Source organism: Streptomyces sp. NPDC088553 (assembly GCF_044752965.1).
Classification (GTDB): Bacteria; Actinomycetota; Actinomycetes; order Streptomycetales; family Streptomycetaceae; genus Streptomyces.
This window is the reverse complement of the sequence record NZ_JBIVMG010000001.1, coordinates 111,134-165,892: the sequence shown is the minus strand read 5'-3', so window position 1 is coordinate 165,892 and position 54,759 is coordinate 111,134. Positions and strand designations below refer to the sequence as shown.

Here is a 54,759-nt window from a genome sequence, read left to right as displayed (position 1 = left end):
ATCTCGGGGCTGCGCAGCGCGATCAGCGGCCAGACGAACTGGTTCCAGCCACCGAGGAAGACGAACAGCGCGAGCGCCGCGATGATCGGCCGGTTGACCGGGATGACGATCCGCCACAGCACGCGCAGTTCGCCCGCGCCGTCGACGCGGGCCGCGTCCAGGAGCTCGTCGGGCATGGAGCGCAGCGCCTGCCGCATCAGGAAGATGCCGAACGGGGTCACCAGGCCGGGCAGGACCACGGACTCGTACGAGTCGATCAGGCCCAGGTCCATCATCATCTGGAAGATCGGAATCAGCATCACCGCGTCGGGGATGACCAGGGTGCTCAGCAGCAGGACGAAGAACAGATTGCGTCCGCGGAAGTCGAACTTGGCGAAGGCGTAGCCGGCGAGGACCGAGACGACGACCGCGCCGACGGTCTGGAGGCCCGCCACCACGAGGGTGTTGACGAGGACGCGCGTGAGGCCGATGGACTCCTGGAGGCCCTGGAGGTTCTCCATGAGGTGGCCGCCGGGCAGCAGCTTCGGCGGCCAGGAGAACACGTCCTTGTCGTCCTGGGTGGCGGCCATGGCCAGCCACCAGAAGGGCCCGACGCAGAGCCCGAAGGCACCCGCGAGCAGCACGGTGAGCAGAGGTCCGCGGAGCTTCACCGGCGCTCTCCCATCAGGCGGACCTGCAGGACGCCGAGGACGGACACGATCAGCGCGAGCGCGTAGGCGAGCGCCGAGGCGTAGCCGAAGTCGAAGTACTTGAAGCCGTTGTTGTAGAGGTACATGGTGACCGTGAGGGTGGCGTTGTCGGGGCCGCCGCCGGTGAGGACGTACGGCTCGTCGAAGAGCTGCAGGGTGCCGATGGTGGAGAGCACCACCGTGAGCAGGAGGATCGGCCGCAGCTGGGGCAGGGTGATGGCGAAGAAGCGGCGGACCGGCCCCGCGCCGTCGACCATCGCGGCCTCGTACAGCTCCTTGGGGATGCCCTGGAGGCCGGCGAGGTACATCACGGCGTTGTAGCCGGTGTAGTGCCAGGTGATGACGAGGACGACACCGACGCGGGCCCAGAAGGGGCTGCCGAGCCAGTTCACCCGGTCGATGCCGAACAGGGAGAGGACCCAGTTCAGGAGGCCCGCGTCGTGGTTCAGGATCACGGAGAACATCACGCCGGCGGCGACCAGGCCGGTCAGCGAGGGCACGAAGACGCCGAGCCGCCACAGCGGACGCAGCCAGACCCTGGTGGAGTTGAGCCCGAGGGCGACGAGCAGGGCGAGGCCGAGCATCAGCGGCACCTGGACGACCAGGATCAGCGCGGTGTTCCGCAACGCGGTCCAGAACAGCGGATCGTCCAGGAGACGACGGTAGTTGGCGAGCCCGGCGAACTCCCGGGCGTCGCCGTTGCCGGTCGTGAGGCTGATCCAGAACGAGGCCGCGATGGGGTACGCCTTGAAGACCGCGAAGCCCAGGACGGCGGGCATGATCAGCAGATACGGGACGGAGACACGGGTCAGCAGCCGGCGCCGGCCGGTGCGGGCGCGGCCGGGGCGGGCCGCCCTGCCGGGGCGCCGGTGGCCACGGCGACCGGTGGGCAGGCCGGCCGAGGCGGCGGGCGCTCCGGCGGGGGCGCTTTCGGACGGGGCGAGGGACATGGTCAGGCCGCCTGCTGCCGACCGGTCTGCTGGGCGAGCTGCTTGGCCGCGGCCTTCAGCGCCTCGGCCGGGTCGGCGCCCTTGATCAGCACCTGGCTCTGGGCGTCGGCGGCGAGCTTCAGGGCGCGGCTGTAGTCACCCGTGAAGTTGGTCGCGGCCGCACCGGAGTCGAGCGAGGTGACGAAGGACCGCAGCACCTGCTGGCCCCCGTAGAACGGGTGGGGCGCGCTGAACTTCGGGTCGGCGTATGCCGCCTTGAGGGCGGGGAACACGCCGCCGGAGGCGAACATCCGGTTGATCTCGGCCGGCTTGGTCAGCGCGTACTCGATGAAGCGCCAGGCGGCCTTGCGGCGCTTGCCGGTGGCGGAGACGGTCAGGTAGGTGGAGTTGACGATGGCGCTGCGCCCACCCCCAGGGACGGCGGCGGGCGGCTGCATGACGCGCCACTTGCCGCTCTGGGCGGGGAACTTGGTGGCCAGGTACTCGATGGCCCAGGCGGGGTACGGGGCGGTGGCGAGCTTCCCCTGGCCGACGAGGCGCTTCCACGTGCCCTGGCCGGCGGTGTCGGCGAGCAGACCGGCGTCGTTGAGCCGCTTGATGACGGTGAGGGCCTGCACCGCCTGCGGGGAGGCGAGCGTGACCTTGCCCTCGGCGTCGAAGTAGAAGGCCCCCTGGAGCTGCATCAGGTTCTGGAAGAAGTCCATGTCCTGGGTGGTGCCGGGCTTGTCGAGCCCGAGCAGCTGGGCGCCGGTGGCGGCCCGGATCTTCGGCCCCGCGGCTATCAGATCGTCCCAGCTGGTGAGGGAGGCGGGGTCGACACCGGCCTTCTCGAAGTAGTCGTGCCGGTAGAACAGCCCGAGGGGGTTGACTTCCCAGGGGAGGGCGTGGACGGCTCTGTCCTTGCCCACGACGGTCGGCCACAGGCCCTCGACGAAGGCGTCCTTGTGCCGGTCGGCGCCGAGTCTCGACAGGTCGGCGAGGCCATCGGGGAACTTCTCCAGGTAACCCGGCAGGTAGTCGACCCCGATGTGCAGGACGTCGGCGATCCCCTTGCCGCCCGAGGCGAGACCGACGGTGATCTTGTCCCAGATGGCGGGGTTGCCCACGTCCTGGACGTCGACCTCGATGCCGGGGTTGTCCCGTTCGAAGGAGGGGACGACCCCGCGCAGGGCCTCGGCCGCGGTGGTCCAGCTCCAGACGGTGATCTTCCCGCTGTCGCCGTCGGCACCGCCTCCGTCACCGCCCGATCCGCCACCGCCGCAGGCGGCGAGACCGAGCCCGGCGGCGGAGGCGGTGGCGAGGTGAAGGATCTGTCGGCGGGTCAGCTGCTGGGACATGTCGGCTCCTGGACGTCGGTACGGGGGTGGGCGTGGGGGCTGCTTTCGGTGGTGCTGGTGGTGCCGGTAGTGCCTGGGGTGCCTGTGGTGCTGCTAGGGCCAGTGGTGGAGTGGGTGAGGGTGCGCAGTGCCTCCGCGAGCAGGTCCGCCGCGACGGATGGGGTGGAGGCATGAGGAGAGAGCCGGATCCACTCGTCCCGGCGCGTGGCGATCACCCCGGCCGCTTCGAGGGTGCGATGGACGGTTGCGGGGTCATGACCGGGGAGGCGGAAGGTGCCGATTCCGCCCCGCTCCCGGGGACCGAGCCCGTCCGACAGGACCTCGGCGCCCGCTTTCCGCGCCCGGTCGAGCAGCTCCGCGAGGGTGGCCCGGATGCGGGCACCGACGACGGCCGGGCCGCCCTCGTCGAGCAGGCCGTCCACGGCCGCGCCGATGGCCGCGGCGGCCGGGAAGTCCGGATTGGTGGCCAGGTGGGCGGCGGCTCCGGGCAGGGCGGGCGCCGGATGCCGAACCGCGAAGGGCTCCGTGACACCGGCCCAGCCACCGAGCCCGGGAGCGAGACGCTGGCCGCACCGGTCGCGGATCAGCAGGAGGGCGGCGCCCCAGCCGGCCCGTAGCCACTTCTGGCCGCCGCTGACGAGGATGTCGGCGGCGTCGGCTTCGAGCGGGACGGCACCGAGCCCCTGGATGGCGTCGACGATCAGGAGCCGGTCGGGTCCGAGGACCTCCTTGAGCGCGGCGAGCGGGGCCACATGGCCGGTGAGCGAATCGACGGCGCTGACGGTGAGGGCGGTGACGTCGGGAGTGAGGTGACGGCGCAGGAGATCGGCGGTGATGTGTCTCTGCCCGTCCGGGTCGAGGAGGCGGACGTCCGGGCCGCCGCGGCCGGCGAAGCGAAGCCAGGGATAGACGTTGGCCGGGAACTCGCCACGGGGCACGAGCACGGTGCCGGGTCCCTGGAGCGCGGCGGCCACGGTGAACAGACCGTTGCTGGTGGACGGGGCGAGGGCGATCTCGTGGGGCCGGGCGTCGAGGAGCCGCGCGGCGGAGGTCCGGGCGGCGTCACCGAGGGCGAACAGCTCCTCCAGGTCGGCGGGGTCCGCGCGGCCGGCCAGCGCGGTCGCGGCGGTGAGTGCGGCGGCGGCCCGACGGGAGAGCGGGCCGACCCTGGCGTGGTCGAGGTAGCCCGGCGTCGGACCGCGATCGGCGGCGGCCGGGCCGGGAGCCGCAAGGGGGGTGGCATCGGATGGGCAGGTGATTTGAGCGTTCAAATTCAGTCCCTCAAAGTGACCACTACATGACGATCGCGGGATTTGAAGGTTCACATTAGAGAGCCGGAGGCACCCGGGCAAGAGTTCTGTCGAGGTGAACTGCCGCGGCCGTGCCTCCGGTTGGCCTACCGGTGGCCGGTGGCCCTCCGATCGCCGCCGGTGCCTGGGCGGGGCAGCGCGGTCGTCGCGAGGAAGTCGTCGAGCATCGCGATCTGTACCTCCTCCGGGAATCGGGCCGGGTCGAACAGGGCCTGGACGACGAGGCCGTGCGTGAAGGCGACGGCGGTGGCGGCGAGTTGCTCCAGATCGGTGCCGGTCGGCAGCTCGCCGAGCTCGCGTGCGGCCTCCAGATGGGGGAGGAGGGCCGAGCGCAGCCGGGTGTAGCGGTCGGCCTGCTCCGCGGCGAGGCCGTCGTCCGCGAGGGAGAGGTCCCAGGAGCTGACCCAGATCCGGTTGCGGGCGGTGTCGCCCGGAGTCAGCGGCAGGATGTCCAGCAGCATGACGCGCACGGTGGCGAGGCCCGCGCCGGGACGGGCTCGGCGGGGACGTTCCGCGGTGCGCTTCTCCAGCAGGTCCAGGGCGTGCGTGATCAGGGCCCGTTTGGTCGGGAAGTAGTGCATGAGCATCCCGGTCGAGACGCCCATCGCGGTGGCCACGGCGCGCAGGGTCAGCCCGCCGAATCCCTTGTCGGCGAGCACCTGCCACACCGTCTCGGATACGTCCTCGCGGCGGGCGTCACGGTCTCCAGGTGCGGGCGGCATGCTGCTAGCTTACGTACCGAACGCTTGTTACGTACCGAGGGAGCGATGCTCACATGTTCACTCTTCCCATCGGCGACCATGCCCGGCTCCGTCCCCTTGAGCCCTGGCGGGCGGCGGAGTTCCTCGCCCACATCGACCGTGCGCGGGACACCGTCGACCCGTGGATCCCCTGGGCGACGTTCAGCGTCGACCTGCCCTCCGCCACGGCCACCCTCCAGCGCTACGCCGACCGGCTGGCCGCGGACAACGGCGGGATCTTCGGCATCTGGCTGGACGGCACTCTGGTCGGCGGCGTCATGTTCACCCGCTTCGACAGCACCTCCGGCGTGTGCGAGATCGGCTGCTGGCTCGAGCCGGCGGGGGAGGGGCGGGGCCTGGTGAACCGGGCCTGCCGGACCCTGATCGACTGGGCCTTCACCGTCCGGGGGATGAGCCGGGTCGAGTGGTGGGTCGCGGCGCACAACGCCCGCAGCATCGGGGCCGCGCGCCGGCTCGGCATGCGGCGCGACGGTGTGCTGCGGCGGCATTCCCCGTACCGAGGGGTGCGCCACGACATCGAGGTCTGGTCGGTCCTCGCCGAGGAGTGGCCGACTGCCGGGGAAGCGTCCGCGTCCGGCGTCCAGGCCGAACTCGACCGACTGATGGCCGTGTTCATCGGTGCGTTCACCAACACCGGGGGCAGGCGACCTGAACTCGACGTCATCCGCGACGTGTTCATCCCACAGGGCAGGATCACCGCCAACGTCGGCGGAGAGCCGGTGATCTACGACCTCGACGCGTTCATCGAACCGCGGCAGAGGATGCTCACCGACGGGACCCTGACGGAGTTCTCCGAGGAGGAGGTCTCCGCGCGCACCGAGATCTTCGGATCGATCGCCCACCGGTTCAGTGAGTACCGCAAGTCCGGCTACCACGAAGGCGAATGGTTCGAGGGTGCCGGCCACAAGACCACCCAGTACCTCCTGACCCCGGAGGGTTGGAGGATGTCGTCCCTGGCCTGGGACGACGTACCCGCCGCCGGCACCGGATGACCGTGCGGACGCCGCCGGCGGCGGGACAGGCACCGAGGGTGTGGCCGAGGACCGTGCCGGGCGCGGCCCTCGGTGCGGTGGCCTACGAGGGCCGGCCGCCGTACGGCACGGTGATCAGCTCCATGAGGTGACCCGCGGGGTCGACGAAGTACACGCCGTGGCCGCCGTCATGGTGGTTGATCGCGCCGGGCTGCTTGCGGTGCGGATCGGCGTAGTGCTGGGGGGTGATCCTGTCCGCGGGGATCGTGGCGAAGTCCAGAGTGACGTGGTTGCTCAGATCGACCGCGACGAACGGCCCCCACTTGGCGGTGATCTCAAGACCCAGCAGGTCCGCGAAGAACTCCGCGGATTCCCGGTTGTCCCTGGCGTGGACGATGGTGTGGTTCAACTCGACTGACAAGGAATGCCTCCGAAGGGCATCTCCCGGCACCTCCATGCCGCACCGGGTCGGTGACCGGCACGCGATGCCGCCGTAGATTCTGGTCGCTGCTGTCCAGGTCGCTGCTGTCCAGGCACTGTTGCCCGCACCGCCGCTGCCTGCGCCGCTCATGTCGGTGCCGCTGTTTCCAGGGGGGCGACCAGACCGTTTCCAGTTTATGGCGCGGGCCGGGGGGACGTCGACGCGGTCGCGGGGGTCGTGACGACGTACGTCCACCCCTCCGCATCCGCCCCACGCGCGAGTACGGGGGCGGATGCGGAGGGGTGGACGTGGCGTCGGGTGGTGTGGTTCAGGCGCTGAGAGCGATGAGGGCGGCGATCGCGGGGCCGAAGGCGCCGCCGAGCTGGTAGCCGAGGTTGAACAGGCCGATCGCGGTGGGGCGTTGGGCGGTGGGTGCGGACTGGGTGGCGTAGACCGCCAGGGTGGCCTGGCCGGCGCTCGTGGTGAGTACGGCGAGCGTCGCGGCCGGCAGGAGCAGCGGCGGCCAGGGGGTCAGGAGCGCGGTGAGCGGGGCCAGCGCTCCGGTGGTGAGGAGGATGGTCAGGACGCGCGGGCGGCCCCACCGGGCCGCCGCGGCGGCCAGCGCCATGGAGAGCATCGAGCCGGTCAGGAGGGCGATCAGCTGGCCGGTGCCGATGGTGGAGGTGGACCAGTCGGTCCGGTCGGAGAGCAGCTGCGGGACGGTGAAGAGGAGGGTGAAGTACGAGGTCGCGAAGGTGCAGGCGAGCAGGGTGGACAGGACGAAGGTCCTGGTGCGCAGGAGTGATGCCGGAACGAAGCCGGTGGGGCGGACCCGGACGTGGAGGGCCAGCAGCGCGGCGGCCGCGAGGGAGCCGGCGATCGCGGGAAGCGGGAAGCGGGGGATGAGGACCAGGGCGGTGGCGAGGAGGACGAGGAGGGCGGCGCCGCGGCCGTCGAAGGGGGTGGTGTCGCGAGGGGCGGAGAGGTCGGCGCGGCGTGCGACGGCCGGCAGGGCGAGGAGCGCGACCGCTCCGACGGCGAGGGAGAGGCGCCAGGAGACCGCGCCGGCGATCGTGGAGCCGAGCAGAGGGCCGACGGCGCCGAGAATTCCGAAGCCCGCGGTGATCACACCCATGCGGCGGACCGAGCCCGCCAGGCTCATGGCGGCGGTGATGAGGCCGGCGCCCCCCACCGCCTGGGCGGCGCGGCCTGCCATGGCGAGGGGGAGCCAGGGTGCCAGGGCGACGACGGCGGTGCCGGCCGTGATGAGGACGGCGGCGAGCCGGAGGGTGACGCCCAGTCCGCGGCGGCGCAGGAGTCCCGCCATGAGGGGGGTGCCGACGGCCACGGCCCAGGCGAAGACGGTGACGAGCCAGGTCGCCGTGGCGGTGGGGACGCCGAAGGATTCGGCCATGTCGGGGAGGACGAGGACGGGGCTGTTGGCGCTCGCGGCGAGGGGCGTGGCGAGCAGTGCGAGCCACAGGGCGTGGATGTGACGTGGCGCCTCGGTGGTCTGGAGCGGGCGGGTGCGGTCGAGCAGGGACACGGCGGACTCCGGCGGAAGGGGGCGGGGCGATCGGGGGCGCGCGGCGGTGCTCGCGAGGGGGTGCGGTCGTGTGAGGCGGTGCTTGCGAGGCGGTGCGGCCTTGCGAGGCGGTGTGTGTGAGGCGGTGCGGTCGTGCGTGGCGGGGCGTGTGGCGCGCTACGGGGATGGCGCGCGGGCTGAGCCGGTTCAGACGGTGGTGACGACGTCGTCGTAGGTGAGTCGCGGGGCACGGGGGAACCAGGCGTCGGTGCCCGGGCGGCCGATGTTCACGACCATCAGCGGTGTGTGGTCGTCGTCCAGGAACTCCTTGCGGACGCCGGGGAAGTCGAAGCCGGTCATCGGTCCTGCGGCGAGCCCGGCCGCGCGGATGCCGAGGATGAAGTAGGCGGCCTGGAGCGTCGCGTTGAGCAGGGCGGACTCCTCGCGGACGGGGCGGTCGGCGAAGAGGAGGTCCTTGGCCTGGGGGAAGTGCGGGAGCAGGGTGGGGAGTTCCTGGTGGAACTCGTTGTCGGCGGCGAGGATCGCGACCAGCGGCGCGGCGGCGGTCTTGGGCCGGTTGCCCTCGGCCATGTGTTCCAGGAGCCGCTCGCGGGCCTCGTCGCCGCGGACGAGGACGATCCTCAGCGGGGACTGGTTGTAGGCGGTGGGGGCGTACTTGACCAGGTCGTACACGGCCCGGATCTGGTCCTCGGTCACCGGCTCGGCGGTGAAGGTGTTCGCGGTACGGGCCCGGCGGAAGAGGAGCTCCTGCGCGGCGGGGTGGAGGACGAGCTCGGACATGGGATGCTCCTGTTGTTCAGCCTTGATAATCTCAACGTTGAGATAAAAGCAGCTCGACTCTCTCAACGTCAAGCGTCTTAACGTTGAGAGGATTTCTACGGAGAGGAGTGCGGCGATGAGTGATGCCGTGGACGCGATCATCGGTCAGTGGGTCAAGGAGCGCCCCGATGTCGCGGAGGACCTGTGGCCGGTGGAGCTCTTCGGGCGGATCCAGCGGCTGGCCCGGGTGATCGACAAGTCCGCCAAGGCCTCGGCCGCCGCCCACGGTGTGGAGCACGGGGAGTTCGACGTGCTGACCACGCTGCAGCGCTCGGGTCCGCCCTACGCCCTGACCGCAGGGGCCTTCCTGAAGGCGTCCATGGTCACCTCGGGTGCGATCACCAACCGGATCGACAGGATGGAGGCGAAGGGCCTGGTCGAGCGGGTCCGTGACGGCGAGGACCGCCGCACCATCAAGATCCGCCTCACCGAGCGCGGCCACGAGGTCACCCGGGCCGCCTTCGCCGACCATCTGGCGAACTACGCGCGACTGCTCGCCGACGTGGACCGCGACCTGGTCGCGAACACGGGTGCGGGCCTGCGGCAGGTGCTGGAGGCTCTCGGCGACACGGGCATCGAATAGCGACCGGCGACCCGCCGCCGCCCTCCGTCCCTCTTGCTGAACCTATCGAGATTCGATAGGTTCCCATCGTAAGTCGATGTAAGGGTGGGTCATGGGAAAGCTGGCAGTGGGTGCGTTGCGCGCCGTTCTCGCGGTGGTGCTCGTCGGCACGGTGTTCGTGCAGGCGCTGATGGTGTGGGTGTTGGTCAGCGGGAACGACCCGGAGGACGGGTCGCTCGCCCTGACCCCGTTGCGGGTGATCGTGATCCTGGGGATGGTGTCGGCGCAGGTCGCGCTGGTCTCCGTGTGGCGGCTGGTGGCGATGGTGCGACGCGGAACCGTGTTCTCCCTCGCCGCCTTCCGGTACGTGGACGGTGTGATCGGTGCGATCGTGGCGGCTGCCCTCCTGTGGTTCGCGGTCACGGCCATCAACGCGCCGGGCCAACGCGAAGACCCGGGCGTCACCGTGATCATGGCCGGAATCGGCGTGGCCATCCTGGGGGTCGCGCTCATCGTGCTCGTGCTGCGGATGCTGCTCGCCCAGGCCGTCGATCGCGACGTCGAAGCGGCGCGGATGCAGGCCGAGCTGGACGAGGTCATCTGATGCCGATCGTCGTCGACGTCGACGTGATGCTGGCCAGGCGGAAGATGTCCGTGGGCGAGCTCGCCGGCCGGGTGGGGATCACGCCCGCCAACCTGGCGGTACTCAAGAACGGCCGGGCCAAGGCGGTGCGGTTCGCGACGCTCGCCGCGCTCTGTGAGGTGCTCGAGTGCCAGCCGGGAGACCTGCTGCGATGGGAGGCCGAAGCCGCTACGGACGGCTGACGCCCGCCGCGCGGCGGGGCGACTGGTCGAAACGGCCGCGAGAACACGTCGGCCAGCACCCGCAGGCGTCCTTCATCGCCCCTCGGCCCAGTGTCTGCGGCCCCTCCTGGTGGAGCACCTGGTCGGCTGAAGGCCGCGGCCCGCTCCACCCGCCACCCGACACGGCCCGGGGCGCTATGTACCTCTTATGTGGATATTCTGTCCGGTGTGATCGAGTCTGGAGAGCTACGGCTACGGCTGCGGCTAGGGCTTCGCCGACGCTACGGCCCTGGCGTGCTTGTGCGGCTGTCGCCGGTCATCCTGACCGTCGTGATCGCCGCGCTGGCCTACAACACTCCGCCCGAGATGGCATTCAGCCGCCTCCTGCCCGCCGCACCGGCCCTGGCCGCCGCCATGTGGCCGGTCCTGCCCACCGTCCTGCTCGGCACGGTCTGCCTGGCGCTGATGATCGGCCTCAGCCTCGTCTTCCCCGACCTCGGAACATGGTGGACGGCCGCGGGGATCATCGCCGTCACCGTCGCCGCGGCGTACGGAAGCCATGTGCGGCTCCAGCGGGAACGCACCCTCCTGCAGGTGCGGCTCGTCGCCGACGCGGCGCAGCAGGTGGTGCTCGGCCCGATGCCACGCCGCTTCAGGAACGTCGAGATCGAGTCGCTGTACCTCGCGGCCGCCGCCGAGGCACGCATCGGCGGGGACTTCTACGAGGCCCTCGACACGCCGCACGGCGTCAGGCTGCTCATCGGGGACGTGCGGGGCAAGGGGCTGCCGGCAGTGGGAGCGGCCGCGGCCATCGTCAACGCCTTCCGTGAGGCGGCCCACAGCGAGACCGACATGGTCGAGATCGCGCGCAGGCTCGACGCCAGCTGCACCCGGTACAACGGGGCCTTTCCCCCCGACGGGACGATGGAGCGCTTCGCCACCGCGCTTCTCGTCGAGATTCCGAACGACGGCGGGCGGATCGACGTACTCAACTGCGGACACCCACCCCCGCTGCTCCTGAACCGCGCGACCCTGCGCGTCCTCGAGTCGAAGACCCCCTCGCCCCTGCTCAGCCTCGCCGACCTGCTGGGTGACCACTACAACGTCGACAGCTGCGCCTTCGCCCCGGGTGACCTGCTGCTCCTCTACACCGACGGGATCGCCGAGGCCCGCGACCGGCACGGCGAGTTCTTCCCGCTGGCGGCCTGGACCCGCCGACAGCCCCTGACACCACCCCGCGAGCTGCTCACGGCGCTTCACCGCGATCTTCTTCGCTACACCCAGGGGCGTCTTGACGACGACATCGCCGCCCTCGCCGTACGCCTGTGTGAGCGGCGAGCCGCACCTTCGCCGTGAGCGACTTGCCGCGCCTGGCAAGCGCAGTGAGGCGAGGAGCTGGAGGCGCTCCGCGACGGCGGTGCCGGGTTCGGCGGTGAAGACCAGGAGGACCGGCCCAGGGCTGCCGGGCAGCGGGTAGGTGATCCCGGTCGGGGTGATTCCGTCGCTCTCGGGGTGCTGGAACAGCGTGGCCCCGTGGACGTTCTCACGATGGTCGCACGGGGGAGCGGAGACGGCGTGAGCGTACTGCCCCGCGGTGTGAGGGACAGGGGCATGGCAGGGGTGACAGGAGTCGAACCTGCGGCATCCGGTTTTGGAGACCGGCGCTCTGGCCATCTGAGCTACACCCCTTCGGTGTGCGGCCAGCTTGGCACCGCCGTAGATCCCGGCGCCACTCGATTTCCGAAAGCGGCGCCGAACGCCGGGCGCCGACCGCATCAGCCCCAGGGTGTAAACCCGTGGGTCAATGCCCTCGCGACGCAGTCAATCCGTGGGCCGATGCCGCGCGGGAGGGGCACGTGACAGCGTTCCAACGTGCCCACGGACCGCCCGTGGCAGCGCAGTTGACGATCAGTCGCCACGGGAGGGCTCATGGCCACCACGCCGTTCATCCGTCGGAACGGCGTGACGCGTCGCAGCATGCTGGGAGCCGCGCTCCCCGCCGGGGCCGCCGCCGCGCCGCGGCTCCTGCTGCCCGTACCCACCGGACCGCACCCGGTGGGCACGATCCAGCTGCGTCTCGTCGACCGGTCCCGTCCGGACGGCATCGCGGGTCCCGGGCGCTTCCGCGAGCTGATGGCCGCCGTCTGGTACCCCGCCCGGGACGTCCGGCGGTACCCGGTGGCGCCCTGGATGCCGACCGGCGCGTTTCAGGCGTTCCTCGCCGACGCCGGGTTCAGCGAACTGGCCCCCTCGGGGCCGCTCACCGCCGGCCACGTGGGTGCTCCGGTGCGGCGGACGGGCCGGCGGCTGCCCGTCGTCGTGTTCTCGCACGGCGCGCACAGCCACCAGGGCGACCACACCGTCACGGTCCAAGAGCTCGCCAGCCACGGATACGCGGTGGTGACGGTGGCTCACCAGTACGACACGTACACCGAGTTCCCCGACGGCCGCATCGCCGTACCGCTCCGCGACAGGCAGGCGCCGACGCTGCCCGGGGACTTCGCCGCCGACGTGCGCTTCGTCCTGGATCGGGTCGAGGAGCTCGCCGCCGGATGCAACCCCGACGCCGACCGCAGGGAGCTGCCGGCCGGGCTCCTCGGCGCACTCGACCCGCGGCGCATGGGCGCGTTCGGCTGGTCGAAGGGCGGGACGGCCACCGCCTGCGCCACGCTCGCGGACAAGCGCATCAGGGCCGGGCTGAGCCTCGACGGCCCGATGCGGATGAACCCGCCGCTCGCCGGCGACCTGGACAGGCCGCTCATGATGATGTCCGCCGAGTTCACCCGGGCCACGGATCCCGAGGCCGCCGCCTTCTGGTCGCACCTGCGGGGGTGGCGCTCGAACATCCGGGCCGAGGGCGCCGCCCACGTCTCGTACGGCGACAACGAGGCACTGTTCCCCCAGGTGGCGAAAGTACTGGGATGGAGCGGTCAGCAGCTCCAGGACGTGATCGGCACCCTCGATCCCGACCAGGCGGTCAAGATCCAGCAGGCGTACCCGCTCGCGTTCTTCGACGAGCACCTGCGCCACCGCCGGGGGCACCTGCTCGACGGGCCGTCCCCGGCCTTCCCGGCGGTGACCTTCCTCCCCTGAGCCCCCGGGACCGCAGCACCGCGGTCCGTCGCAGTGGTCCGCCTGCCCACCTGTCAGTCGACGCGCCGTCATCCCGCGCTTCCGGCTGCCGAGTTGGGGTGAGAGTCAGGCGGCAGGCGGGTCCTGAGGTGGGGTGGGTGTCAGATGGTGGGTGAGGGTGTCGCCGGTCCCGGGGGTGAGGGGGCCGGTCGGGCCGAGGCCGAGTTGATCGGCGAGGTCGCGGGCGTGGACGGGGGCGGTGGCTTCCAGGAGGACGGCGTAGGTGTCGGTGGCGGCGCGGGTGCGTACCCGGCCGGTGAGGGTGAGGCCCGAGACGTCCGCCCGGGGACTGGTCGTCGCCATGCTCGCCACGCCCGGCCTTCCCCGCAACGGCCGTCGGGACCCTTCAGCCGGGAATCCGGGCGGCTGGGCCGGGGATCCGGCCGGTTCCGTCGGGAATCCGGCCGGCTCCGTCGGTGAGCCCTCGCGGACTTCGAGGCTAGCTCAGCGTCTTCACCGCGGCCGCGTCGTACGGCTTGAGCTCGTCGGTCCGCCCCGCCAGGACCTTCGCCGCCCACTCCGGGTCCTGGAGCAGCGCGCGGCCGACGGCGACCATGTCGAACTCGTCCCGCTCCAGGCGGTCGAGAAGGTCGTCGATGCTTTGCACCGGGGCGCCTTCGCCCGCGAACGCGTGGATGAAGTCGCCGTCGAGGCCGACCGAGCCGACGGTGATGGTGGGCCTGCCGGTGAGCTTCTTGGTCCAGCCCGCCAGGTTCAGGTCCGAGCCCTCGAACTCGGAGATCCAGTGGCGGCGGGTCGAGGCGTGGAAGGCGTCGACGCCGGCCGCGGCGAGCGGGGCCAGGATCGCCTCCAGCTCCTGCGGGGTCTGGGCGAGCCGCGCGTCGTAGGCGTCCTGCTTCCACTGCGAGTAGCGGAAGATCACCGGGAAGTCGGGCGAGACGGACGCGCGGACCGCGCTCACGATCTCGGCCGCGAACTTCGTACGGGCCACGGGGTCGCCGCCGTAGGCGTCGGTACGGCGGTTCGTCCCCGACCACAGGAACTGGTCGATGAGGTAGCCGTGGGCGCCGTGCAGTTCGACGCCGTCGAAGCCGATGCGCTCGGCGGCCGCGGCGGCCTCGGCGAAGGCGCCGATGACGTCGTCGAGGTCGCTCTGGGTCATGGCCTTGCCAGTGCCCTCGGTACCGTCGGGGCGGATGCCGGAGGGGCCCATCGCGGGGGCGTCGGCGTAGGGCGCCTGACCCTGCTTGCGCACCATGCCGATGTGCCACAGCTGCGGCACGATCGTGCCGCCCGCCGCGTGCACGGCCTCGGCGACCTTCGCCCATCCCGCCAGCTGCTCCTCACCGTGGAACCGCGGCACACGGTCGCTCTGCCCGGCCGACTCGTGGCCGACGTAGGTCCCCTCGGTGACGATCAGGCCCACGCCGGCGGCGGCGCGGCGGGCGTAGTACGAGAGCACGTCCTCGCCGGGGACCCCGCCGGGGGAGAACATGCGCGTCATCGGCGCCATCGCGATGCGGTTCGGGACGGTCAGGCCGTTCAGCGAGACGGGCCGGGACAGGATCTCGGCGGCGCGGGAGGTGGGGGACGCGGTGACGGTCACAGGGACGCTCCTCGGGGCAACTACTTGACAACCTTGATGCTTGAGAACTTCATGCAACGAGGGGACGGTAGAGGTCATTGGTTGAGATAGTCAAGTATCTCCGGGTAGAGTGGCCCTCATGACAGAAGCTCCCCGCGTCGAAACGGCCCAGCTCATGGAGCTGCTCTCCGTGTCGCTCGGCGTCTACTACGGCGATTTCACCGTCGCGGCGGCGAGCGAGAACCTCACGGCGAGCCAGGGCAAGGCCCTGACCGTGCTGCGCCGGGGACCGGCCGCGATGCGCTCCCTGGCCGAGACCATGACCTGCGACGCCTCCAACATGACCGGGATCATCGACCGGCTGGAGAAGCGCGGCCTGGTGCGCCGCGAGGCCGACGCCTCCGACCGGCGCGTCAAGAACGTCATCCTCACGGCCGAGGGCGAGCGCGTCACCGACGCGATCCGCGCGCGAATGCGCACCACCCAGGAGGGCCTGGACAGGCTCAGCGACCAGGACCGGGACTCGCTGTACACCCTGCTGGAGCGGATCTTCGTCTCCCCGCCCGCCGCCTGACCCTCAGGCCCCCCGCGTCGCTTCGACGGTGCCTCCGAGGCCCCCCGCGTCGAGCCTCTCGGCATCGGATCGGCGACTCCGTACGACTCCCGGGAGACCTCCCCGTCATCAGGTCGCGGGCAGTTCCTCCGCGGGCAGCCGGCCTGCGGCGACGGCGTCGACGAGGGCCTGGTGGTCGCGCTCGTTCTGGTCGGCGTAGGCTTCCGCGAAGACGGCGAGCGCCCGGTCGAAGGAGTCGCCGCTGCCCAGGTACGAGGCGATCGCGATCCGGTCGCCGGACCGGGCGTGCGCACGGGCCAGCGTGACCCCGCACACCTCGCCGAACGCGCGCATGCGCCTCGGGTTCATCGTCTCGGGAAGGGCGATGCCCTTCCAGTCGCGCAGCTGGCGGACGTAGAAGTCGCGCTTCTTGCCGTCGATGCCGTCCACTCGCTCCCAGCCGAGGAAGATGTCGCTGGTGGCCTGCATCAGCCGCTGGCCGGCGACCACCCGTTCGCCCTGGTTGCGGTACGTACTCGCGCCGACGTGTGCGGCGAGCACGGAGGTGTCCGCCTCCTTGGCCTGGAGGAAGAGCGGGTCCTGGTCATCCCGGCCGAGGAGCAGGAAGATCCAGCAGCGGGTACCGACGCTGCCGACGCCGACCACCTTGCGGGCGACATCCGCCAGTCGGTAGTCCGACAGGAGCGTGCGCCGGTCGGAAGGGAGAGTGAGGCCGTACCGCTCGATCAATCCCCGGAACTGGCGCTCCAGCGCGCCGCGCTCGGCGTCCGGCAGCAGGTCGTCGACGGGGATGAGCAGCGGGGGATCCGCCGCGATCCTGGGCCGTCCGTCGACCGTCTCGGTGAGCTTGTCGAAGGCCTGCAGACTGTCTCGGCCGCGCGCCTTCTCCAGGGCGCGGGCCAGGTTCTTCCGGCCGCGCTTGTGCAGACGGTCCGTGGCCAGGGACTCGAGGCGCTCCGCGTCGATCTTCGCGTACCAGACGTCGATCGTACGCATGCCCGCGAAGCGGATCATCGCCTCGCGGTACGAACGGACTGTGCGCCGGACGATGCGTTCGCGCTCGACGTCGTCGAAACCGTTCGCCCGGGCCGCGATGACGAAGCTCGCCGACAGCCGCTTGACGTCCCACTCCCAGGGACCCGGCAGTGTTTCGTCGAAGTCGTTGATGTCGAACATCAGCTGCCGTTCCGGCGAGGCGAGGAGACGGAAGTTCAGCATGTGCGCGTCCCCGCACAGCTGGGCCGTGAATCCCGAGCGCGGGGTGGCGGCCAGGTCGGAGGCCATGATCGCGGCGGCACCCCGGTAGAAGCGGAACGGGGACTCCGTCATACGGCCGTAGCGGATGGGAACGAGCTCGGGCACTCGGGTCGCGGACTGCGCCTCCAGGATCGTCAGCGGGTCCGGCCTGTCAGGAGACGGCTCGTACACCGCATGGCCCGATCGCGGCGAGCTGCGCCGCGCCTCCTTGCCGAGAGCTGCGCGCTCCTCGGGTGTGGCGTGGGGTGCGGCACGCAGCGCCGTGGTCGACTGCTGGGGCATCGAGGGCCCTCCTGCCTGGCCCTGCGGCCATCGTGTTGTCCGGCACCGGCGCCAGGGCGGCCAAGGGCTCCGCGGTCTCCTCCGATGTGGTCCGCTGCCGTCATGACGTGGGCGGTGCCCACGGTGGCGCGATGGCGACCAGCTTCCTGTTCGTCTGATCGAGTCACTTCCACTTTCGACCCACCTGGCCCGTTGCGCACCTTCGATGGGAGACGAGGAGCGCACCGGGGCGGCGCACGGGGCCTGAGCGCTCCAGGACCCGGCAAGGCTCCGCTCCGCACCGGAGCCGACCCACCGAGCCCCTGGCGAACGCCCGGATCAGCCGGCCGGCGCCGCGCCGCCTCCACGGCTCGCGTCCGCACCCGAGACGCTGACGTGGGACGAGCCCCGCAGGCTCCGCCCGAAGGCGAGTTCACGCACGGTGGCCATGTCGCTGAAGGGCAGCAGTTCCTCGCCGACGATCTGGTGCGGCTCGCTGCCCTTGCCGGCGATCAGGACGGTGTCCTCGGGGCTCGCCGCCGACAGTGCGAACGCGATGGCCTCGCGACGGTCGGCGATCCGCTCGAACGGCGTACCGGTCGCGGCGAGGCCGGGGGCGATCTGGTCCAGGATGGCCTGCGGGTCCTCGTTGCGCGGGTTGTCCGAGGTGAGGACGCACAGGTCGGAGTGGGTCCCGGCGATCCGTCCCATGTCGGCCCGCTTCGTGTCGTCCCGGTCGCCGCCGCAGCCGAAGACGGTGATGATCCTGCCCCGGGCGTAGCCGCGGAGGGTGGTCAGTACCTTGTCCAGGGAGTCCGGGGAATGGGCGTAGTCCACGATCACGGACGCACCCTCCGGGGTCTCGAAGCGTTCGAACCGGCCGGGGACGGGCGGCATCCGGTCGAGCGCGGTCACCAGGTCGCCCAGCTCGTGTCCGAGGACGTGGCAGGTGGCCAGGGTGGCGAGGGCGTTGGCCACGGAGAACCGCCCCGGGACGGGGATCGACGCCGGATACGTACGGCCGCCGTGGTGCAGGGTGAACCGCGTGCCGGACGCGCTGACGACGAGATCGGTCGCCCGGTAGTCCGCCGGCCGGTCCAGGGCGTACGTGGTCACCGCACCCGGCATCATCGCCACGATCCCGGCGCCCACCGGATCGTCGGCATTGACCACCGCGTGCCGGCAGAGCCCCTGGAAGAGACGGAGCTTGGCGTCGCGGTAGTTCGCCATCGTCCCGTGGTCGTCGAGGTGGTCCTGGGTCAGGTTGGTGAACACCCCGACGTCGATGAACGTACGGTCCACCCGGTGTGTCAGCAGGCCCATCGACGTGGCTTCGAGCACCACACTGCCGACCCCGCGGTCGCGCATGCACCCCAGGAGGTACTGCAGGTCCGGCGACTCCGGGGTGGTCAGCACGGTGCGTGGCATCGGGATGAGCTCGTCGCCGATCCGGCTGCCGGCCGTCCCGATGACGCCCACCGTCGCGCCCTCGGAGATCCGCAGGGCGGACTCGACCATGTACGAGACCGATGTCTTGCCGTTGGTGCCGGTGACCGCCACCACGTCCATCTGCCGCCCCGGTTCACCGAAGTAGCGGGAGGTCACGATCGCGGCCGCCCTGCGGGTGTCCGGCACCCGCACGACGCACGTGCCCGGCGGCCACACCGTCGCCGAGAGCGCCGGTTCCGTGCCGTCGACGAGCACGGCGGCCGCTCCGCGAGCGAGCGCGGGCGCCACGGAGCCGGGCCCGCCCTCCCGGTGTCCGGGCACGGCGACGAACAGGCAACCGGGCGTCACCCGATGCACGTCGAAGGTCGTCCCCGCGGTGATCGGCGTGCTGCGCGGGTCTCCCTGGAGTACCTGGTGCTCCTGCCCGGCCAGCAATGCGCTCAGCTTCACAATGATCCCTTCGAGGTGGCCCGGCCCGGTCGTGCGGCCGTAGCCGGGCGGCAGCGCCGGGCGAACGCCGGAACGCTGCTGTGGTGACGTGGAGCGGGGGCGGGCTCGGCCCGGGAGGGGGCCGGCGTACGGCGCGGAGAGCGGCGCGCCGGGGGAGAGGGGCGCTAGCCGTGGCCGTGGAGCGCGATACGGAGGGTCGGCGGCGCCTCGACGTCAGCGGAGGTGGCCGGGTCGACAACGGCCGGACGCACTCCGGAGGCGGCCTGCCACAGGCACTGCCTCGTCGAACTCGTGCGACCCATGGAGCGAGTGTACGGCCGTTCCGTCGGCTCACCGCCCACATCGCCGGCGGCCCCGCTCACCAGGTGCTCTGACGAGAAATCCGTGCGCCACGGCCTCCGGAGCAGAAGCTGGGCCCGGCGTTCAGACAACAGGCCGCCGAGCCGGCGGGTCCGGGCCGGCGCTCCGTGGCAGGGTCGACTGCCGCGCGGACGTGGACGTGCCGCAGCTTCGTCAGGCGTTCGGGTTCCTCCAGAGATGCCGCTCCTCCAGGCTCCACGCCACCGCGAGCCGCTGGGCTTCGTCCCGCTCCATCATTCGTCACCAGGCCGTCGGATCGACAGAGGCACATGGACGGCCACCGGCGGCGGACCGGACCATCGATCACCGCCGGCTGGGTTCGTTCAGCACCACGGGCACGGCAGAACAGGCAGGCGTCGCGGGCGGGGTGACCGATCTTCCGGAGCGGGTACGAGTGATGGGGTGCCCGCGCGTGTGGCGGCCGCGGGCTCAGCCGGCGGGCGGGGCTGCCGCGTGGCGCGTCTGCTGGATCAGGACGGTGGTGGCGCGTTCCAGAAGTGCGCAGAGTGAGGCGTGTTCGGAGGGCGTGAACGCGTCCTCGAGCGCGTGCTCAAGGACGATCACCTCCTGGTAGGCGCGGTCCAGCAACGCCTGGCCCTCATCGGTGAGGGTGGCGATCTGCACCTTGGCGTGCACGGGGGACGTCTCGCGGCGGATGAGTTCCTTGGTCTCCATGTTGCTCAGCACGCTGCTCATGCTCTGCTGCGTGACGCCGCAGGCGCGGGCCACTTGGGCGCCCGACATGCCGCCTTCGCGTGAGAGGACCAACAGGACGGTGTACTGCGTCATGGTCAGACCGTAGGCACGCAGCACTGCCTCGTGGTGCGCCATCAACGCCTGCTCCGACCGCCTGATTCGGGTGCAGAGGTCGTTCTCGATCTGAGCTTCCACCGCGTACTCCCACTCCATTGACAGGTTCATGGGTTGACTCAGGAACCTTATATGCCTACCGTTCTCGACTGTAAGGATACTGAGTCAACACAGGGGGCTGTAACCATGAAGGCTGTCGTTCTCGACGCCGCCGACCACTACCGAGTGGCCGAACTCGATGAGCCCACCCCCGGCCCCGGCCAGGTGGCGATCCGTGTGGCCTACGCCGGGATCCAATGGGGCGACACCATGGTCAGGGACGGCCAGTTCGCCGTACCTCGCCCCTTCGTCCCGGGATTCGAGGCATCCGGGCACATCGTCGCGGTCGGCGCGGGCGTCGACGCACGCCGTGTCGGTGAGGCCGTCACCGCGCTGACTACCTCCGGTGCCTACGCCGAAGTGGTCCTGGCGCCCGCCACGCTCACGTTCGGCATCGGCGGCATGCCGCTGAGGACAGCCGCAGGTCTCGGGTGGGGCGCACCGACCGCCTACGACCTGATCAACACCGCCGCGAACGTGCGGCCTGGCGAGAGCGTGCTGATCCACGCCGCCGCCGGCTCGGTCGGCACGCTCGCCGTCCAGTTCGCCCGACTGGCCGGAGCAGGCCGGATCACCGGTGTGGTCAGCACTGCCGACAGGGCCGACTACGCCGCACAGTTCGGGTACGACCGGCTCCTGCTCCGCGAGGAGTTCCCGGCCAAGCTCGGCGACGAGAAGCCCGACGTCATCCTCGACCCGGTCGGCGGCTCGACCCGCACCGCCGGCCTCGATCAGCTCGCGGCACACGGCCGGCTGGTGGCATACGGCAACCTCGCCACGTACGAACCCGTCCTCGCCAACGCCAACGACCTCCTCATGCACGGCAAGTCACTCGTGACCTACAACGGCAACCTGCTCAGCCGGACCCACCCCGAGCGGATCGCCGACAGCACCCGCCGCGTACTGGACCTCGTCGCCGACGGCACGGTCCGCATGAACATCACCACCGAGTACGCCCTCGGAGACCTGGCCACGGCCGTGCAGCACCTCGCCGAGGGCACAACCCAAGGCAAGAGCATCCTCCGCGTCGTCTGACGACACACAGAAAGCACCGACCGCGGGGCGGCTCCCGCGATGAACCCCGCCAGGAGGGGAAGGGACCACCCGGGACGCGGGAGCGATCCAAACCGGCGTTGACGTGACGACCACGGAGACCGGCACGGCGCCGACCGGCGCAATCCGTTCAACCGGAGATCGTCCGGAAGGGCGTGCGGCGGATGCCGGCCGCCGCGCCGGAGGCCGAGGCCAACGCCTACATGGCCGATCAGTCCCCCACCCGGCCGGTGTCGTACGCCCACATCGCGATCTCGACCCTGTTTCGGGCGCCGATCTTGGTCAGCAGACTGGCGACGTGGGTCTTGGCGGTCGTCAAGCCGATGAATAGCTCGGCGGCGATCTCGGCGTTCGTGCGGCCACGGGCGACCAGCGTCAGCACCTCCTCCTCGCGTTCGGTGAGCGGCTCGATCGGTTGGGTCCGTCGGCTCGACGGTTCCCTGGCGGCGAGGGTGGCCAGCAGCCGCCGGGTGATGTTCGGCGCGATCAGGGCATCGCCGACGGCGGCGGCATGGACGGCCTGGACGAGCAGCTCCGGCCCGGCGTCCTTGAGCAGAAAGCCTCGGGCGCCGGCCCGGAGCGCGCCCTGGATGTACTCGTCGAGGTCGAATGTCGTGATCACCACTACCGCGATCGGGTCCGGGACGCCCCGCCCTGCGAGGAGCTCAGTCACCTCGATGCCGTCGAGCCCGGGCATCTGGATGTCGACCAGGCACACGTCGGGGCGGAGCCGATGCGCCAGCTCGACGGCGGCGTGGCCGTCGGCGGCCTGGCCGACGACCTCGATGTCGGGCTGCGCGTCGAGGATCATCGACAGGCCGGTGCGCACCAGATCTTGGTCGTCGGCCACCAGCACGCGCACCGTCATCGGCGTACCTTCGTCGGCAGTTCGGCGTCGACCGTCCACCCGCCCTCGGGCGCCGGCCCGGCACGCAGCGTGCCGCCGAGCAGCTGCACGCGCTCGTTCATCCCCAGCAGCCCGAAGCCGTGGTTCACCGACCGTGCCGGGTCGATCTGTCCGTCGTCGGTCACGCGTAGTCGCAGCCTTCCCTCGCCCCCGACGACTCGGATCTCCACGCGCGAGGCGTTGCGGGCGTGCCGCAGGGCGTTGGTCAGCGCCTCTTGCGCCAGCCGGTAGACCGCCGAGTCGACCTGGGGCGGAAGTTCGTCCAGGTCATCCGGCAACTCTACGTCGACGACCGGGACCGGGGCGCGTCGGGCGAGGGACACCAGGTCGGCGACGCCGGGCTGGGGGGCGTACTCCGCCGGCGCTCCGTCGCGCAGCACCCGGACCATCACCCGCATCTCCGCGAGCGTCCGCGACGCTTCCCCTTCGATGACCGCCAGCGCCTCGAGCGCCGCTTCAGGTCGCTGCCCGGCCATCGCCCGGCCCGCCTGCGCCTGCACGACGATCGCCGAGACGTGGTGGGCGACCATGTCGTGCAGCTCGCGCGCGAGGCCGACCCGCTCCTCGCTGCGGCTCTGGGCCAACGCCCGGCGCCAGCTCTCGGCGCGGTAGCGGAACGCCGCTCCGTCCGCCGCCGCCGCCAGGATGGCGAACCCGCCGATGACGTCGGCCGGCCCGGTGTAGTCGGCGACCGTACCGATTACCGCAGCGACCGCCACCACCGCCAGGCCGATCACGATCTCGCGCCCTGAGCCCCAGCGGACCAGCGCGTAGACGAGCACCAGGATGTAGATCATCGTGTCGAGGCCCACGCTCGGGGCCCCGCCCAGCAGGCTCGCCAGTCCCAACGCCATCACGGTGCCGAAGGCCACCACGACACAGGCCAACGGGTGGGTGCGCCGCCACAGCAGCACCGGCGCAAGTCCGACCGCCACGATCGTCGCGAACGGCCGCCAGGCGACATCGTCCCGGAGGACTCCCTCGAGCAGCGCCGTCACCATCAACACGCCGACCAGCACCCAGTCGCGCGACACCCGTTCGGGAGCGTCCGTGGCGCGGGGCTCGGCCCACAGCGAACTCAGGGCGTTGGTGGTCACCCACCCAGTCTAGGGACCGCCGAGGCGTCGGGGACCGACCGAAAGAACGAGACGCCGCCCCTTCCAACGGCCGAGGCGGGTCCGGCCTCGACGCCGATGTGGCCGCCGCCGGGCTCAGCGACCGTGGACCTACCGATCCTCACCACAGCAACGGAGCCCACGATGAGAACACGTCAACCCACCACCACCGCACTGGAAGACCCGCGGATCCCGGTGAGAGTCAAGCTCGCCGCAGCGTGGACAAGCTTCATGTTCCTGTACGTCTACGTGGACATTCTCGCCTTCTTCAAGCCCGGCGTCATCGATGACATCGAGGGCGGTGTCGTCTGGGAGTTCGACATCAGCCAGACGTTGTTGACCGCCTTCCTCGCGCTCATGGCGATCCCGATCCTCATGGTCGTGCTGTCGATGACGCTGCCCGCCCGGGCGAACCGCGTCACGAACCTCATCGTGGCCGCAGTACAGGTCCCCTTCGCGGCGTTCAACGCGGTGGGCGAGTCCTGGACGTACTTCTACGGGCTTGGCGTCGCACTGGAAGTGATCGTTCTCGCCCTCATCCTGCGGTACGCCTGGACCTGGCCCCGCACCGCCCCGTCGGCGACCATGGCGACCAGCCCGGACCGCGAAAGCGTTCGCGCCCAGCAGCAAGCGTGAACCCGAGAGCAGTACCCGTCCTGTGCGGATCCATCTGCCTCGGTGACGAGGTGTGGGCCTCCTGGCGGTGGCACACCAACTGCCACCGGGACCTCGCGTAGAGGCACACCAGCTCACCAAGCGCTGCGGCCGTGGCCCCGGGCTGTCGGCGCGCCCACGCCTGAGGAACAGGGATGTCGTTAGCGCATTCCGTATACGGTTTCAGTATTCGGAATGCTAGGTTCGGAGCTGTGATGGGTGTGGAGGAGATCCTGAGGCTGACGGTCGCTGCGCTGATGGCCAGGACCGGTGAGCGGCAGGGCGATCTGGCGGCCGGTATCGGGCAGGCGCAGGCGCAGGTGTCCCGTAAGCAGTCAGGTCGTCAGCATTGGTCGCTGGAGGACGTCGATCTGCTTGCGGCTCACTATCGTCTGCACGTGCTCGATCTGCTGGCCGGGCCGACTCACGCGGTCGGTGTCCTGCATGGCGTGACGCCCAGTCTTCAGCAGGCCGGCATGCAGCCGTTGGCCTCTGTCGCCGGGGTACCGCTCCCCGCCGACTCCGTCGACCTCGGCGGCCCCGCCGGTTCCTTGGGCGAGGCAATCCCCGTGCCACCCGTGTCACCGGTACAACCCATGTCCCCGCCCGCCGCCCCCGCGCGACAGGTGGGCCTGTGCGTACTGTGCGGGCAGCCGGCTCACGTCGAACTCGACGGATTCCCGCAGCACTTGAGTGCCGAGGAGTGCGCGGCGGCGATCGCCGCGACGAACAAGCCGCCGCAGACCACCACTCAGGCCGCAGCCGCGGAGGAACCCGCCTCCGCAGATCCGACCGTCCCGGCCCCCGTCGATTCGCCGGCCCCACCGGCGCCCGCCCCGCCGGCGCCCACCGATCCGGCGCCGGTCGCACCCGAGGCGCCGTCCGCCACGCGGCGGAACGCGCCCGGATACGCCTCCGGGACGCTGATGGAACAGATCACCGGCCGGGTGGAGGAAGTGCTGGCCGAGTACGGCGGCGACGTCGCGGTCGCACAGGGCGCGTTGATCAAGGCCGCGATTCCGGATGTGATGGCACTCTTCAAAGCCTCCCGGGTGGGCGGCCGCTACGAGCATTCGGAATTCCCTCCCACGCAGGAAATCTTGCGGAAGAAGTCCCAGAAGGGCGCGGACGACATCTGGGAGGGCCGCCCGAAATGGCGCAACGCGGGACTACTGGCCGCGGCGAAGCGCGGCGAATCCATCGAGGTGACCGCGCTGGACATGAACGCGGCCTACTTGTCCGCGCTCAAGTGCTGGCTGCCGATCGGACAACTCCGCGAGGACACCAGCGGCGCTCACGACGCGAGGAAAGCCGGCGTCCACCTCATCACCCCACCCGCCTGGGAACACAGCGATCTCCCCAACCCGCTGGGCAACCGGATGGAGCCGGGGGAGTTGTGGGTGAGCGAGTCCACGCTCCGCCTCCTGCTCGACTGTGCGCGGCAAGGCCTCGCCGATGCCCCCGTGATCCACCGCTCGCTGGTCTCCGGTGCCTCCGAAGCACTGCTGGAAAAGCTTCGCCGTGCGCTGGCCGAATCACGGAAGAACGCCCTTGCGGACGGCGACGAACTGTCAGTGAGCTACGTAAAGGCCATGTATTCTAAGTTCGTGTCGACCATCGGTGAGTCCAGCGCGAATCGTGAAATCCGCCGCCCGGACTGGATGCACATCATTCGCGCGAAGGCGTTCGCCAATCTGTGGATGAAGGCCCACAAGGCGCACAAGGCAGGACTTCAGATCGTGGAAATCTCCGGCACCGATGAGCTCCACGTCGTGGGCGACTGGCGATCAGTCTTCCCTGAAGGCCGGGACCTGGCCCAGGTCAAGGAAAAGTCCACCTACACCCTGGGGGGTAGGAGCTGATGCCGGGATCGCCGGACCTGTGGGCCCGGTGGGGCGACATCGGGAAGTTCAACGCCCACGGGGTGAAGGGCGGCCAGGCCCTGATCGTGGAGCTGAACCGGATCGTCTATGCCTCCGGTGTCGCCTCGCCCATCACCTCTCGGCGCGGACTCGCCGCCCGCCTGCGCTACCTCGACAGCGCCGCCGGCCGCACCGCGCTGAAGGAGCAAGGCGTTTCCGCCCGTACGATCCGTGCCTGGATGCGCGACAAGGGAAAGATCACCCCGACACCCGCGAACCGCGAACGCATCGACAGCGCCTACTGGTCGCGCCGACGCGACAACCTGATCCGATCAGGCTGGCTCAAGCGGCACCTGGACAACGACGGCCGGGGCCGCCGGATGGAGATCTACCCCGTCGACCAGAGCCAGGTCCCCGCCGAGCGGTCCCGCCCCACCCTCAACCAGCGGTCCATCACCGTCCGCTACATCTGGGGCGACCTCGTCGACGCCTGGGCCACCCGGAACGAGGCCCTCGTGGACGAGATCTGGGACGACGTCATCAGCGACCTCGACTCCGACTACAACGCCTACGCCTACGTCTCCTCCGTCGGCATCGGAGCCTGAGACTTCCCCCGCCCCGCCCCGCTGATCGCCCGTGACTTCGCCCTTGGCTCTCCGACTGCCTGGGCGAATCAGTCGATCCAGATCAGCATCGCGTGTCCGGCGGACGCGGCGTCCTGGAAGAACGCTGTCAGGGGAGTGAACAGGTCGTCGGCCCACTCCAGCGAGGCAGGCGAGTCCCAGATCTGGGGGTAGATCTCGGCCTTGGCGAGGGAGTGCGTCCGAGGGTGCTGGTCCGGAGCCCGCCCGGCAGCGTGCAGCCCCCGAGCGGCCGTCAGTTCGCGAGGTGTCGCTCGCCTTGCTGTAGGAGGCCGGCGAGGCGCTCCCACTCTTTGGCGCAGTGGCTCGCCACCTCGGAGACGGCCTGGCAGCAGTGCGGCGGGAGGGCGGCCGGCAGACGTTCGCCCCATTCCAGACCGCAGGCGGTGAAGCCTTCCTGCGCGGGCCGCGCCCCGTACCGGGCGACGTCCCGCAGGCCTGGCTCGCAGCCGAACTCGTCGAACACGAACCCTCCCCGACGCCGCCGTACATTGACGCACGACCCTGACGGCGGTGCCGCGGGCACATGGAAGATTCTCAGCGTCCCAGCACCTCGGCGAGGGATGTTCCGGTGCGTGCCGCCTCGATGCGAAGTGCCCGCACCTGGGCCCGAGTACGGGGGCGAGACTTGGGGTCCTTGCCGCAGCCGCAGGTGTCGCGGCCCTCGTAACGCAGCCCGGCGTCCAGCACGGCTGCCACGACGGTCCACGCCCTGGTGTCCCGGCGCCGTGGCGCCGCGAAGTCATGGCCGGCACAGACCATCGGCTCGGAGCACCAGGGGCAGGGGTGCTCGTCGGCCCCGGGGTGTCGCTTGAAGGCGACGCGGCAGGGCACGCACGCGTAGTGCAGCTTGTAGGGCTTTTCGGCGTAGAGACACATGCGGCGAAGGTACCTGCCCTTGTGGCGATCGACGGGGCGGTTTCCCTGGCGGGGCCAAGGGCTGTACGAGGTGAAGGCCCCATGGCCGGTCCGACGGCGTGGCAGGCGGTGTTCGAGCGAGTCTCTGAGTTCCGGAGGCCCGGCGTGGGGCTAGGCCTTGGTGCTGATGGGGATGATGCCGAGGGGCTCGGTGGTCGGCTGGTCGGAGCCCCCCGCTGGTTCGACGGTGATGCCGACGGCGACCGCGTTGCCCAGGGGGCCGTCGAGAACGCGCGCGGCTCGGTCGCCGGTGTCGTCCAGAAGGCCTGCCGGGCGCAGGTCACCGGCCTCGCCGGCGTACCAGAGTTCGTACACCGTGCCGCTCGGCAGCGCCGGGAGGTCGCGGGCGGTGAACGCGGCCTTGGCTTCCGCCCGGGACACGACGACCGCCGCCTCGGCCCCGTCGGCCAGCTCACTCGTGTGCACGGTGGCGTCGGGGGCGGTGAGGATGTCCGCGAAGGCGCCGCCTGCGGCGCGGGCCTGCTCCTGCGCCTGGGCTGCCCGGGCGCGCGCCTCCCCGGCCTCCTCGTGCTCCCGTACGGCGACAGCGCCGAGCGCGGCCGCCGCCGCCACGCTCGCGGCGAGCGCGAGACGCAATCCGTTCCGGCGGAGCGGTCCGCCACGGGGACGGGCGGGGTGTCGCCGCCGGTCCTGCGGGGTGCGGGCCACCTGCTCCATGACACGCACCCGCAGCTCCTCGGGTACCGGGGCGGTCTCGGCGGAGGCTAGCCGGGCGGCGGTTCTCTCGAACGTGGTGACGTCCTGGCGGCAGGCCCCGCAGCCGGCGAGGTGATTCTCGAATGCGGCTTCCTCCGCGGGCGGCAGCGCGTGCAGGACGTACGCCGCGGCACTGAGGTGCGGATCCTCTGACGTCGTCATGATCCGGCCTCCAGACAGGCGCGCAGCTGATCGAGGCCCTTGCGCATGCGGGACTTCACCGTCCCCTCGGGGGTGGACAGCGAGCGCGCCACCTCAAGACAGGTCATGCCCTGGTAGTAGGCGAGGACCAGCGGCACTCGCTGGAGGCGGGCCAGGGCCGCCAGGCAGCGGTGGACACGGCGCCGCTCGTCGAGGCTTTCGACGGTCTCGGCGACCTGGTCGAAGTCCCGGTCCGCCGACAGCATCCCAGCGCGCACCTCGCGGTCCTTGCTCGCCTGGACGGAACGGACCCGGTCCACGGCGCGCCGGTGGGCGAGGGTGAGCACCCAGGCTTTCGCCGTTCCGAGGTCGGGCCGGAAACGGTCCGCCGTCCGCCACACCTCGATCATGACGTCCTGCGTCACCTCCTCGGCCTGGCCGGCGTCCCGAAGGATCCGGCAGGCCAGCCCCATCACCGGCTGGGCCAGTGCGTCGTAGACGCCGGCGAACGCGTCCCGGTCACCGTTCGCAGCCCGGAGCAGGAGCGTGTCGAGGTGGGCGCTGGGTTCGGGTGCGTGAGGCAATGGTCTTCCCCCGTCGTGCCTCTGGTGGTCGGTCGCCCGGGCGTGCGGCGCCGGGTCGCCCTGCTCGGTGTGGCCCGACGTGTCCGACTCTGCCGCCTGAGGCGCGGTCGCGCCGGGCGGCCGCGCCGGCCGGGTGAGTCCGGCCCGGGGCTCGGGGGCCGTCACGGCGGCCTCCGGCGGTCGTGGGCCGGGGTGTGGAGCCGTAGTGCGACATGTACGGTCTTGCCGCCGATGCGGGGGACCACCCGGAGGGAGTGTCCGAGGTGGCGCATGATCTCCAGACCGAAGCCGCCTCGCTGGTCGCGGCCCGCGGGCCGGTGGAGGTCGGGCATCTCCTCGCTGTGGTCGGTGACCGCGATGTCCAAGGACTCGCCGTCCTCGGTCAGAGTCAGGAGGCAAGGGCCGCGGGTGTGACGGACGGCATTGGTGACCAGCTCGGACACGACCAGGACGGCGTCAGCCGTTCGGCCGCATTCGGCCGCTTCCAGCCATCGGACCGCGATGCGACGGGCGACGGCCGGACTCCGCGGGCCCCAGGGCAGGGCCACGACGAGGCGCGTCACGCTGGACGCCGAGGGTGATGCGGTGATGGTCATGATCGCTCCCTGGAGACGGGGACCACCTGTGTGAGGGATTCGTAGCCGCCCCGAGCGCGGATGACGCATCGACGGCGAGAGCATCCGCTGTCTCCGGGTCCTTCTCGGGCTCGCAGCCGCGGCCCGATCCCACGGCGGTGGTCGTCTGCCCGGTGGCCGTCCGATCCGATGCACACGTTTCCGGGCGCTTCTTCATCCGCAGGAGGCTCGGCTCCGAATCCCTGATGACCCCGCACGGCGAGTCGGCCGTTCGAACCCACGGCATCACTCGACGTGCTCACGGAAGTCGATCCATCGAGGGAGGTGCGTCCGATGACCGCGTCCATGCGCGTCCGTCGTCTGGTGGCGAGTGCCGCGGCGGCGGGACTGCTGGCCGGCGGGACCGCGCTCGGCATGTCCGGCACGGCAACCGCGGCACCCGCGCCCACGTCCGTCTCGACGGTCGTGGCCGGTGACAGTCACGACCACCACGACCGGTGCGAGTGGAAGAAGGGGCACTGGGAGAAGAAGTGGGTGAAGGGCCACTGGGAGAAGAAGTGGACCCACCACAAGACGTGGCACCCCGGCCATCACGACAAGCACGGTGACTGGCACAAGGGCTACTGGAGCCACGACCGCCAGTACAAGTGGGTCTACGTCCCCGCCCACTGGGAGCACCACTGGGTGAAGGGCCACTGGGACTGCCACCACCGGTGACCACCGGTGAAGCCTGATCCCGTAGCCCGGCCGCCGAGGGCCAGGCCCCGTGCCTGGCCCTCACCGCTGCCTGCGGGCGGAACGGCGATCGGCCCCGGCACGGTCACGCCCGACGGCGGCCCTGCCGCGGTGCCCGTCGACGACCGAGACTTGAACGTGTTCAAACTTCGTGCCAGGGTACGGCGTGAAGTCCTGAGTTCATCGGTCGCGCACGCGGCCTGCCGAACCCGCCAGGGGTGGAGTGTGTCGCGTTCCCGTCGTACCGCGCTGATCCTGCCCGCCATGGCCCTCGCCCTGACGGCCTGCGGCAGGTTCACCGTCATGCCGCCGCCCGACGGCGAACCGGTCGTTCTGAAGCCGGCCGAACTCGCGACCACGTGGACCGATGCCGAGGGCGGCACCCTCACGCTGAAGCGGGACGGGACGTTCATCGCCGACAAGGTCTGCATCGCCGTCGGCTGGTACGAGGGATTGGCCTGGTCCGGAACAGGCGCCTGGGGGCAGGGCTCCGACAGGAAGCAGAGCTTCGTCGGGGTGACCTTCGACGCCGACCACCCCGAAGTGCGTGGGCGGGAGCCCGACGCCTACGCCGCCTTGAGGGAGGGCGAGGTCCTGAAGCTCTGGGCTGCCATCGGCGATCCGGACAACGACTACCCGAACTGCGTCCTGACCGGCCCGGCGAGCTGACCCGGCGCTCTCGGGAGCTCCGCTCCAGGTGCGAGGGGCCCCGCACCCGGAGTCGCTAGCGGAACGTTCCTGTGCGGCTGTCTCGATCTGTTCCTGTGCGAGGGCCGGGACTCACCCGGGCTGGCCGGGGAAGGGCGAGGGGCCCCCGCCGGCGCCCAGGCGCTCGAACTGCTGTTGCACGTTGGCGGAGAAGGCGTGTGGGTCGGAGACCGTCGAGGCGTTCATGGCGACGGTCAGGATGCCGCTGATCGGCGCGCTGGGAGACGTTCTGACAGGAGTGCAGAGGAAGTCGAACTCCTGGTAGCCGACGTGGTCGGCGGTCGGCACGGAAGCTCGGTGCGTGACCGGCTGTCCGCTGTGGAAGGCGGTGTCCATGGCCTCGAAGACGCCGACGTTCCGCAGAGTGGGCAGTTCCGACGCGCCGGGCAGGTACTGGCGGCCCATGCCGAAGACGACCGCCTGGCGGCCGTTGGCGTAGCGCATCAAGTGCTGGGGGCCTTCGGTGAGCATGATGGGGAAGGGGGCCCCGTCGAAGACGGCGAACAGCTCCTGCTGTTGCGCGAGGAGGCTGTCCCGGAGCCTGAACTCCGAGACGAGCGTCTGGGCGAGGTCCTGCATCAGCTCCTTGGTCTGCGGGTCCCAGGTGCGCGGGGACGTGTCGGCCACACACAAGGTGCCCAGGATCATGCCGGTGTTGTCGCGCAGGGGAGTGCCGAGGTAGGAACGCACGCCCATGTCGTTGACCAAGGGGTTGCCGGCGAAGCGCGGATAGTCGAGCACGTCGTCGAGAGCCAGTTGCGCCCCCTGCGCGACGACGTGGGGGCAGAACCCGTAGTCGCCAGGTGCTTCCCGGGCGGCGGAGTTGCTCAGGTCGAACGTGATGCCGGCGTCGGTGCTCGTCCGCTCATCGGGGGAGGCCTCGGGGGCTCGGGGTACGTACATGCCCCGGAACATCTGCGTCTGATCGTTGATGAAGTTGACCATGGCCAGAGGTGCTCCGGTCACGGTCGCCGCCACCTTAGCCACTCGGTCGAAGGTGGCTTCCGCGTCTGCCGAGTTGAGGCCAAGGGCCTGGAGGCGCTGCCGCCGGGCCTCGCCACTTGTCTGGGGATCCATGAGATCACATGAAATCAGATCCCAGGACCTGGTGGCCCGTCACCTACCCAGTTTTTGGGCCCGGTTGGCCGCGCGGATGCTACGAACCGCCGGCGAGTCTGTCACAGTTGGTCGTTTTGAGATCGTGCATCACGAAAACTGGCAGTATATCTGAAAAAAGAAGATGTTTCAACGAGTAGCGATCAATTCACGCCAACTGATCGACGGAAGGCGAGGAATCGTGGCAAGGCATATGACAATCGTGCGGGGTTGATCTAGGACGCGGGAGCGCGTGGGGCGAGGGGACAGGCATGTGAGCACAGTGACTCAGGCGCAGCCGGCCTGGTGGGGACCGGTCGACCCCGCGGGATCGCACTCGAGGTGCCTGCAAGAGCCGTAGCCCCGCCCGGCCTTCACCCGCCACCCGTGAACGCCGCTCCGGCGAAGTGTGGGTCGGTCCCCGGAAGGACCCACTCCCGGAACCGCAGGCCAACGCCTACTGTACTGCCCAGGCGCGGTCCGTTGAATTGAAGCTGCTCCGCACTGTACGTGCTGCAGTGAGGCATTGAGGGAGTTTTCTGAATGTACGGAGCGAACGCGGAAGCGCGCTCAGTGGCGGTGGTCGGAATGGCCTGCCGACTTCCAGGGGCCAGAGACATCGATGAATTCTGGCAGTTGTTGTGCGATCGGTCGGATGCCACTGCGGAATCCTCACCCGATCGCTACGACGCCGATTTCCTGGACTCGCCGAAGCCCGACCCCGGCGCCATGGGCAGCCGTCGCGCCGGATACGTGGACGGCCTGGCGGACTTCGACGCCGACTTCTTCGGCATGTCGAGCAGCGACGCGGCCGAACTCGATCCTCAACAGCGTCTGTTGCTGATGACCGCCTGGGACGCCCTGGAGGAGGCCGGACTGAGGCCCGATCGCCTCGCGGGATCCAGGACCGGCGTGTTCGTGGGGGCCACGCGAGCGGACTTCGTCGAGCGCGCCTTCCGTCACGGCCCGCAGGCCATGACGGCCGTGCAGTACCTCAACTTCCGTTCGGTCATTCCCGCTCAGGTGTCGTACGCCTTCGACTTCCGCGGCCCGAGCATGCTCATAGACACGGCGTGCGCCTCTTCCCTGTACGCCGTGCACAGCGCTGTGCAGAGCCTGCGCGTGCGGGAGAGCTCTCTCGCGCTCGCCGCGGGCGTGAACCTGGTGCTGCGCCCCGACGAGGGCATCATGATGGGCCACGCCGGAACGCTGTCGCCGGACGGGCGGAGCCGGTTCGGCGACGCCCGGGCGGACGGCCACGCCCCGAGCGACGGGGTCGGAGTGGTGGTCCTCAAGCGACTGGCGGACGCCATCGCCGACGGAGACAGGGTGCACGCGGTCATCGCCGGGAGCGCGGTGGGCACGGACGGCCGCACCACGGACCAGATCCTGAACCCGTCGCTCACGGGGCAACTTGACGTACTGCGGTGGGCGTACGAGGACGCCGGCGTCGACCCGGGCGAGGTCGACTACGTGGAGGCCCACGGCACCGGCAGCCCCTTGCTCGACCCGCTGGAACTGCGGGCCCTCGGAGAGGTGCTGGGGAAGGGCCGCCCGGCCCACAGGCCGCTTCTCGTGGGATCGGCGAAGTCGAACATCGGCCACGCGGAGGCCGCCGGCGGCATGGCCGGCCTGATCAAGACCGTGCTGTGCCTGCGGAACGGACAGATACCCGCCAGCCTCCACGTCGACGAGCCGACCCCCGAAGTGGACTGGCAGCGGCTGCCGGTGCGGATCCCGGTCGACCTTCAGGACTTCCCGTCACTGGACCGCCCCGCACTCGCCGGCGTGTCGAGCCAGGGCGTGTCCGCCCTCAACGCGCATGTGGTGCTGTGCCAGGCCGACCGCCCCCTCGCTCATCCCCCGCTGGAACCCGCCTCGGACACCCCGTACGTCCTGGCGCTGTCCGCCCGTTCCCCCGAGGCCCTGCTCGACCTCGCCGCCGCCTATGTCACCTACCTCGGGACAGGCGGCCAGGGCGCCGCGTACAGCCTGCGCGACATCTGCTACAGCGCGACCGTCCGCCGCACCCACCACGCCCACCGGCTGGCGGTCGTCGGGGCCGGCCACCAGGAACTGGCAGCCGCCCTGGCCGCCGGGGGAGCACCGGGACACGAGCGCACCGGGGACCCCGCACCCCTGGCCGCCGCCATCGAGCACTACCTGGCCGGCAAAGAGGTGCACTGGGAGGACCTGTTCGACGAACCCGGGACGGTCGTCCCGCTGCCCCGGTACCCGTGGCAGACCCGCAGGTACTGGCCCGGCGAGGATCGGGCCACCGGTGCGGAGAGCGCCGCGGACTGGTTGTTGCGCGAGCACGCCCGTACCGCCTTCGACGACGCCTCCCGCCTCGCCGACATAGGGATCGACTCCCTGGCCAGACTCCAGCTCATCGTGGAACTGAGCCAGCAGACGGGACTGGAGATCGACCCGGAGGAAGTGGGACGGCTCGGCACCGTGGGGGAGTTGCGCCGCTGGACCGGCTCGCTCGAGGCCGGTGCGCGATGACCGACCCCCAGCACGTGTACGGCTGGTTCGCCCGATCCGTCGAACGGTACGGCGACGAGCGGGTCGCTCTCGAAGTGGGCGGACAGTCCCTGACGTACCGCCAACTCGGCGCCCTGGCGGAGAGCCACGCCTCTCGGATCCTCGCGAGCACCGGATCGGGCCCCCGGCGCGTCGGGCTGCTGGCCGGCCGCTCCGTCAGCGCCTACGCCGGCTATCTCGCCGCACTGCGCGTCGGCGCGACCATCGTTCCCCTCAACCCCGAGCACCCGCGGTCCCGCACCGAGTCCATCGCCGACGCGGCCGGCCTCGACCTCGTGCTCACAGACACCCCGGGGGCCGCCGTCACGCTGGGCGTGACCGAGCTGCTGCTCGAACCCACGACCGCGCCCGGCCCACCCCCGCCCGCCCCGTCGGACCTCCCCGAACCCGGCCCCGACGACATCGCGTACATCATCTTCACCTCCGGATCGACCGGCAGCCCCAAGGGCGTTCCGGTCCTCCACCGGAATCTCTGCGCCTATCTCAGCGTGATGGCCGGCCGCTACGGGATCGGGGCGGACAGTCGGATGTCGGCCGCCTTCGACCTGACGTTCGACGGCTCCGTGCACGACCTCTTCGTCGCCTGGGCGGCCGGTGCGACTCTGGTGGTGCCGAGCGCGGCCCAACTGCTCTCGCCAGTGGCGACGGTCAACAATCTGCGCCTGACGCACTGGTTCTCGGTGCCCTCCCTGATCTCCTTCGCGGAGCGTCTCGGCACGCTCAAGCCGAACAGCATGCCCACCCTCCGGTGGAGCGTCTTCGGAGGCGAGGCCCTCCCGCTCACCGCTGCCCGCGCCTGGCGGACCGCGGCACCGCGGAGCGCGATCGAGGTGCTCTACGGGCCGACCGAGCTCACCATCTCCTGCACGGCCTACCAGCTCCCGGACGATCCCGCCGCGTGGCCCACCACGCCCAACGGCACGGCACCGATCGGGCACTGCCATCCGGGCCTCGAGCACCGGATCCTGGACGAGGACGGGCTCCCCGCCGATACCGGTGAGCTGCTGGTCCGCGGGGCGCAGCGGTTCCCCGGCTACCTGGACCCGACGCACGACGCGGGCCGCTTCCACCCGCCCGCGCCGGGCGACGGCGACGCCGCGGACCACACGGACAAGGTGACCGCCGACCACTGGTACCGCACCGGAGACCGCGTCACCGTGCGGGACGGCGTCCTCGTGCACCTCGGCCGGACCGACCACCAGATCAAGGTGCGCGGTCATCGCATCGAACCGGGCGAGATCGAGGCCGTCCTGCGTGAGCTGGACGGGGTGCGCGAGGCGTACGTCCTCGCCGTGCCGGACGCCCATGGCTCGCCCGAACTCCACGCGGTGGTGACCGGCGGCGCGTGCGATCCGGAGAAGCTCTTCGCGGAGCTCACCGACCGCCTCCCGCCCTACATGCGACCTCGCCGCATCTCGGTCCTGGAGAGCCTTCCGCTGAACGCCAACGGAAAGATCGACCACCGAGCGCTGCTGACCGAGCTGTCCCTCACCCACTGACCGACACCGCGCGGGCCGCCTCCCGGGGGAGGGGCCGGCACCGGCGCGGGTTCAACCCACCATCCCTATGAGGCAGCACCCACATGCTCGACGTCATCGTCGTCGGCGCGCGCGTCGCCGGCTCCGCCACCGCCCTCCAGCTCGCCCGGGCGGGCCACCGTGTCCTGGTTCTCGACCGCGCCACGTTTCCCTCCGACACCCTCTCCACCCACCTCATCCACCAGCCGGGGGTGGCGGCCCTGGCCCGGTGGGGTCTGCTGGACGAGTTGAAGGCCACCGGCTGCCCCCCTCTGGAGCGCGTGGGCTACGAGGTCGCCGGCATCCGCCTGGAGGGCTGCGGGCGAGGCGTGGACGGACAACGGGCCGCCTACGCGCCCCGCCGGCACATCCTGGACCCCCTGCTGGCCGAAGCCGCGGCCAAGGCCGGTGCCGAGATACGGCAGGGCTGCCGCGTGACGGGGCTGCTGCACGACACCACGGGCCGGGTCGTCGGCGTGGAGGGCACACACGCCGGGAAGGCCTTCCGCGAGCACGCGCGGCTGGTCATCGGCGCGGACGGCATGCGCTCCACCGTCGCCGGCCTCACCGGAGCCCCGGTCACCGTCGAGCACCCACGACTGACGTGCGCCTACTACTCGTACTGGCAGGACGTGCCGGCCGACCTCGAACTCTACGAGGCCCCCGACCGCTGGGTCGCCGCCGTCGCCACCCACCAGGCCACCCTGGTGCTGACCTACTTCCCCCAGTCCCGCTTCGACGAGATCCGCGCCGACGCGGAGCACCACCACCTCCAGCAGGTACGGGCCACCGCCCCCGCCCTGTACGAAAGGCTGCGGGGAGCCACACAGGTGGAGCGCCTGCGCGGCACCGGCGACCAGCAGAACTACTTCCGGCAGGCGGCAGGGCCGGGATGGGCCCTGGTGGGCGACGCCGGACACCACAAGGACTCCATCACCGCCCGCGGCATCAGCGACGCCTTCCTCCAGGCGGAGATGCTGGCCCGACACATCGGCGGACGGCTCGACGGCGATCCGGCCATTCTCGACGAGGCCCTCGCCCAGTACGGAAAAGACAGGGACGCCGCCCTGCTGCCCGGCTACGAGGCGACCCTGGCCGTGGGCCGACTCGCCGAACAGCACCCGCAGCGCCTGGCGTTGCTCCGCGCGATCCGCCAGGATCCCGAACTCACCTCGATCTACTTCGACATGGTCGCCGGCACCGCCACGATGGGTGACCTCTACACCCCGAAGTTGCTCGCGCTGCTGTGACCGGATTCAATCGATGCCGCCGCCCATCAACTCGCCTTGCCCATGAGTCTGTTGACCGGGCCCGATGGCGGCGGGCGGGGCGTACCGGTAGGACGGACTCCTGATACGGTGCGCCTTGATCACTGCCGTGGTGCTCCTGCGTCAAGACGCCACGCCGCAGCGATCAGGACCGCTGAGCATCATCTTCACTGTCGTCAGCTCGCTGCGAGGATTCCATTCAGATGTCAGGCACTAGCGACCCGAAGGCGCGCCACCGGCTTGTCCCGCGCAGGTCCCTCCGCACGCAGCTGATCATGCCGATCGTCGCGCCCGCCATCGCCCTCACGGGCCTCTGGGGCTACACGGCCGCCGGTCTGGCCGGCGAGCAGATCCAGCTCCAGGACGACGCGGAGCGGACCGCGACGACCGGTGGCAAGACCCTGAACGTGGTCTCGGGCCTGCAGCAGGAGCGGCGCCTCACGGCCCTGTGGCAGACGAGCCGGTCGGCCGCGGCGCGCAGCGCCCTGGACCAGGCCCGCGCGAAGACCGATGCCGCGGTCGTCGAGTTCCGGGCCGCCCTGCCCACCGTGGACAGCTCGCTCGGCGAGCCGGCGCGGCGCCTCGGAACCTCCCTGGACACACTGGCCGGCCGACGCGAGGCGATCGACGCCCGCACCATGTCCTCCGCCGACGCCTTCGGACACCTCACCGACGTCATCCAGAGCGGTACCGACCTGATCGGCGCCGCGGTACGCAGCGAGGACGGGCCGCTCTCCCAGGGAGGCAACGCCACCGCCACCCTGGTCCGGCTCGTCGAGATGCTGTCGCGCGAGGACGCTCTGCTGTCCGCAGGCCTCCCTCAGGGCGCCATCTCCACAGCCGCCCACCAGCGATTCAGCCACTCCGTCGGCGCCCAACGGGAGATACGGGCCTCGCTGGCCGTGGACGACCTGCCCGCCGACACGCGAGCCCGGTACGCGCAGATCGCCGCCACCCCGCGGTCCTCCTCGATCGCCTCCATCGAGGACGCGGTCATCGCGGCACCGGCGACACAACTGCCGTCCTCGACGAAGGCCTGGAGCGCCGACGCCGAGACCCTCGTCACCGACCTGCAGAAGCTCACCGCCGCCTCGCTGGACGAGCTGGTCGACGCGGCCTCCGACCGCGCGACCGGTCTGCTCATCGGCCTGATCGCCGGAACGACGCTCACCGCGGCGCTCCTCACGGCCGGCGCGGTCCTGGGACTGAGGGCCCGCCGCTCGACCCTCGACGCGGTGGCCGAACTGCAGCGCCGGACCGAGGAAATGGCCCGCCAGTGGCCCCAGGTGCTGGCCCAGTCCGAGCGCGGGGAGCCGCTCACCCCCTTCCCCCAGACGCCCCCGCTCCTGGCCGCCGGGGAACTCCAGCTCCTCGGATCCGCGATCGAGGGACTCCGCCACACGGCCATCGACGCCCTCCTCAGCCAGTCCCGGGGGCACGCGGGCGCCGAGAAGGTGCTCGGCCAGCTGACGCGACGCACCCAGACCCTGATCCACCGCCTCATCGCGCTCCTGGACGACCTGGAGCGCAAGCACGGCGACTCCGATCTCCTCAAAGACATCTTCAAGGTGGACCACCTCGCCACTCGTGTGCGACGGCACGCCGAGAACCTGGTGATCCTCGGCGACACGCCCCCCAGCCGCCGGATGACCGAACCGGTGACCATCACCGACGTGATGCGCAGTGCCGTCGCCGAGACCGAGCACTACACCCGCGTCAAGGTCGAGAACCTCCCGGCGACGAAGCGGATCGCGCTGGCCGGCCGGGCCGTCGCCGACGTCACCCACCTCCTCGCCGAGCTCGTGGAGAACGCCACCAACTTCTCCCCGCCCTACACCCAGGTCGTCGTCAGCGCGCTGCACGTCGCCGAAGGCGTGGCGCTGCACGTCGAGGACCACGGCCTCGGCATCCCGGCGGACCAGCTCGCCCAGGCCAACCACATCCTGGCCCATCCGCAGAAGCCCGACATGGCGGCCCTCGGCGCGGACCCGCGCCTCGGGCACTTCGTGGTCGCCCGCCTCGCCCAGCGCCACCAGATCCGGGTCGAACTGCGCCCCTCGGTATACGGCGGCACCCTCGCCATCGTGTTCCTCCCGGTCCACATGCTCGAGGAACTCGACTCCCCGGTCATGGACCAGCTCAGGGCCGCCGCCCAGGTCTCCGTCAACGCGATCAACGCAGGAACGGTCCCGCAGCCCGAGGTCGCCCCCTCCTTCGGATCCGCCACCTCCGCCCTCCCCGATCCGACGCCGTACACACAGCCGTTGGACGGGCCGCCCGGCCTCGTCGGCGACCCCGGGGGCCGCGACGAGCACGACCTCGTCGCGGACGCCCGGTACATCGCCGAAGCCCCCGCCGCGCCTCCCCGCGAGACGCACAGCCGAGTCCCGGACTACAGCGGATTCCCCACGTACGGAGGCGCCGGCCTCGTCTCGCCGCACCACCCGGACAGCACCGAGCCCCTCGACACGCACCAGCGCCCTGCGAGCCCCGAGCCTCCCCGAGCCGCACCCCTTCCCCGCCAGGCGCCCACCGGCCGCCCCATGGCCGAGGCCCCCGTCCGGGCGACGCCCACCGGCCGCCCCACGGCCGGCACACCCGTCCCGCCGATGCCCGCCGGCCGCCCCATGGCCGAAGCACCCGTCCGGTCGACGCCCACCGCGTCCGGGAGCCCGTACGGAACTCCGGGCGGCGACAGGCAGAACCTCGGGCAACCCGCCACACTGCCCCAGCGCACCCGCGGGTCCAGCCTCGCCGTACAGCTGCGCCGTGAGGCGGCGGAGGCAGGCAGCCGTCTCGACAACGAGGGCGGAGGCCCGCCCTCGCCCGAAGCGTCGGCCCGCATCATCGCCGCCATCCGGCGCGGGATGGACCAGGCCACCGGAACCCACAGCGCACCACGCCACGACGGTGGACGGGCGAACTGACCATGGGACCCAACGAACTGCGAAGGAATGCAATGACTGAAGTGGCCACCAGCAGGCAGCTGGACTGGGTCCTGGACGATCTCGTGGGCCGTATACCGGAGATACGATGCGCCATCGTGCTGTCGGGAGACGGTCTCCTCATCGGGAAGTCGCACGACCTGGGCCGGGACGACGCCGAGCGCCTTTCGGCCCTTGCGTCCGGCATGCACAGCCTCGCCCGGGGCACGGCGCAGTACTTCCGCGGCGGCGCGGTCCAGCAGACCGTCATCCAGATGGAGCACGCGTTCCTGTTCATCACCGCCGCCGGTCAGGGGGCGCGTCTCGCAGCCCTCGCCTCGCAGGAGGTGGACGCGGGCATGATGGCCTATGAGATGGGGACCATGGTCAAGCAGGTCGGAGCGTATCTGAGTGCCGCGCCGCGCATTCCAGGCCACCACACCGTCGCACACAGCCAGGATGCCTGAGCCGCGCGAGCTCGACGGGGCGATTGCCGGACGTCACCTCCGGCCCTACACCATCACCGGTGGTCGTACTCGACACAACCACTATCACTTCACGCTGATCACCCTGGTGGTCACGCGATCGCCCGGCGTCGACCATCCCCACTTGACGCCGGAGGCGGCGCAGATCCTGGAGCTGTGCCGCCACCGGGCCATAGCGATCGCGGAGATCGCCGCCCACCTGGATCTCCCCGTAAGCGTCGTCAAAGTCCTCTGCGGTGATCTCCTCGGAGACGAGAAGATCATCGTGCAGGCGCCACCCTCACAGTCCGACAGACCGAGCGTGGAACTCATCGAAAGGGTTATCGATGGCATCCGCCAGCTCTGAACAGATCCATCTCCCCACGGCCGTGAAAATCCTTGTCGCGGGTGGATTCGGTGTCGGCAAGACAACGATGGTCGGGTCGGTGAGTGAGATCGCGCCGTTGGAGACGGAGGAGCGACTCACGCAGGCCGGCCAGAGCATCGACAGTCTCGACGGCGTGGAAGGCAAGACGTCCACCACGGTCGCCATGGACTTCGGCCGCATCACGATCAGCCCGGAGCTGGTGCTGTACCTCTTCGGCACACCGGGCCAGGAACGCTTCTGGTTCATGTGGGACGAGATCGCCCACGGCACCCTGGGCGCGCTCGTGCTCGCGGACACCCGCCGCCTGGAGGCCTCCTTCGGCTCGATCGACTTCTTCGAGGAACGCGGCATCCCCTTCGCGGTCGGCGTGAACTGCTTCAACGGAGAACGGGCCTGGACCACGGAACAGGTACGCTCCGCCCTCGACCTGGACCCCGTCGTTCCGGTGGTCCTGTGCGACGTCCGCACGCGGGAGTCCAGCAAGGAGGTCCTGCTCGCGGTTCTGGAGGCCGCTCATCGCCGGGCATCCCCTCAGTTCTCGACGACCGGGCCGTGACGGACCACCGGAACACGGGACGGGCGCAGTCGCCTCCCTTCGCGCGACGGCCCGGATGTGGGACGGTGAAGTCATGCCCATTCCCGTGATCCTCGACTGCGATCCCGGTCATGACGACGCCTTCAACATCCTGCTGGCCGCCGCGCACCCCGCCATCGAGCTGCTCGCCATCACCACCGTCGCGGGCAACCAGACCCTGGAGAAGACCACGCTCAACGCCCGCCGGGTGTGTTCGGTGGCCGGGATCCGGGGCGTACCGATCGCGGCGGGAAGGGAAGGACCGCTCCACGGACCGCGCCGGATCGCGGAGAACATCCACGGCACCTCCGGCCTGGACGGGCCCGGCTTCGGGGAGAGCGAGCCGGAGGTACCGCAGGACCCGCGCGACGCGCTCACCGTCATCCGGGAGACCCTGCTCGCGCACGCGGCGCCGGTGACGCTGGTGCCGACCGGGCCGCTCACCAACATCGCGGTCTTCCTGCTCGCCCACCCCGAGCTGGCGCCACGGATCGAGCGGATCGTGCTCATGGGCGGCTCGACGGGGCGCGGCAACACCACGCCCGCGGCCGAGTTCAACATCCTGTGCGACCCGGAAGCGGCGGACATCGTCTTCCGCAGCGGCCTGCCGGTGACGATGTTCGGCCTCAACGCCACCCATCAGGTCCGGGCCACCCCCGAGGTCGTCGCCCGGATCGCCGGGCTCGGCACCCCGTTGAGCGGGCTCTGCGTCGATCTGCTCACCTACTTCGCGTCCACCTACCGCGAGGTCTACGGCTTCGACGCGCCCCCGCTGCACGACCCACTGACCGTCGCCCACCTGATCAACCCCTCGCTGGTCAGCCTGGTGCGGGCGGCGGTGACGGTCGAGCTGTCCGGTACCCACACCCGGGGCGCGACGGTGGTGGACCTGCACGGCGTGACCGGCGGGCCCGCCGACACCGAGGTCGGCATGGAGGTCGACACGGACGGGTTCTGGGAGCTGATCGTGGAGGCCGTGCGCACCCTCGGCAGCAGGTGAAACGACGAGTCCTTACCGGCGCGTGGGGGCCCGCACGGCTCAGCCCACGAGATCGGGCGCACGCAGCATCTCGGGCGGGATGCCCCACGCGTCGACGAGGTCGACCGCGAGGGGCCGGACCTTGCGGCAGAGATCGTTCACCTCACGGCTGATCGCCTTGGAACGCTGCACGGTCAGCCGGCCGTGCTCCATGAACCAGGCCCGGTCCGCCTCGATCGTCGACAGGGCGAACAGGTCGCACAGCAAGGCCAGCGCCACCTTCTCGCCGCCCTCGGGCATCGCGCGTACCTTGTCGACGAAGGCCTCCGTCACCAGCCGCTCGACGTGGGCGCGGGCGAGCGCGACGACGTGGTCCTGCACGTGTGAGAAGACGTCACCGGGATCGCCCTTCTGGTCGATCCCGCGCTTGATCCGGCGGGCCAGGCCGGCCAGCATGTGCTCCTCACGGAAGCGGACCATGGCCAGCTGGTACTCCGAGTCGAGGAGCCCGGCCTCCCGGTCCCACGCGTCGCCGCCCGGCAGCAGGTCGCGTACGCGCTCCAGCAACTTGTGGACGGAGGCCCGCTCAAGGAGCGTCTCGACCGCGAGGCTGGTGACGTAGCGGACCATGCCGGCCTGGTCGAGGTCCTCGAACGCGCTCGCCTGATCGGTGAGCAGTCCCTTGGCGACGAGCTGCAGCAGGACGTGGTTGTCGCCCTCGAAGGTGGTGAAGACGTCGCTGTCACTCTTGAGCGCGGCGAACCGGTTGACGGCGAGATATCCGGCGCCGCCGCACGCCTCGCGGCACTCCTGGACGACCCGGGTCGCGTGCCAGGTGGCGAGCGCCTTCAGCCCGGCGGCCCGCGACTCGAGCCGACGCCGCGCCTCCGCGTCGTCCGTGGTGCCGGAGAAGACGTCGTGCAGCTGCGAGCGGACGACGTCCTGAGCGAAGTGCAGGGCGTACGTCCGGGCGATCAGCGGCAGCAACCGGCGCTGATGCAGGCCGTAGTCGAGCAGCACCTGCTCCCCGTCGCCCGAGGCCGCTTCGAACTGCCGCCGCCGAACGGCGTACGTGGTGGCGATCGCCAGGGCGACCTTGGAGACGTTGATTCCGGCACCACCGACGCTGACCCGGCCCTGTACGAGCGTGCCGAGCATGGTGAAGAAACGCCGGTGGGGGTTCTCGATCGAGCTCTCGTAGACGCCCTCCGGGCTGACGTCGGCGAACCTGTTGAGGAGCGCCTCGCGCGGCACCCGCACATCGTCGAACCAGATGCGGCCGTTGTCCACGCCGTTGAGCCCCATCTTGCGGCCGTCGTCCTCGATACGGACGCCGGGCGCCGGCTCGCCGCCGACCCGGACGGGCACGACGAAGGCGTGCACGCCGTGGGAGGTCCCGGCCACCTCCAGCTGGGCGAAGACGACCGCCAGTTCGGCGTGGCGGGCCGCGTTGCCGATGTAGTCCTTGCGCGCCCGGTCACCGGGGGTGGTGACGACGAACTCCTGACGTGTCGCGTCGTACCGCGCGACGGTGCCGAGGGCCTGGACGTTGGAACCGTGGCCTGTCTCGGTCATCGCGAAGCAGCCCATCAGCTCGCCTGTGATCAGGCCCGGCAGATAGGCGTCGTGGTGGCGCTCGGTGCCGAGGTGAAGGATCGCGCCGCCGAAGAGACCGAACTGCACACCGACCTTCACCAGCACCGACAGGTCACCGAAGGCCAGCGTCTCGAACGCGGCGATCGAGGCCCCGACGTCGCCGCCACCGCCGTACGCGGCCGGGAAACCCATGCCGGTCTGACCCGTCGCGGCCATCTCGACCACGACCTCACGCACCCGCTCGCGGAACGTGTCGATGTCGAGTTCCTCGGCCTCCTCAAGGACGGAGGCGTACGTCGAGAGGTTGGTCCGGACGAGGTTGCGGATCTCCGCGTACTCGCCGTCGAGCACCCCGGAGAGTGCGCGGACGTCGATGTCGGGCTGCACGTAGCCGGTCGTGGGGGTGGATGTGTCGTCGAGGGCCATGGGGCTTGGCTACCCCGCCGCGGAAGGATCAACCGGGGTGATCGGGTGGGGTCGGGGGAGTCGCGGAGGCCGAGACGTCGTTTCCCGGACGGAGGGTCGGAGATCCGGCCCACCGTCGCCGAAGGGCAGCCCGAGCGCCCGTCGACCATCCCGTCTCCTGACGTCCGGCCCCGCAAGACACGCCACCCGGTCCGGCAAGGCACGCCGCCCCGCTTCGGCCGGATGGCCCAAGCGTCGGCCGGGTGAGCAGGGTTGCTTCGCGTCGATGAATCGGCGGCCGACCGGCAGGGGCTATCTCTTGACGGAGACAACCGACGCAGCGGGAGTAAGCCATGGGCCTCATCACCATCGAGCTGTTCGCGACCCTCGACCTGGTCGGGCAGGCGCCCGGCGGTCCTGACGAGGACCCGGCGGGATTCCCGTTCGGCGGCTGGCAGGCGCCCCTGCTGGACGAGGTCGCCGGGGCGCAGATCGGTGCCGCGTACGAGGGCACGGACGCCCTCCTGCTCGGCCGGCGGACGTACGACATCTTCGCCGCCTACTGGCCCCACCAGCACGGCGGCGAGGACAGCGAGATCGCCACGCTGTTCAACAGCGTCCCGAAGTACGTGGCGTCTCGCGGCACGCCCGACCTCTCGTGGGCCGGGTCCACGCAGCTCGGCCCGGACCTCGCCGCCGCGGTGCGTGAGATCCGTGACCGGCACGAGGACGTGAAGGTCGTCGGGAGTCTGAACCTCGTGCAGACCCTGCTGCGCGAGAAGCTCTTCGACCGTCTTGACCTCTGGCTGCACCCGGTCGTGCTCGGCGTCGGGAAGAAGGTGTTCGACGACGGCGCGGTGCCCACCAACGTCACGCTCCTCGCGCCCCCGGTGGCCGGCCCGACGGGGACCGTGTTCCTGCGCTACGGGATCGCCGACGGCACTCCCGCGACGGGGGACATGAGCCTGCCCGACCGCGGTCTCGGGAACAACGGCTGAGGCCCCGTCAGGCAGGGACGGTCACGAGAGACCCGGAACAGGGGTCCTCACATGAACATGAATCAGCCGAGGTGGGACAGCGGAACCGCCGACAGCCGACGGCGGGGGCGTGCCAAGCCGTCCGGGCGGGGATCAGCGCTCGGCGTCGCCGAGTCCTGCCGAGGCGAGGACGGCGGCCGCCAGGTGCTCGCGGAACCAACTGTGACCCGGGTCGGTCGAGTTACGGGGATGCCAGGCCATTCCGAGGTCCATGGGTGCCAGGTCGAGCGGGATGGCGAACGTCCGCAGCCCCATGGCGGAGACGGCGTCGGGAAGCCAGTCGGCCAGGCTGAGCGCGACGAGGTCGGTGTCCCGGGCGAGCATCATCGCGCTCGTGTGGCTGGGTACCACGACCGCGGTCCGGCGCCGCAGTCCGAGGTCCGCCAGCGCGTGGTCGATGGGCCCGAGGCGCTTGCCGAGCCGGGAGATGCCGATGTGGTCGGCCGCCGCGAACCTATGGGCGTCGATCGGGCCGTCGAAGAGAGGATGACCCTGGCGGGCGATGCCGACAGGCTCCATCCGCGTGAGCTGCCGGGTCCGGATCTCCGGGTCCAGGTGTCCGAGGACGCCGAGTTCGACGTCCACCCAGCCCTGTCGCAGCCCGGGGCCGCCCTCGACCGCCTCGGGCAGGAAGACGACGTCCACCTCCGGGGCCTCGGCGTGGATCCGCTCGGTCAGGCTCGTGGCGAGCCCCACCAGGAGCAGGTCGGTGGCCTGCACCGTGAACGTGCGCTGGAGACGCGCGGCGTCGAAACCGGGACCGGGTCGCAGGACGTTGTCGCAGCCGCGCAGCAACGCGCCCACCTCCTCCCGGAGTTCCAGGGCCCGCGGGGTCGGGACCATTCCCTGGCCGGCCCGGACGAGCAGCGGGTCGCCGACCGCACGGCGGAGCCGGGCCAGGGTGCGGCTCACCGCCGCGGGCGACGTACCGAGGCGTTCCGCTGCTCGGGTCACGCTGTGGTCCTGGAGCAACGCGTCCAGGACGCGCAGCAGGTTGAGATCCACCAATGGCTCCTGAACTGCAATTTTGCATCTGAGGCAATGATTGGATGCTCATCTTTGCATTGTTGTGGCACTCCGCGACGCGGAGAGTGGAGACGCCCGCGGAAACGCGCGGCATCCCTCCCTCCACCCCACCCGAGGAGCCGCTGTGCACCAGTCCCCCCGAACCGGTCGGGAAGGCGACGTCCTGGCCGTCGTCAGCCAGAGCGGGCCGACCGTCTCGTTCTTCGACGCCGCGTCGGACCGCCACCTCGGCCACGTACAAGTCCCGTCCGAGCCCCATGAGTTGTGCTTCGACGCGACGCACCGGCTCCTGTGGTGCACGCTGACGTACCACTCGGGCTACTACCACGCGAACGGCGGCCGACGCACCGACCTGGCCGTGATCGACCCCGACACCCGCCGGATCGTCGAGATCGTCGACATCGGCCCGGAACACGGTCCGCACGGCCTGGCGCTGGACCCGGTGCGCGGCCGGATGTACGTCAGCGTGGAGGGCGCCGAGAACCGGCCCGGCGGTGTCGTGGTGATCGACACGGCGACCCGCCGGCCCGTGGGCAGGATCGACACCGACGCGCCCGGCCCGCACTGGTTCGCCATCGACCCGGCGGGCAGGACGGGGTACGCCACCAACAAGGAGGCGCCGTTCGTGTCGGTCGTCGACCTCGAACGGGGCGTCGTCACCTCGAAGGTCGAGGTGCCGGGCAGCGAGGGCCTCGCTGTCTCCGATGACGGCACGCACGCCTTCGTCGCCGCGCCCTACGGCGACTTCTCCTCCGCCGCCGAAGACCGGCCGACCACGGGCATCCGGGTCATCGATGCCCGAACCGCGTCCGTCGTCGACACCCTGCCCACGGAGGACATCGTCCTGCCGGTGCATCTGACCTCGACGGGGAAGCTGCTCGTGGGCGAGGTACGCACGGCACCCGATCCGGGGTCGCGGCTGGGACGCCACGCACCGGGCCGCCTCACCGTGTTCGCTGCCGACACCCGCGAGCAGGTGGGTGAACTTGTGGTCGGGCACTTCCCGTTGACCATCAGCTCGTCTCCCGACGGCCGACTCGCCTATGTGGCGTGCGCCATCTCCTCCACCGTCGATGTCGTCGACCTGGAGACGCTGGATCGCCTGGCCCGGCTGGACATCGCCAAGCTCGGCGAGGCCGGCGCGCACGGCCTGGCGTATCTCCCGCGCCCGGCCTGATCGCCGCGCGGGGCGGAGGCGGACGTCCTCGCCTTCCGCCCCGGCTGCGAGGCCAGGGGAATGCTGTACGCGGCCACCGGACTGACGATCGTACATGCCACCCGTCGCCGTGACAGGCAGGGCGACGGGTGGGGCCCCCAGGGGGACGTGCTCCGCTCAGCGGGCGGATCCCCGTTCCAGAAGTGTCATCAGCGCGCGGGCCGCCGGGCTGGTGGCCTGCGCCGGTGGCAGCAGGGCCACCGTCTCGTAGACCGCTTCGCCGGTGTCGGCGAGGGGGATGGCGTGCAGGGAGTCCCGCTTGTGCCGGAAATGCCGCGGTACGGCAGCGACACCGAGGTCCTCCTCCACCAGGTCCAGGAGGCTGTGCACGTCGTTCACCTCCAGGGTCACGGTGCGCGGTACGCCCGCGGAGGTGAAGGTCGCGTCCGTGGCCCGACGCGGTCCCCAGCCGGGGTGGAAGTCGACGAAGTCCTCCTCCGCGAGGTCTCGGAGCGCGAGGACCGGCCCGGCAGCGGAGAGCGGGTGCCCGGGGTGGCACAGTAGCGTCATCGGCTCGGCTGCCAGTGGCACCGAACGCAGTTGGTCGGAGTCGGCGCGGGTGCGGTAGGCGAAGGCCAGGTCGAGGCGTCCGGCGGCGACGTCCTCGGCCAGTACGAGCCCACCCTCCTGCCGGAGCCGTATCTCCACCTCGGGATGCCGCCGCCTGAACGCCGCGAGCAGCCCCGCCACGTGCACCCCCGCGACGCACTGCTCGGCCCCGAGGCGGAGCGTGCCGCGCACCACGCCCTGCACGGCCGCCACTGCCTCGTGCGCGGCCCGTACCTGCGCCAGGATGCGCTCCGCCTCGGCCAGCAGCGCCCGCCCGGCCTCCGTCAGCGTCACCCGGCGGGTGCTCCGTACGAACAACGGAGCCCTCAGATCCCGCTCCAGGGCGCGGATCGACGCCGACAGACCCGACTGGGAGACCATGAGCCGCTCCGCGGCCCGTGTGAAGTGCCGGGCCTCGGCGACGGCGACGAAGTGCTGGAGATGCCGCAGTTCCATGATTCAGAAGCCTATGCGCTGAATCCCATCGGATTCTCCTGTTGGATTCATGTCCATGGGTCAGGAGAGATTGGTGGCGGCACGACAACCTCCCCGCCGACCCCCGTCCCCCCGGGGGGTCGTCCCCACACCATGGAGTCGCTTTGTACACGGCACATTCCGACCGCTATGCCGACATGCTGTACCGGCGCGCCGGGCACAGCGGCCTGAAGCTCCCCGCCCTCTCCCTGGGGCTGTGGCACAACTTCGGCCCGGACCGGCCGGCGGAGACCCAGCGCGCCATCCTGCGCCGCGCCTTCGACCTCGGAATCACCCATTTCGACCTGGCGAACAACTACGGCCCCCCGCCCGGCGCGGCGGAGTCCGCCCTCGGCGACTTCCTGCGGACGGACTTCGCGCCCTACCGCGACGAACTGGTCGTCTCCACGAAGGCCGGATACCTGATGTGGCCCGGCCCGTACGGCGAGTGGGGCTCCCGCAAGTACCTGCTGTCGTCGCTGGACCAGAGCCTGCGCCGACTCGGTCTCGATCACGTCGACATCTTCTACTCGCACCGCTTCGACCCGGAGACGCCCCTGGAGGAGACCATGGGCGCCCTGCACTCCGCGGTGCAGCAGGGCAAGGCGCTGTACGTCGGCGTCTCCAACTACTCCGCCGAGCAGACCCGCGAGGCCGCCCGCATCCTCGCCGAGCTCGGCACTCCCCTCACCCTGCACCAGCCCCGCTACTCGATGCTCGACCGACGCCCGGAGGACGAGGGCCTGCTCGACGCCCTCGACGACCTGCGGATCGGCTCCATCGCCTACTCACCGCTGGAACAGGGCCTGCTCACCGGCCGCTACCTGGACGGTGTCCCGGAGGACTCCCGCGCCGCGAGCGACAGCCCGTTCCTGAGCCGGGACGCCGTCACCGAGGACGTCGTGACCCGGTTGCGCGCCCTGAACGACCTCGCGTCGTCCCGCGGCCAGACCCTGGCCCAGTTCGCCCTCGCCTGGGTGCTGCGCGGCGGTCGTGTCACGTCCGCCCTGGTGGGAGCGAGCAGCACACGACAGCTCGACGACAGCGTGGCCGCCCTCCGCAACCTCGACTTCGACACCGAGGAACTGGCCCTCGTCGACGAGCTGGCCCGTTCCTGAAGGGGGGAGGCAGGCGCGTCAGCCCCACATCCCGAGGGTGACCTCTTCGAAGAACCGGCTCCACGCGCCGTTCTCGTCGGCGAGGGGTGTCTCGTCGACCTGGGTGATGTGTCCGCGGAGCTTCCCGATGGCGTCCGCGCGTGCCTGGTCGTCGTGGTGGGGGAGGGTCTTGAGCCCGGCGAGACCGATCTCGACACTGGTGAGGGTGTGGACGAGCGAGGAGACGTCCTGGTGCATGGGGACGTAGCACTCCTCGCCTTCGGCGAAGGAGCAGACGCGGCCGCTTCGGGGGTCGAGGGCGACGGTGGTGAACTGGAACTCCCCGAGGATCTCCCAGTGCTCGGCGCCTTCGGGGAGGGAGGCGCCGTCGGCCTCGAAGTCGGCCTTGAGGGATGGCCGGCACGGCAGCCGGTCGGCGGAGCCGAGGTCGAGCTTGCCGGAGAACAGCCTGCTCGACGGCAGTCCCACGATCGCAAGGAACCTGGCTGTGCCGGGGTGCATGCGGCTGTCGGTGGGCTGGGGGAAGTAGGTGACGCCGGTGAGCCCGAAGGTACTGAGCACTTGTTCGGCTGAGATATGGATCAACACGATGGAGGCGACGCCTGTCTGTCCGTGGGGCGCGGGGCAATTTCTGAGGGATGATCGATCACCATCCCAGAGGGTCAGGCGTCGAGGGTGGCGGTGCGGCGGTAACGGCTTGGTGGGACTCCCCGTTCGCGGGTGAAGGCCCGGGAGAAGGCGAGGCGTGCCGACGTCGGAGGTGAGGGTTACTTCATTGCGCGGCGCGAGAGGTCGGACCACTCGTCCCAGGTCTTGAGGCGGTCGGCGTAGATCGCGGGAGCCGAGATGATCCTTGAGGTGGTGCCTAGATCCTTCCTCGCACGAACCGGGTCCGGTGCCCGAGTACCTGGCCCAGCTCCGTGACGAACTCCGGCAGCAGCGCGGGCCCGTTCCGGAACTCGAACCCCAGGTACGCGAAGGCGAACCCGTCTCCAGCCCACTCCCACGCGGCCAGGGGCACCACCCGTCCGCACGCCGGGCACGGCACCTCGCTCCTGCCGGTGTTCCACCATGCGTCCATGGCCGGCGAGAACACCTCACGGTGTCCTTCCCCGAACGCCACCGCGCAGTACGGGCAGACCGGCGGCCCATCCTGCTGCGGCGAGAAGAACACCGTCCGCCCGGTGACAACGGTCAGTCCATCGCTCCCGACCGCTTCCCTGAACCCCGTCGCCCGCTCCCACCGCGGACCCGGACCGTAGCCCGTCAGCCCCACGATCCCCTCACTCACCAGCCAGGCCGCCACCTGCTCCCCGTGCGCGACGGCGTCTTCGGCGGTCGCCTCCAGGTCGACGATCGTCTGAAAAGAGCTGCTCACAGCCGTACGGTAAGCGGCCTACTCGATTCTGCACAGCCCGCCCCCCCCAGCACCGCTGCCGCCTGCGACACGAGCCGAGGGCCCGACTTCCCCGTCCCGTACGTGTCCGACCCCCCCCGTCGCGCTCACCTCAGCCAGGTACCGCATCCCCCGAGACGGAGAGGTCACCACCGACAACGAGTACGCCTTCAAGGGCGCCCGCATCACCACGTTCCCGCAAGCGGCTGAGCGGATCGTCCTCGCATCGCAGTGCCCCAAGGTGCCCGGGCAGCGCACCCGCTCGGAGCAGAGGCCATGTAGCGGCCATCGGTTACCCAGTGACGCGAACACGGAGCACGTACCGAGCCCCACGCCGATCACCGCTTCCGGTGTTGCTAGGGCCCGGATACGTGCAGTACGGCTGTTACCCGGGCTGCTCACGCGGTTGGCGGAGTGTGCTGCGCTGAGCGACGCGGGGTGCGTGCGAGCGGGTAAGGGCTTGTGGCTGATCTCAGTACGGGTGGGTGTAGCCGTCAGTGATTGTCGGGGTCACGTCTCTCGCGTATGCATGCCGGATACAGGCGATAGTTACAGAAATGTCCGTACTCGGTAACCAGTCCTGTGTGGCGCTCCGGCGGGGTGGGCGGGGCTGCAGAGTTCGGGTCCTCGGCCCAGCACCGGACCGGGACTCGCATCGCTCTCACCGGTCGCGACCGGCCGGGGGAGCACCGTTCCTGAGGAGACATCCCCCATGTCTGCTTCTTCGACCGCCCGCCGTATCGCCGCGACCGTCCTCGCGGCCGGCGCCATGGTGTCCGTCGTCGCCCTGCCGGCCTCCGCTCACGACGGCGACCGTCACCGGACGCCGAAGGTGGAGATCAGCGCCGTCCAGGCCGACAGCCCCGGACGCGACAACCGCACCGTCCGGTCGCTGAACGCCGAGTGGGTCGAGATCACCAACAACACCCGCCACGCGATCAACCTCGACGGCTGGACCCTCAAGGACGAGGACGGCCACCGCTACACGTTCAACGACTACCGCCTCGCCGGCCGCTCCACCGTCCGCGTCCACACCGGTGAGGGCCGCGACACCCGCACCGACCTGTTCCAGGACCGCCGCACCTACGTGTGGGACAACCGCTCCGACACCGCGACCCTCCGCGACGACCGCGGCCGCACCATCGACACCGAGTCCTGGGTTCGCCACCACCACCGCCGCTGACCCCCATGCCGGTGCCCCGGCTTCCGCCATGTCCACAGCGGAAGCCGGGGCACCGGCATGGGATCTGACAGCGGCAGGCAATGGTCGGAGAGGGCCCGGGGGCCGATCGGCGGGCCTGAGGGTGGCGGGTCTCAGGGTGTACGGCCGCTGGTCGCGAGGGCGCGGGTGAAGGCGGGGGAGTCGGCCTCCACCGGGGCCGGGGCGGCGAAGCCTTCGTACGCGCGGTACATCTCGGCGTAGCGCTCGACGACGTCGAGGAGGTAGGCGCCGGTGTCCTCGGGCAGTGTGAAGTCCTGGCCCGTGGCACGGGCCAGGTCCCAGCCGTGCAGGGCGAGTTCGGCGACGAGCATGGCGGCGATCTCGCCGGCGGGCATCGTGTTGCCACCACCGAGGTCGACATCGCCCTCCCACGCCTCGGGTTTCGCCCAGGCGGCGAGCGCCCGGTCGAGCTGGGCGGCGTACCGCTCGGGCCAGTCGGCGTCGGCGGTGAAGTCGTGCGCGAGCAGCTCGTCGGGGAGCTGGGTGCGCAGGGCGCGGTGTTCGAGGCCGTGGGCGGTGTAGAGGACGAGGTGGTTGGCGAGCTCGCGGACGGTCCAGCCCGTGCAGCCGGACGGTCCGGCGAGCTGCTCCGGGCTGATGCCACGGGTGACCCGGGCGGCTTCGGCGGCGCTGCTGGCGAGGTGTGCGTGGATCTCGTTCATGCCGCCCACGCTAGGGACCCCGCCCGCGTCGGTCTTGAACTTTTCCGACACGTCTTGGGGTGGGGTCGAGTGTCCGCGTTCCGGATGGGCGCGACCGCCGAGGAGGTCGGGTCGGCCCGCTGGTGCGCGCTCGCGCGCTCACGCGCGGGGCCGCCCGGGGTCCCGGAGGCGACTTCCATACGGAACGGTCGTCGCCTGCCGGGTCCGGGCTTGCCCAGGAACCCCCGGCTGACCTGCGAAGGTGAGGCGTAGTGGGGATCGTTGGCTTGCCCACTCGCTCATCGGCGCGCGGAGGTCCTGGGCGAGAGGGCGTCAAGCGCGGCCGGGGGCGCCGCCGGGCGTGGGGGCCGGCTCCTGCTCGCGCAGGGCCCAGGGGGAGCCGTACGCGGTGAGAAGGTCGAGGAAGGGCCGTGGCGGCAGGGCTTCGGGACCGAGGACACCGGGCCCGGACCAGGCGCCGGTGGCGAGCAGTTCGAGGGCCACCACCGGGTTGACGGCGGTCTGCCAGACGACGGCCTGGGAGCCGTACTCCCGCATGGACCACTGGTTGTCGACCACGTGGTAGAGGTACACCTCGCGGGGCAGGCCGTCCTTCGTGCCCTTGACCCAGGTCCCGGCACAGGTCTTACCGGTCATCCGTTCCCCGAGCGCCGCCGGGTCCGGCAGGCAGGCCGCGACCACGTCGCGGGGCGAGACGCGGGCGGGGCTGCCGTCCTCGCCGCGGACGGTGACCGGCGCGGTGGAGTCCAGGCCCAGGGCGTGCAGGGTCTTGAGCTTGTCGATGAAGTCCTGGCCGAGGCCGTACTTGAAGGTGACCCGGCGGGCGCCGACCCAGCGCGGGATCAGGAGGACCTCCTCGTGCTCGACGTTGACGCACTCGACGGGGCCGATGCCCTCGGGGAAGTCGAAGACCTCCGGCTCGCTGAACGGGGCGGTGGTGAACCAGCCGCGCTCTCGCTCGTACACCACCGGAGGGTTCAGGCATTCCTCGATCGTCGTCCAGATGTTGAAGGACGGCGCGAACTCGTGGCCCTCGACGGACAGGTCGGCACCGTCGCGGATGCCGATCTCCTCGATGTCGTCGAAGAGTTCGTCGGCCGCGTAGCGGGCGAAGACGTCCGAGAGCCCGGGCTCGACACCCATGCCGACAAGCGCGATGCGGCCCGACTTCTCCCACTCGGCGGCCCGTTCGAACTGTTCGTCGCCGAGCTTCACCCCGCAGACGCTGTACGGGTCGTCGGGGTGCGGGCGGGAGAGGGACATGGCCATGTCGAGGTAGTGGCTGCCCGCCGCCAGCGCGGCGTTGAACAGGGGCATCACGAAGCGCGGATCGGTGGCGTTCATCAGGACGTCGCATCCGCGCTCGGTGAGCAGCCGGGTGACCGCCGCCTCGTCGGAGGCGTCGACGCGGCAGGCGCTGAACCGCGTCTCCTCGCCGCCCAGGGCCGCGACCGCGGCCTCGGCACGGGCCAGGTCGTAGTCGGCGACGACGAAGCGGTCGAAGAAGCCGCGGCGGGCGGCGATCTTGGTGATCGCGCTCCCGACACCGCCGGCGCCCACAAGCAGAACACGCATGGCACAGTC

General features: G+C 70.9%; 55 protein-coding genes and 1 tRNA gene (1 of these 56 running past the window's edge). 25 read left to right on the top strand and 31 right to left on the bottom strand.

The features are described from left to right. The 5 genes from ACIP8Z_RS00825 to ACIP8Z_RS00805 all read right to left on the bottom strand — a co-directional run. Positions 1-650 carry the 5' portion of a carbohydrate ABC transporter permease gene (locus tag ACIP8Z_RS00825; RefSeq protein WP_402077018.1) on the bottom strand. The gene continues 166 nt to the left of window position 1, outside the view, so 650 of the gene's 816 nt are visible here — the first part of the coding sequence; it begins with the start codon at positions 648-650; its stop codon lies beyond the left edge, outside the window. Then, positions 647-1,639 (bottom strand): carbohydrate ABC transporter permease, encoded by a 993-nt coding sequence (locus ACIP8Z_RS00820; protein WP_402077016.1) that lies wholly within the window; start codon positions 1,637-1,639, stop codon positions 647-649. The genes ACIP8Z_RS00825 and ACIP8Z_RS00820 overlap by 4 nt, the downstream gene beginning before the upstream one ends. 2 nt (positions 1,640-1,641) lie before the next feature. Continuing rightward, positions 1,642-2,976: an ABC transporter substrate-binding protein gene (locus ACIP8Z_RS00815; RefSeq protein ID WP_402077013.1), complete on the bottom strand. Its 1,335-nt coding sequence runs from the start codon at positions 2,974-2,976 to the stop codon at positions 1,642-1,644. Beyond that, the gene (locus ACIP8Z_RS00810; protein WP_402077011.1) at positions 2,961-4,247 is read right to left on the bottom strand and encodes an aminotransferase class V-fold PLP-dependent enzyme; all 1,287 of its coding nucleotides are present in this window, start codon (positions 4,245-4,247) and stop codon (positions 2,961-2,963) included. The genes ACIP8Z_RS00815 and ACIP8Z_RS00810 overlap by 16 nt, the downstream gene beginning before the upstream one ends. 125 nt (positions 4,248-4,372) lie before the next feature. Further along, positions 4,373-5,008, bottom strand: a complete 636-nt coding sequence (locus ACIP8Z_RS00805; protein ID WP_402077009.1) for a TetR/AcrR family transcriptional regulator — start codon at positions 5,006-5,008, stop codon at positions 4,373-4,375. A gap of 53 nt (positions 5,009-5,061) precedes the next feature. Here ACIP8Z_RS00805 and ACIP8Z_RS00800 point away from each other — a divergent pair, with 53 nt between their 5' ends. Continuing rightward, the gene (locus tag ACIP8Z_RS00800; RefSeq protein ID WP_402077007.1) at positions 5,062-6,039 is read left to right on the top strand and encodes a GNAT family N-acetyltransferase; all 978 of its coding nucleotides are present in this window, start codon (positions 5,062-5,064) and stop codon (positions 6,037-6,039) included. Between the two features lie 82 nt (positions 6,040-6,121). Here the strand turns inward: ACIP8Z_RS00800 and ACIP8Z_RS00795 are convergent, their stop codons facing one another. The 3 genes from ACIP8Z_RS00795 to ACIP8Z_RS00785 form a co-directional block, all read right to left on the bottom strand. Further along, positions 6,122-6,439, bottom strand: a complete 318-nt coding sequence (locus tag ACIP8Z_RS00795; protein ID WP_402077005.1) for a VOC family protein — start codon at positions 6,437-6,439, stop codon at positions 6,122-6,124. Positions 6,440-6,767: 328 nt separating this feature from the next. After that, positions 6,768-7,985: an MFS transporter gene (locus ACIP8Z_RS00790; RefSeq protein ID WP_402077003.1), complete on the bottom strand. Its 1,218-nt coding sequence runs from the start codon at positions 7,983-7,985 to the stop codon at positions 6,768-6,770. Between the two features lie 186 nt (positions 7,986-8,171). Then, positions 8,172-8,765, bottom strand: coding sequence for a malonic semialdehyde reductase (locus ACIP8Z_RS00785; RefSeq protein ID WP_402077001.1), 594 nt, complete (start codon positions 8,763-8,765; stop codon positions 8,172-8,174). Between the two features lie 115 nt (positions 8,766-8,880). Between ACIP8Z_RS00785 and ACIP8Z_RS00780 the strand changes: the two genes are divergently transcribed. The 4 genes from ACIP8Z_RS00780 (at position 8,881) to ACIP8Z_RS00765 (ending at position 11,526) form a co-directional block, all read left to right on the top strand. Beyond that, a complete protein-coding gene (locus ACIP8Z_RS00780) occupies positions 8,881-9,387 on the top strand; it encodes a MarR family winged helix-turn-helix transcriptional regulator (protein WP_402076998.1) in 507 nt (168 codons plus the stop codon). A 91-nt stretch (positions 9,388-9,478) separates the two neighbouring features. Beyond that, positions 9,479-9,970: a DUF2975 domain-containing protein gene (locus ACIP8Z_RS00775; RefSeq protein ID WP_402076995.1), complete on the top strand. Its 492-nt coding sequence runs from the start codon at positions 9,479-9,481 to the stop codon at positions 9,968-9,970. After that, on the top strand, positions 9,970-10,191 hold the full coding sequence (locus tag ACIP8Z_RS00770; protein WP_319312804.1) for a helix-turn-helix transcriptional regulator: 222 nt from the start codon (positions 9,970-9,972) through the stop codon (positions 10,189-10,191). The genes ACIP8Z_RS00775 and ACIP8Z_RS00770 overlap by 1 nt, the downstream gene beginning before the upstream one ends. A 279-nt stretch (positions 10,192-10,470) precedes the next feature. After that, entirely contained in the window at positions 10,471-11,526 is a 1,056-nt protein-coding gene (locus ACIP8Z_RS00765; protein ID WP_402078839.1) for a PP2C family protein-serine/threonine phosphatase, read from the top strand. Between the two features lie 256 nt (positions 11,527-11,782). Here ACIP8Z_RS00765 and ACIP8Z_RS00760 read toward each other — a convergent pair. Continuing rightward, positions 11,783-11,859 (bottom strand) — tRNA-Trp (locus ACIP8Z_RS00760). A 240-nt stretch (positions 11,860-12,099) separates the two neighbouring features. Here ACIP8Z_RS00760 and ACIP8Z_RS00755 point away from each other — a divergent pair. Further along, a complete protein-coding gene (locus tag ACIP8Z_RS00755; RefSeq protein ID WP_402076992.1) occupies positions 12,100-13,263 on the top strand; it encodes an alpha/beta hydrolase family protein in 1,164 nt (387 codons plus the stop codon). Between the two features lie 105 nt (positions 13,264-13,368). Here the strand turns inward: ACIP8Z_RS00755 and ACIP8Z_RS00750 are convergent, their stop codons facing one another. Next, complete coding sequence (locus ACIP8Z_RS00750) at positions 13,369-13,605, bottom strand: hypothetical protein (RefSeq protein ID WP_402076989.1); 237 nt, start codon at positions 13,603-13,605, stop codon at positions 13,369-13,371. 136 nt (positions 13,606-13,741) lie between these two features. Beyond that, complete coding sequence (locus tag ACIP8Z_RS00745; RefSeq protein ID WP_402076986.1) at positions 13,742-14,869, bottom strand: NADH:flavin oxidoreductase; 1,128 nt, start codon at positions 14,867-14,869, stop codon at positions 13,742-13,744. Positions 14,870-14,987: 118 nt separating this feature from the next. Here ACIP8Z_RS00745 and ACIP8Z_RS00740 point away from each other — a divergent pair, with 118 nt between their 5' ends. Then, a complete protein-coding gene (locus ACIP8Z_RS00740; protein WP_402076984.1) occupies positions 14,988-15,422 on the top strand; it encodes a MarR family winged helix-turn-helix transcriptional regulator in 435 nt (144 codons plus the stop codon). A 108-nt stretch (positions 15,423-15,530) separates the two neighbouring features. Here ACIP8Z_RS00740 and ACIP8Z_RS00735 read toward each other — a convergent pair whose 3' ends face one another. The 4 genes from ACIP8Z_RS00735 to ACIP8Z_RS00720 form a co-directional block, all read right to left on the bottom strand. Then, positions 15,531-16,961, bottom strand: coding sequence for a DUF2252 domain-containing protein (locus tag ACIP8Z_RS00735; RefSeq protein ID WP_402076981.1), 1,431 nt, complete (start codon positions 16,959-16,961; stop codon positions 15,531-15,533). A gap of 318 nt (positions 16,962-17,279) precedes the next feature. Next, a complete protein-coding gene (locus ACIP8Z_RS00730; protein WP_402076980.1) occupies positions 17,280-18,839 on the bottom strand; it encodes a UDP-N-acetylmuramoyl-L-alanyl-D-glutamate--2,6-diaminopimelate ligase in 1,560 nt (519 codons plus the stop codon). Between the two features lie 164 nt (positions 18,840-19,003). After that, positions 19,004-19,141, bottom strand: a complete 138-nt coding sequence (locus tag ACIP8Z_RS00725; protein WP_402076977.1) for a hypothetical protein — start codon at positions 19,139-19,141, stop codon at positions 19,004-19,006. A 487-nt stretch (positions 19,142-19,628) separates the two neighbouring features. Further along, the gene (locus ACIP8Z_RS00720) at positions 19,629-20,120 is read right to left on the bottom strand and encodes a MarR family winged helix-turn-helix transcriptional regulator (RefSeq protein WP_402076975.1); all 492 of its coding nucleotides are present in this window, start codon (positions 20,118-20,120) and stop codon (positions 19,629-19,631) included. A gap of 75 nt (positions 20,121-20,195) precedes the next feature. Here ACIP8Z_RS00720 and ACIP8Z_RS00715 point away from each other — a divergent pair, with 75 nt between their 5' ends. Then, on the top strand, positions 20,196-21,143 hold the full coding sequence (locus ACIP8Z_RS00715; protein WP_402076972.1) for a zinc-binding alcohol dehydrogenase family protein: 948 nt from the start codon (positions 20,196-20,198) through the stop codon (positions 21,141-21,143). Positions 21,144-21,372: 229 nt separating this feature from the next. On the opposite strand, the gene ACIP8Z_RS00710 is transcribed toward ACIP8Z_RS00715, so the two are convergent. Both ACIP8Z_RS00710 and ACIP8Z_RS00705 read right to left on the bottom strand, forming a co-directional pair. Beyond that, the gene (locus ACIP8Z_RS00710) at positions 21,373-22,029 is read right to left on the bottom strand and encodes a response regulator (RefSeq protein ID WP_402076969.1); all 657 of its coding nucleotides are present in this window, start codon (positions 22,027-22,029) and stop codon (positions 21,373-21,375) included. Beyond that, the gene (locus ACIP8Z_RS00705; protein ID WP_402076966.1) at positions 22,026-23,165 is read right to left on the bottom strand and encodes a sensor histidine kinase; all 1,140 of its coding nucleotides are present in this window, start codon (positions 23,163-23,165) and stop codon (positions 22,026-22,028) included. Before ACIP8Z_RS00705 ends, ACIP8Z_RS00710 begins: the two co-directional genes overlap by 4 nt. A 162-nt stretch (positions 23,166-23,327) precedes the next feature. On the opposite strand from ACIP8Z_RS00705, the gene ACIP8Z_RS00700 reads away from it, so the two are divergent. The 3 genes from ACIP8Z_RS00700 (at position 23,328) to ACIP8Z_RS00690 (ending at position 26,304) form a co-directional block, all read left to right on the top strand. Further along, complete coding sequence (locus ACIP8Z_RS00700) at positions 23,328-23,819, top strand: DUF6326 family protein (protein ID WP_402076964.1); 492 nt, start codon at positions 23,328-23,330, stop codon at positions 23,817-23,819. A gap of 233 nt (positions 23,820-24,052) precedes the next feature. Further along, a complete protein-coding gene (locus ACIP8Z_RS00695) occupies positions 24,053-25,699 on the top strand; it encodes an acyltransferase (protein WP_402076962.1) in 1,647 nt (548 codons plus the stop codon). Continuing rightward, a complete protein-coding gene (locus tag ACIP8Z_RS00690) occupies positions 25,699-26,304 on the top strand; it encodes a hypothetical protein (RefSeq protein ID WP_402076960.1) in 606 nt (201 codons plus the stop codon). Before ACIP8Z_RS00695 ends, ACIP8Z_RS00690 begins: the two co-directional genes overlap by 1 nt. Before the next feature lie 68 nt (positions 26,305-26,372). Here ACIP8Z_RS00690 and ACIP8Z_RS00685 read toward each other — a convergent pair whose 3' ends face one another. From ACIP8Z_RS00685 to ACIP8Z_RS00660, 6 genes are all read right to left on the bottom strand, one after another. Next, complete coding sequence (locus ACIP8Z_RS00685) at positions 26,373-26,630, bottom strand: DUF1877 family protein (protein WP_402076958.1); 258 nt, start codon at positions 26,628-26,630, stop codon at positions 26,373-26,375. Beyond that, entirely contained in the window at positions 26,576-26,806 is a 231-nt protein-coding gene (locus ACIP8Z_RS00680; RefSeq protein ID WP_402076957.1) for a hypothetical protein, read from the bottom strand. Before ACIP8Z_RS00680 ends, ACIP8Z_RS00685 begins: the two co-directional genes overlap by 55 nt. A gap of 71 nt (positions 26,807-26,877) precedes the next feature. Then, a complete protein-coding gene (locus ACIP8Z_RS00675) occupies positions 26,878-27,219 on the bottom strand; it encodes a hypothetical protein (protein ID WP_402076955.1) in 342 nt (113 codons plus the stop codon). A gap of 150 nt (positions 27,220-27,369) precedes the next feature. Further along, the gene (locus ACIP8Z_RS00670) at positions 27,370-28,137 is read right to left on the bottom strand and encodes an anti-sigma factor domain-containing protein (protein WP_402076952.1); all 768 of its coding nucleotides are present in this window, start codon (positions 28,135-28,137) and stop codon (positions 27,370-27,372) included. Continuing rightward, positions 28,134-28,700, bottom strand: a complete 567-nt coding sequence (sigK, locus tag ACIP8Z_RS00665; protein ID WP_402076950.1) for an ECF RNA polymerase sigma factor SigK — start codon at positions 28,698-28,700, stop codon at positions 28,134-28,136. The genes ACIP8Z_RS00670 and sigK overlap by 4 nt, the downstream gene beginning before the upstream one ends. A 161-nt stretch (positions 28,701-28,861) precedes the next feature. Continuing rightward, positions 28,862-29,296, bottom strand: coding sequence for an ATP-binding protein (locus ACIP8Z_RS00660; protein WP_402076948.1), 435 nt, complete (start codon positions 29,294-29,296; stop codon positions 28,862-28,864). Between the two features lie 312 nt (positions 29,297-29,608). Between ACIP8Z_RS00660 and ACIP8Z_RS00655 the strand changes: the two genes are divergently transcribed. Together ACIP8Z_RS00655 and ACIP8Z_RS00650 are read left to right on the top strand one after the other, a co-directional pair. Next, positions 29,609-29,992 (top strand): hypothetical protein, encoded by a 384-nt coding sequence (locus tag ACIP8Z_RS00655; RefSeq protein WP_319312829.1) that lies wholly within the window; start codon positions 29,609-29,611, stop codon positions 29,990-29,992. 243 nt (positions 29,993-30,235) lie between these two features. Further along, entirely contained in the window at positions 30,236-30,679 is a 444-nt protein-coding gene (locus tag ACIP8Z_RS00650; RefSeq protein WP_402076945.1) for a hypothetical protein, read from the top strand. Positions 30,680-30,790: 111 nt separating this feature from the next. On the opposite strand, the gene ACIP8Z_RS00645 is transcribed toward ACIP8Z_RS00650, so the two are convergent. Then, entirely contained in the window at positions 30,791-31,795 is a 1,005-nt protein-coding gene (locus tag ACIP8Z_RS00645; protein ID WP_402076943.1) for a GAF domain-containing protein, read from the bottom strand. A gap of 561 nt (positions 31,796-32,356) precedes the next feature. Between ACIP8Z_RS00645 and ACIP8Z_RS00640 the strand changes: the two genes are divergently transcribed. From ACIP8Z_RS00640 to ACIP8Z_RS00605, 8 genes are all read left to right on the top strand, one after another. After that, complete coding sequence (locus ACIP8Z_RS00640; RefSeq protein WP_402076940.1) at positions 32,357-34,321, top strand: beta-ketoacyl synthase N-terminal-like domain-containing protein; 1,965 nt, start codon at positions 32,357-32,359, stop codon at positions 34,319-34,321. Further along, positions 34,318-35,859 carry an amino acid adenylation domain-containing protein gene (locus ACIP8Z_RS00635; protein WP_402076938.1) on the top strand — a complete coding sequence of 514 codons (1,542 nt, stop codon included), beginning with the start codon at positions 34,318-34,320 and terminating at the stop codon, positions 35,857-35,859. The genes ACIP8Z_RS00640 and ACIP8Z_RS00635 overlap by 4 nt, the downstream gene beginning before the upstream one ends. Before the next feature lie 83 nt (positions 35,860-35,942). Continuing rightward, positions 35,943-37,127, top strand: coding sequence for an FAD-dependent oxidoreductase (locus tag ACIP8Z_RS00630; protein WP_402076935.1), 1,185 nt, complete (start codon positions 35,943-35,945; stop codon positions 37,125-37,127). A gap of 221 nt (positions 37,128-37,348) precedes the next feature. Next, positions 37,349-40,072, top strand: a complete 2,724-nt coding sequence (locus ACIP8Z_RS00625; protein ID WP_402076933.1) for a nitrate- and nitrite sensing domain-containing protein — start codon at positions 37,349-37,351, stop codon at positions 40,070-40,072. 32 nt (positions 40,073-40,104) lie between these two features. After that, entirely contained in the window at positions 40,105-40,536 is a 432-nt protein-coding gene (locus ACIP8Z_RS00620; protein ID WP_187620541.1) for a roadblock/LC7 domain-containing protein, read from the top strand. After that, positions 40,529-40,900 carry a DUF742 domain-containing protein gene (locus ACIP8Z_RS00615; protein WP_402076930.1) on the top strand — a complete coding sequence of 124 codons (372 nt, stop codon included), beginning with the start codon at positions 40,529-40,531 and terminating at the stop codon, positions 40,898-40,900. Before ACIP8Z_RS00620 ends, ACIP8Z_RS00615 begins: the two co-directional genes overlap by 8 nt. Further along, complete coding sequence (locus ACIP8Z_RS00610; RefSeq protein ID WP_402076928.1) at positions 40,881-41,477, top strand: GTP-binding protein; 597 nt, start codon at positions 40,881-40,883, stop codon at positions 41,475-41,477. The genes ACIP8Z_RS00615 and ACIP8Z_RS00610 overlap by 20 nt, the downstream gene beginning before the upstream one ends. 73 nt (positions 41,478-41,550) lie before the next feature. Further along, positions 41,551-42,495 (top strand): nucleoside hydrolase, encoded by a 945-nt coding sequence (locus ACIP8Z_RS00605; RefSeq protein ID WP_402076926.1) that lies wholly within the window; start codon positions 41,551-41,553, stop codon positions 42,493-42,495. Between the two features lie 39 nt (positions 42,496-42,534). On the opposite strand, the gene ACIP8Z_RS00600 is transcribed toward ACIP8Z_RS00605, so the two are convergent. After that, entirely contained in the window at positions 42,535-44,496 is a 1,962-nt protein-coding gene (locus tag ACIP8Z_RS00600; protein ID WP_402076924.1) for an acyl-CoA dehydrogenase, read from the bottom strand. A 332-nt stretch (positions 44,497-44,828) separates the two neighbouring features. Here ACIP8Z_RS00600 and ACIP8Z_RS00595 point away from each other — a divergent pair, with 332 nt between their 5' ends. Then, positions 44,829-45,473: a dihydrofolate reductase family protein gene (locus ACIP8Z_RS00595; RefSeq protein WP_402076922.1), complete on the top strand. Its 645-nt coding sequence runs from the start codon at positions 44,829-44,831 to the stop codon at positions 45,471-45,473. Positions 45,474-45,605: 132 nt separating this feature from the next. Here the strand turns inward: ACIP8Z_RS00595 and ACIP8Z_RS00590 are convergent, their stop codons facing one another. Then, a complete protein-coding gene (locus tag ACIP8Z_RS00590; protein WP_402076920.1) occupies positions 45,606-46,517 on the bottom strand; it encodes a LysR family transcriptional regulator in 912 nt (303 codons plus the stop codon). A gap of 145 nt (positions 46,518-46,662) precedes the next feature. Between ACIP8Z_RS00590 and ACIP8Z_RS00585 the strand changes: the two genes are divergently transcribed. Next, the gene (locus ACIP8Z_RS00585; RefSeq protein WP_402076917.1) at positions 46,663-47,715 is read left to right on the top strand and encodes a YncE family protein; all 1,053 of its coding nucleotides are present in this window, start codon (positions 46,663-46,665) and stop codon (positions 47,713-47,715) included. A 156-nt stretch (positions 47,716-47,871) separates the two neighbouring features. On the opposite strand, the gene ACIP8Z_RS00580 is transcribed toward ACIP8Z_RS00585, so the two are convergent. Continuing rightward, positions 47,872-48,759, bottom strand: coding sequence for a LysR family transcriptional regulator (locus ACIP8Z_RS00580; protein WP_402076914.1), 888 nt, complete (start codon positions 48,757-48,759; stop codon positions 47,872-47,874). Between the two features lie 143 nt (positions 48,760-48,902). Here ACIP8Z_RS00580 and mgrA point away from each other — a divergent pair, with 143 nt between their 5' ends. Beyond that, entirely contained in the window at positions 48,903-49,895 is a 993-nt protein-coding gene (gene mgrA, locus ACIP8Z_RS00575) for an L-glyceraldehyde 3-phosphate reductase (protein ID WP_402076912.1), read from the top strand. Between the two features lie 18 nt (positions 49,896-49,913). Here the strand turns inward: mgrA and ACIP8Z_RS00570 are convergent, their stop codons facing one another. Both ACIP8Z_RS00570 and ACIP8Z_RS00565 read right to left on the bottom strand, forming a co-directional pair. Continuing rightward, on the bottom strand, positions 49,914-50,456 hold the full coding sequence (locus tag ACIP8Z_RS00570; protein ID WP_402076909.1) for an SUKH-4 family immunity protein: 543 nt from the start codon (positions 50,454-50,456) through the stop codon (positions 49,914-49,916). A 304-nt stretch (positions 50,457-50,760) separates the two neighbouring features. Next, positions 50,761-51,273 (bottom strand): hypothetical protein, encoded by a 513-nt coding sequence (locus ACIP8Z_RS00565; RefSeq protein ID WP_402076907.1) that lies wholly within the window; start codon positions 51,271-51,273, stop codon positions 50,761-50,763. 730 nt (positions 51,274-52,003) lie between these two features. Here ACIP8Z_RS00565 and ACIP8Z_RS00560 point away from each other — a divergent pair. Then, on the top strand, positions 52,004-52,474 hold the full coding sequence (locus ACIP8Z_RS00560) for a lamin tail domain-containing protein (RefSeq protein WP_402076905.1): 471 nt from the start codon (positions 52,004-52,006) through the stop codon (positions 52,472-52,474). A gap of 131 nt (positions 52,475-52,605) precedes the next feature. Here the strand turns inward: ACIP8Z_RS00560 and ACIP8Z_RS00555 are convergent, their stop codons facing one another. Next, positions 52,606-53,175: a TIGR03086 family metal-binding protein gene (locus tag ACIP8Z_RS00555; protein WP_402076902.1), complete on the bottom strand. Its 570-nt coding sequence runs from the start codon at positions 53,173-53,175 to the stop codon at positions 52,606-52,608. Positions 53,176-53,487: 312 nt separating this feature from the next. Then, positions 53,488-54,750: a saccharopine dehydrogenase C-terminal domain-containing protein gene (locus tag ACIP8Z_RS00550; RefSeq protein WP_402076900.1), complete on the bottom strand. Its 1,263-nt coding sequence runs from the start codon at positions 54,748-54,750 to the stop codon at positions 53,488-53,490. Positions 54,751-54,759: the final 9 nt, after the last annotated feature.

What these genes read in the sequence shown, in the direction of transcription:
- ACIP8Z_RS00780 (WP_402076998.1), top strand. Translation starts at nt 8,881, where the DNA reads ATGAGTGATGCCGTGGACGCGATCATCGGTCAGTGGGTCAAGGAGCGC.
- ACIP8Z_RS00645 (WP_402076943.1), bottom strand. Translation starts at nt 31,795, where the DNA reads ATGGATCCCCAGACAAGTGGCGAGGCCCGGCGGCAGCGCCTCCAGGCC.
- ACIP8Z_RS00775 (WP_402076995.1), top strand. Translation starts at nt 9,479, where the DNA reads ATGGGAAAGCTGGCAGTGGGTGCGTTGCGCGCCGTTCTCGCGGTGGTG.
- ACIP8Z_RS00710 (WP_402076969.1), bottom strand. Translation starts at nt 22,029, where the DNA reads ATGACGGTGCGCGTGCTGGTGGCCGACGACCAAGATCTGGTGCGCACC.
- ACIP8Z_RS00770 (WP_319312804.1), top strand. Translation starts at nt 9,970, where the DNA reads ATGCCGATCGTCGTCGACGTCGACGTGATGCTGGCCAGGCGGAAGATG.
- ACIP8Z_RS00715 (WP_402076972.1), top strand. Translation starts at nt 20,196, where the DNA reads ATGAAGGCTGTCGTTCTCGACGCCGCCGACCACTACCGAGTGGCCGAA.
- ACIP8Z_RS00720 (WP_402076975.1), bottom strand. Translation starts at nt 20,120, where the DNA reads ATGAACCTGTCAATGGAGTGGGAGTACGCGGTGGAAGCTCAGATCGAG.
- ACIP8Z_RS00550 (WP_402076900.1), bottom strand. Translation starts at nt 54,750, where the DNA reads ATGCGTGTTCTGCTTGTGGGCGCCGGCGGTGTCGGGAGCGCGATCACC.
- ACIP8Z_RS00555 (WP_402076902.1), bottom strand. Translation starts at nt 53,175, where the DNA reads ATGAACGAGATCCACGCACACCTCGCCAGCAGCGCCGCCGAAGCCGCC.
- ACIP8Z_RS00815 (WP_402077013.1), bottom strand. Translation starts at nt 2,976, where the DNA reads ATGTCCCAGCAGCTGACCCGCCGACAGATCCTTCACCTCGCCACCGCC.
- ACIP8Z_RS00750 (WP_402076989.1), bottom strand. Translation starts at nt 13,605, where the DNA reads ATGGCGACGACCAGTCCCCGGGCGGACGTCTCGGGCCTCACCCTCACC.
- ACIP8Z_RS00655 (WP_319312829.1), top strand. Translation starts at nt 29,609, where the DNA reads ATGACCGCGTCCATGCGCGTCCGTCGTCTGGTGGCGAGTGCCGCGGCG.
- ACIP8Z_RS00635 (WP_402076938.1), top strand. Translation starts at nt 34,318, where the DNA reads ATGACCGACCCCCAGCACGTGTACGGCTGGTTCGCCCGATCCGTCGAA.
- ACIP8Z_RS00800 (WP_402077007.1), top strand. Translation starts at nt 5,062, where the DNA reads ATGTTCACTCTTCCCATCGGCGACCATGCCCGGCTCCGTCCCCTTGAG.
- ACIP8Z_RS00700 (WP_402076964.1), top strand. Translation starts at nt 23,328, where the DNA reads ATGAGAACACGTCAACCCACCACCACCGCACTGGAAGACCCGCGGATC.
- ACIP8Z_RS00610 (WP_402076928.1), top strand. Translation starts at nt 40,881, where the DNA reads ATGGCATCCGCCAGCTCTGAACAGATCCATCTCCCCACGGCCGTGAAA.
- ACIP8Z_RS00755 (WP_402076992.1), top strand. Translation starts at nt 12,100, where the DNA reads ATGGCCACCACGCCGTTCATCCGTCGGAACGGCGTGACGCGTCGCAGC.
- ACIP8Z_RS00620 (WP_187620541.1), top strand. Translation starts at nt 40,105, where the DNA reads ATGACTGAAGTGGCCACCAGCAGGCAGCTGGACTGGGTCCTGGACGAT.
- ACIP8Z_RS00615 (WP_402076930.1), top strand. Translation starts at nt 40,529, where the DNA reads ATGCCTGAGCCGCGCGAGCTCGACGGGGCGATTGCCGGACGTCACCTC.
- ACIP8Z_RS00805 (WP_402077009.1), bottom strand. Translation starts at nt 5,008, where the DNA reads ATGCCGCCCGCACCTGGAGACCGTGACGCCCGCCGCGAGGACGTATCC.
- ACIP8Z_RS00670 (WP_402076952.1), bottom strand. Translation starts at nt 28,137, where the DNA reads ATGACGACGTCAGAGGATCCGCACCTCAGTGCCGCGGCGTACGTCCTG.
- ACIP8Z_RS00630 (WP_402076935.1), top strand. Translation starts at nt 35,943, where the DNA reads ATGCTCGACGTCATCGTCGTCGGCGCGCGCGTCGCCGGCTCCGCCACC.
- ACIP8Z_RS00820 (WP_402077016.1), bottom strand. Translation starts at nt 1,639, where the DNA reads ATGTCCCTCGCCCCGTCCGAAAGCGCCCCCGCCGGAGCGCCCGCCGCC.
- ACIP8Z_RS00725 (WP_402076977.1), bottom strand. Translation starts at nt 19,141, where the DNA reads ATGGGTCGCACGAGTTCGACGAGGCAGTGCCTGTGGCAGGCCGCCTCC.
- ACIP8Z_RS00690 (WP_402076960.1), top strand. Translation starts at nt 25,699, where the DNA reads ATGCCGGGATCGCCGGACCTGTGGGCCCGGTGGGGCGACATCGGGAAG.
- ACIP8Z_RS00695 (WP_402076962.1), top strand. Translation starts at nt 24,053, where the DNA reads ATGGGTGTGGAGGAGATCCTGAGGCTGACGGTCGCTGCGCTGATGGCC.
- ACIP8Z_RS00660 (WP_402076948.1), bottom strand. Translation starts at nt 29,296, where the DNA reads ATGACCATCACCGCATCACCCTCGGCGTCCAGCGTGACGCGCCTCGTC.
- ACIP8Z_RS00785 (WP_402077001.1), bottom strand. Translation starts at nt 8,765, where the DNA reads ATGTCCGAGCTCGTCCTCCACCCCGCCGCGCAGGAGCTCCTCTTCCGC.
- ACIP8Z_RS00580 (WP_402076914.1), bottom strand. Translation starts at nt 48,759, where the DNA reads ATGGAACTGCGGCATCTCCAGCACTTCGTCGCCGTCGCCGAGGCCCGG.
- ACIP8Z_RS00595 (WP_402076922.1), top strand. Translation starts at nt 44,829, where the DNA reads ATGGGCCTCATCACCATCGAGCTGTTCGCGACCCTCGACCTGGTCGGG.
- ACIP8Z_RS00675 (WP_402076955.1), bottom strand. Translation starts at nt 27,219, where the DNA reads ATGTGTCTCTACGCCGAAAAGCCCTACAAGCTGCACTACGCGTGCGTG.
- ACIP8Z_RS00600 (WP_402076924.1), bottom strand. Translation starts at nt 44,496, where the DNA reads ATGGCCCTCGACGACACATCCACCCCCACGACCGGCTACGTGCAGCCC.
- ACIP8Z_RS00625 (WP_402076933.1), top strand. Translation starts at nt 37,349, where the DNA reads ATGTCAGGCACTAGCGACCCGAAGGCGCGCCACCGGCTTGTCCCGCGC.
- ACIP8Z_RS00605 (WP_402076926.1), top strand. Translation starts at nt 41,551, where the DNA reads ATGCCCATTCCCGTGATCCTCGACTGCGATCCCGGTCATGACGACGCC.
- ACIP8Z_RS00740 (WP_402076984.1), top strand. Translation starts at nt 14,988, where the DNA reads ATGACAGAAGCTCCCCGCGTCGAAACGGCCCAGCTCATGGAGCTGCTC.
- ACIP8Z_RS00640 (WP_402076940.1), top strand. Translation starts at nt 32,357, where the DNA reads ATGTACGGAGCGAACGCGGAAGCGCGCTCAGTGGCGGTGGTCGGAATG.
- ACIP8Z_RS00735 (WP_402076981.1), bottom strand. Translation starts at nt 16,961, where the DNA reads ATGCCCCAGCAGTCGACCACGGCGCTGCGTGCCGCACCCCACGCCACA.
- ACIP8Z_RS00560 (WP_402076905.1), top strand. Translation starts at nt 52,004, where the DNA reads ATGTCTGCTTCTTCGACCGCCCGCCGTATCGCCGCGACCGTCCTCGCG.